53 protein-coding genes, 4 tRNA genes, 1 other RNA gene and 1 pseudogene (2 of these 59 only partly in view) are annotated in these 56,295 nt (G+C 53.0%); 27 read left to right on the top strand and 32 right to left on the bottom strand.

Features of this window, described 5'->3' with window-relative positions; all coding sequences use genetic code 11:
* The 5 genes from SIB66_RS12315 to SIB66_RS12295 all read right to left on the bottom strand — a co-directional run.
* On the bottom strand, nt 1-193 hold the 5' portion of the coding sequence (locus tag SIB66_RS12315; protein WP_063406093.1) for a Fe2+-dependent dioxygenase. The gene continues 473 nt to the left of window position 1, outside the view; 193 of the gene's 666 nt are visible here — the first part of the coding sequence; its start codon is at nt 191-193; its stop codon lies beyond the left edge, outside the window.
* A gap of 745 nt (nt 194-938) precedes the next feature.
* The gene (locus SIB66_RS12310) at nt 939-1,163 is read right to left on the bottom strand and encodes a hypothetical protein (protein WP_063406095.1); all 225 of its coding nucleotides are present in this window, start codon (nt 1,161-1,163) and stop codon (nt 939-941) included.
* 220 nt (nt 1,164-1,383) lie between these two features.
* Entirely contained in the window at nt 1,384-1,656 is a 273-nt protein-coding gene (locus SIB66_RS12305) for a hypothetical protein (RefSeq protein ID WP_063406097.1), read from the bottom strand.
* A gap of 32 nt (nt 1,657-1,688) precedes the next feature.
* The gene (locus tag SIB66_RS12300) at nt 1,689-2,141 is read right to left on the bottom strand and encodes a DNA methyltransferase (protein ID WP_236070187.1); all 453 of its coding nucleotides are present in this window, start codon (nt 2,139-2,141) and stop codon (nt 1,689-1,691) included.
* A 413-nt stretch (nt 2,142-2,554) separates the two neighbouring features.
* Nucleotides 2,555-2,851 (bottom strand): hypothetical protein, encoded by a 297-nt coding sequence (locus SIB66_RS12295; protein ID WP_063406099.1) that lies wholly within the window; start codon nt 2,849-2,851, stop codon nt 2,555-2,557.
* 580 nt (nt 2,852-3,431) lie between these two features.
* Here SIB66_RS12295 and SIB66_RS12290 point away from each other — a divergent pair.
* From SIB66_RS12290 to SIB66_RS12265, 6 genes are all read left to right on the top strand, one after another.
* Nucleotides 3,432-4,460, top strand: a complete 1,029-nt coding sequence (locus SIB66_RS12290; protein ID WP_063406100.1) for a Fe(3+) ABC transporter substrate-binding protein — start codon at nt 3,432-3,434, stop codon at nt 4,458-4,460.
* Nucleotides 4,461-4,585: 125 nt separating this feature from the next.
* Nucleotides 4,586-5,176 (top strand): DUF4131 domain-containing protein, encoded by a 591-nt coding sequence (locus SIB66_RS12285; protein ID WP_236070188.1) that lies wholly within the window; start codon nt 4,586-4,588, stop codon nt 5,174-5,176.
* 9 nt (nt 5,177-5,185) lie between these two features.
* Nucleotides 5,186-6,742 (top strand): ComEC/Rec2 family competence protein, encoded by a 1,557-nt coding sequence (locus tag SIB66_RS12280; protein ID WP_236073698.1) that lies wholly within the window; start codon nt 5,186-5,188, stop codon nt 6,740-6,742.
* Between the two features lie 27 nt (nt 6,743-6,769).
* Nucleotides 6,770-6,854, top strand: a tRNA-Ser gene (locus SIB66_RS12275).
* Nucleotides 6,855-7,155: 301 nt separating this feature from the next.
* Complete coding sequence (locus tag SIB66_RS12270) at nt 7,156-7,794, top strand: TVP38/TMEM64 family protein (RefSeq protein ID WP_063406101.1); 639 nt, start codon at nt 7,156-7,158, stop codon at nt 7,792-7,794.
* Nucleotides 7,795-8,354: 560 nt separating this feature from the next.
* Nucleotides 8,355-9,200, top strand: a complete 846-nt coding sequence (locus SIB66_RS12265; protein WP_236070189.1) for a DUF4912 domain-containing protein — start codon at nt 8,355-8,357, stop codon at nt 9,198-9,200.
* Between the two features lie 109 nt (nt 9,201-9,309).
* On the opposite strand, the gene SIB66_RS12260 is transcribed toward SIB66_RS12265, so the two are convergent.
* The gene (locus tag SIB66_RS12260) at nt 9,310-12,984 is read right to left on the bottom strand and encodes a hydantoinase B/oxoprolinase family protein (protein ID WP_063406103.1); all 3,675 of its coding nucleotides are present in this window, start codon (nt 12,982-12,984) and stop codon (nt 9,310-9,312) included.
* Nucleotides 12,985-13,062: 78 nt separating this feature from the next.
* Nucleotides 13,063-13,305, bottom strand: coding sequence for a hypothetical protein (locus tag SIB66_RS12255; RefSeq protein WP_011826631.1), 243 nt, complete (start codon nt 13,303-13,305; stop codon nt 13,063-13,065).
* Nucleotides 13,306-13,395: 90 nt separating this feature from the next.
* Here SIB66_RS12255 and SIB66_RS12250 point away from each other — a divergent pair, with 90 nt between their 5' ends.
* Both SIB66_RS12250 and SIB66_RS12245 read left to right on the top strand, forming a co-directional pair.
* Entirely contained in the window at nt 13,396-14,628 is a 1,233-nt protein-coding gene (locus SIB66_RS12250; protein WP_063406104.1) for a glycosyltransferase, read from the top strand.
* Between the two features lie 30 nt (nt 14,629-14,658).
* Nucleotides 14,659-15,417, top strand: coding sequence for a sugar transferase (locus SIB66_RS12245; RefSeq protein ID WP_063406105.1), 759 nt, complete (start codon nt 14,659-14,661; stop codon nt 15,415-15,417).
* 216 nt (nt 15,418-15,633) lie between these two features.
* Here the strand turns inward: SIB66_RS12245 and cbiB are convergent, their stop codons facing one another.
* The 5 genes from cbiB to SIB66_RS12220 form a co-directional block, all read right to left on the bottom strand.
* On the bottom strand, nt 15,634-16,587 hold the full coding sequence (cbiB, locus tag SIB66_RS12240) for an adenosylcobinamide-phosphate synthase CbiB (protein ID WP_236070204.1): 954 nt from the start codon (nt 16,585-16,587) through the stop codon (nt 15,634-15,636).
* Nucleotides 16,588-16,628: 41 nt separating this feature from the next.
* On the bottom strand, nt 16,629-17,624 hold the full coding sequence (gene ilvC, locus SIB66_RS12235) for a ketol-acid reductoisomerase (protein ID WP_063406184.1): 996 nt from the start codon (nt 17,622-17,624) through the stop codon (nt 16,629-16,631).
* Between the two features lie 99 nt (nt 17,625-17,723).
* Nucleotides 17,724-18,326 (bottom strand): ATP-dependent Clp protease proteolytic subunit, encoded by a 603-nt coding sequence (locus tag SIB66_RS12230; protein WP_011826624.1) that lies wholly within the window; start codon nt 18,324-18,326, stop codon nt 17,724-17,726.
* 89 nt (nt 18,327-18,415) lie between these two features.
* On the bottom strand, nt 18,416-19,087 hold the full coding sequence (locus SIB66_RS12225; RefSeq protein ID WP_011129694.1) for an ATP-dependent Clp protease proteolytic subunit: 672 nt from the start codon (nt 19,085-19,087) through the stop codon (nt 18,416-18,418).
* 30 nt (nt 19,088-19,117) lie between these two features.
* Nucleotides 19,118-20,239 carry a PIN/TRAM domain-containing protein gene (locus SIB66_RS12220; RefSeq protein WP_236070190.1) on the bottom strand — a complete coding sequence of 374 codons (1,122 nt, stop codon included), beginning with the start codon at nt 20,237-20,239 and terminating at the stop codon, nt 19,118-19,120.
* A gap of 97 nt (nt 20,240-20,336) precedes the next feature.
* Between SIB66_RS12220 and hemW the strand changes: the two are divergent.
* Nucleotides 20,337-21,341 (top strand): annotated as a pseudogene (gene hemW, locus SIB66_RS12215) (radical SAM family heme chaperone HemW); the annotation flags it as partial.
* 181 nt (nt 21,342-21,522) lie between these two features.
* On the opposite strand, the gene panB reads toward hemW, so the two are convergent.
* Entirely contained in the window at nt 21,523-22,341 is an 819-nt protein-coding gene (gene panB, locus SIB66_RS12210; RefSeq protein WP_074160824.1) for a 3-methyl-2-oxobutanoate hydroxymethyltransferase, read from the bottom strand.
* Nucleotides 22,342-22,384: 43 nt separating this feature from the next.
* Here panB and ffs point away from each other — a divergent pair.
* Nucleotides 22,385-22,481, top strand: an RNA gene (gene ffs / locus SIB66_RS12205) — signal recognition particle sRNA small type.
* A 14-nt stretch (nt 22,482-22,495) separates the two neighbouring features.
* Here ffs and ftsZ read toward each other — a convergent pair.
* From ftsZ to miaB, 5 genes are all read right to left on the bottom strand, one after another.
* Complete coding sequence (gene ftsZ / locus SIB66_RS12200; RefSeq protein ID WP_413357898.1) at nt 22,496-23,599, bottom strand: cell division protein FtsZ; 1,104 nt, start codon at nt 23,597-23,599, stop codon at nt 22,496-22,498.
* Between the two features lie 194 nt (nt 23,600-23,793).
* Nucleotides 23,794-24,603: a cell division protein FtsQ/DivIB gene (locus SIB66_RS12195; protein WP_063421508.1), complete on the bottom strand. Its 810-nt coding sequence runs from the start codon at nt 24,601-24,603 to the stop codon at nt 23,794-23,796.
* Nucleotides 24,600-25,010, bottom strand: coding sequence for a hypothetical protein (locus tag SIB66_RS12190; RefSeq protein ID WP_036911846.1), 411 nt, complete (start codon nt 25,008-25,010; stop codon nt 24,600-24,602). The genes SIB66_RS12195 and SIB66_RS12190 overlap by 4 nt, the downstream gene beginning before the upstream one ends.
* 48 nt (nt 25,011-25,058) lie before the next feature.
* A complete protein-coding gene (locus SIB66_RS12185) occupies nt 25,059-26,120 on the bottom strand; it encodes a D-alanine--D-alanine ligase family protein (RefSeq protein WP_063406109.1) in 1,062 nt (353 codons plus the stop codon).
* Between the two features lie 40 nt (nt 26,121-26,160).
* Nucleotides 26,161-27,603: a tRNA (N6-isopentenyl adenosine(37)-C2)-methylthiotransferase MiaB gene (gene miaB / locus SIB66_RS12180; protein ID WP_063406186.1), complete on the bottom strand. Its 1,443-nt coding sequence runs from the start codon at nt 27,601-27,603 to the stop codon at nt 26,161-26,163.
* Between the two features lie 53 nt (nt 27,604-27,656).
* Here miaB and SIB66_RS12175 point away from each other — a divergent pair, with 53 nt between their 5' ends.
* Entirely contained in the window at nt 27,657-27,821 is a 165-nt protein-coding gene (locus tag SIB66_RS12175) for a hypothetical protein (RefSeq protein ID WP_413681319.1), read from the top strand.
* Between the two features lie 86 nt (nt 27,822-27,907).
* Here SIB66_RS12175 and SIB66_RS12170 read toward each other — a convergent pair.
* Nucleotides 27,908-27,980, bottom strand: a tRNA-His gene (locus SIB66_RS12170).
* Nucleotides 27,981-28,100: 120 nt separating this feature from the next.
* Between SIB66_RS12170 and SIB66_RS12165 the strand changes: the two genes are divergently transcribed.
* The 3 genes from SIB66_RS12165 (at nt 28,101) to SIB66_RS12155 (ending at nt 31,543) form a co-directional block, all read left to right on the top strand.
* Nucleotides 28,101-28,454, top strand: a complete 354-nt coding sequence (locus SIB66_RS12165; protein WP_413681317.1) for a DUF4359 domain-containing protein — start codon at nt 28,101-28,103, stop codon at nt 28,452-28,454.
* A complete protein-coding gene (locus tag SIB66_RS12160; protein ID WP_063406112.1) occupies nt 28,451-29,704 on the top strand; it encodes an amidohydrolase family protein in 1,254 nt (417 codons plus the stop codon). The genes SIB66_RS12165 and SIB66_RS12160 overlap by 4 nt, the downstream gene beginning before the upstream one ends.
* Nucleotides 29,705-30,202: 498 nt before the next feature.
* Entirely contained in the window at nt 30,203-31,543 is a 1,341-nt protein-coding gene (locus SIB66_RS12155) for an FAD-binding oxidoreductase (RefSeq protein ID WP_063421512.1), read from the top strand.
* 11 nt (nt 31,544-31,554) lie between these two features.
* Here SIB66_RS12155 and SIB66_RS12150 read toward each other — a convergent pair whose 3' ends face one another.
* The 5 genes from SIB66_RS12150 to murA form a co-directional block, all read right to left on the bottom strand.
* Nucleotides 31,555-32,094, bottom strand: a complete 540-nt coding sequence (locus SIB66_RS12150; protein ID WP_063406114.1) for a pentapeptide repeat-containing protein — start codon at nt 32,092-32,094, stop codon at nt 31,555-31,557.
* Between the two features lie 21 nt (nt 32,095-32,115).
* The gene (locus tag SIB66_RS12145) at nt 32,116-33,357 is read right to left on the bottom strand and encodes a bifunctional folylpolyglutamate synthase/dihydrofolate synthase (protein ID WP_063406115.1); all 1,242 of its coding nucleotides are present in this window, start codon (nt 33,355-33,357) and stop codon (nt 32,116-32,118) included.
* Entirely contained in the window at nt 33,358-34,539 is a 1,182-nt protein-coding gene (locus tag SIB66_RS12140) for an aspartate aminotransferase family protein (RefSeq protein WP_063406187.1), read from the bottom strand.
* A gap of 8 nt (nt 34,540-34,547) precedes the next feature.
* Nucleotides 34,548-34,629: transfer RNA gene (locus SIB66_RS12135), tRNA-Leu, on the bottom strand.
* A 35-nt stretch (nt 34,630-34,664) separates the two neighbouring features.
* Nucleotides 34,665-35,957, bottom strand: coding sequence for a UDP-N-acetylglucosamine 1-carboxyvinyltransferase (gene murA / locus SIB66_RS12130; protein WP_063406116.1), 1,293 nt, complete (start codon nt 35,955-35,957; stop codon nt 34,665-34,667).
* 158 nt (nt 35,958-36,115) lie between these two features.
* Here murA and SIB66_RS12125 point away from each other — a divergent pair.
* The 6 genes from SIB66_RS12125 (at nt 36,116) to SIB66_RS12100 (ending at nt 41,118) form a co-directional block, all read left to right on the top strand.
* Nucleotides 36,116-36,199, top strand: a tRNA-Leu gene (locus SIB66_RS12125).
* Nucleotides 36,200-36,236: 37 nt separating this feature from the next.
* Nucleotides 36,237-36,485: a hypothetical protein gene (locus SIB66_RS12120; protein WP_063406188.1), complete on the top strand. Its 249-nt coding sequence runs from the start codon at nt 36,237-36,239 to the stop codon at nt 36,483-36,485.
* Between the two features lie 31 nt (nt 36,486-36,516).
* Complete coding sequence (locus SIB66_RS12115; RefSeq protein WP_063406117.1) at nt 36,517-37,344, top strand: TrmH family RNA methyltransferase; 828 nt, start codon at nt 36,517-36,519, stop codon at nt 37,342-37,344.
* Nucleotides 37,345-37,349: 5 nt separating this feature from the next.
* Nucleotides 37,350-38,819 (top strand): dihydrolipoyl dehydrogenase, encoded by a 1,470-nt coding sequence (lpdA, locus tag SIB66_RS12110; RefSeq protein ID WP_063406118.1) that lies wholly within the window; start codon nt 37,350-37,352, stop codon nt 38,817-38,819.
* A gap of 63 nt (nt 38,820-38,882) precedes the next feature.
* Complete coding sequence (gene trpC, locus SIB66_RS12105; RefSeq protein WP_063406189.1) at nt 38,883-39,788, top strand: indole-3-glycerol phosphate synthase TrpC; 906 nt, start codon at nt 38,883-38,885, stop codon at nt 39,786-39,788.
* 649 nt (nt 39,789-40,437) lie between these two features.
* Entirely contained in the window at nt 40,438-41,118 is a 681-nt protein-coding gene (locus SIB66_RS12100; RefSeq protein WP_063406190.1) for a hypothetical protein, read from the top strand.
* A 20-nt stretch (nt 41,119-41,138) separates the two neighbouring features.
* Here the strand turns inward: SIB66_RS12100 and sodX are convergent, their stop codons facing one another.
* The 3 genes from sodX to SIB66_RS12085 form a co-directional block, all read right to left on the bottom strand.
* Nucleotides 41,139-41,495 (bottom strand): nickel-type superoxide dismutase maturation protease, encoded by a 357-nt coding sequence (gene sodX, locus SIB66_RS12095; RefSeq protein ID WP_236070192.1) that lies wholly within the window; start codon nt 41,493-41,495, stop codon nt 41,139-41,141.
* Nucleotides 41,496-41,505: 10 nt separating this feature from the next.
* Nucleotides 41,506-41,979 carry a superoxide dismutase, Ni gene (sodN, locus tag SIB66_RS12090; protein WP_063397293.1) on the bottom strand — a complete coding sequence of 158 codons (474 nt, stop codon included), beginning with the start codon at nt 41,977-41,979 and terminating at the stop codon, nt 41,506-41,508.
* 89 nt (nt 41,980-42,068) lie between these two features.
* Nucleotides 42,069-42,701: an FKBP-type peptidyl-prolyl cis-trans isomerase gene (locus SIB66_RS12085; protein ID WP_063406120.1), complete on the bottom strand. Its 633-nt coding sequence runs from the start codon at nt 42,699-42,701 to the stop codon at nt 42,069-42,071.
* A 607-nt stretch (nt 42,702-43,308) separates the two neighbouring features.
* On the opposite strand from SIB66_RS12085, the gene SIB66_RS12080 reads away from it, so the two are divergent.
* Together SIB66_RS12080 and SIB66_RS12075 are read left to right on the top strand one after the other, a co-directional pair.
* Nucleotides 43,309-44,388, top strand: a complete 1,080-nt coding sequence (locus SIB66_RS12080) for an inverse autotransporter beta domain-containing protein (RefSeq protein WP_236070193.1) — start codon at nt 43,309-43,311, stop codon at nt 44,386-44,388.
* A 385-nt stretch (nt 44,389-44,773) separates the two neighbouring features.
* Nucleotides 44,774-45,142 (top strand): hypothetical protein, encoded by a 369-nt coding sequence (locus tag SIB66_RS12075; RefSeq protein ID WP_236073700.1) that lies wholly within the window; start codon nt 44,774-44,776, stop codon nt 45,140-45,142.
* A gap of 6 nt (nt 45,143-45,148) precedes the next feature.
* Here SIB66_RS12075 and SIB66_RS12070 read toward each other — a convergent pair whose 3' ends face one another.
* The 3 genes from SIB66_RS12070 to SIB66_RS12060 are packed head-to-tail and all read right to left on the bottom strand — an operon-like array spanning nt 45,149 to nt 46,489.
* Nucleotides 45,149-45,829, bottom strand: a complete 681-nt coding sequence (locus tag SIB66_RS12070) for a methyltransferase domain-containing protein (protein WP_063421514.1) — start codon at nt 45,827-45,829, stop codon at nt 45,149-45,151.
* A complete protein-coding gene (locus SIB66_RS12065) occupies nt 45,826-46,194 on the bottom strand; it encodes a hypothetical protein (RefSeq protein ID WP_063406122.1) in 369 nt (122 codons plus the stop codon). The genes SIB66_RS12070 and SIB66_RS12065 overlap by 4 nt, the downstream gene beginning before the upstream one ends.
* Nucleotides 46,195-46,231: 37 nt before the next feature.
* The gene (locus tag SIB66_RS12060) at nt 46,232-46,489 is read right to left on the bottom strand and encodes a CorA family divalent cation transporter (RefSeq protein WP_063421516.1); all 258 of its coding nucleotides are present in this window, start codon (nt 46,487-46,489) and stop codon (nt 46,232-46,234) included.
* Between the two features lie 393 nt (nt 46,490-46,882).
* On the opposite strand from SIB66_RS12060, the gene SIB66_RS12055 reads away from it, so the two are divergent.
* A complete protein-coding gene (locus tag SIB66_RS12055; RefSeq protein ID WP_063406193.1) occupies nt 46,883-48,358 on the top strand; it encodes an apolipoprotein N-acyltransferase in 1,476 nt (491 codons plus the stop codon).
* Nucleotides 48,359-48,362: 4 nt separating this feature from the next.
* On the opposite strand, the gene mnmA is transcribed toward SIB66_RS12055, so the two are convergent.
* Complete coding sequence (mnmA, locus tag SIB66_RS12050; RefSeq protein WP_236070205.1) at nt 48,363-49,592, bottom strand: tRNA 2-thiouridine(34) synthase MnmA; 1,230 nt, start codon at nt 49,590-49,592, stop codon at nt 48,363-48,365.
* Between the two features lie 50 nt (nt 49,593-49,642).
* Here mnmA and SIB66_RS12045 point away from each other — a divergent pair, with 50 nt between their 5' ends.
* A complete protein-coding gene (locus SIB66_RS12045) occupies nt 49,643-51,244 on the top strand; it encodes a bifunctional ADP-dependent NAD(P)H-hydrate dehydratase/NAD(P)H-hydrate epimerase (protein WP_063406124.1) in 1,602 nt (533 codons plus the stop codon).
* A gap of 112 nt (nt 51,245-51,356) precedes the next feature.
* Nucleotides 51,357-52,298: an RpoD/SigA family RNA polymerase sigma factor gene (locus SIB66_RS12040; RefSeq protein ID WP_063399595.1), complete on the top strand. Its 942-nt coding sequence runs from the start codon at nt 51,357-51,359 to the stop codon at nt 52,296-52,298.
* A gap of 61 nt (nt 52,299-52,359) precedes the next feature.
* Here the strand turns inward: SIB66_RS12040 and pdhA are convergent, their stop codons facing one another.
* Nucleotides 52,360-53,451, bottom strand: a complete 1,092-nt coding sequence (gene pdhA, locus SIB66_RS12035; protein ID WP_063406125.1) for a pyruvate dehydrogenase (acetyl-transferring) E1 component subunit alpha — start codon at nt 53,449-53,451, stop codon at nt 52,360-52,362.
* 104 nt (nt 53,452-53,555) lie between these two features.
* Here pdhA and SIB66_RS12030 point away from each other — a divergent pair, with 104 nt between their 5' ends.
* Both SIB66_RS12030 and ffh read left to right on the top strand, forming a co-directional pair.
* Nucleotides 53,556-55,541: an ARC6/PARC6 family protein gene (locus SIB66_RS12030; RefSeq protein ID WP_063406126.1), complete on the top strand. Its 1,986-nt coding sequence runs from the start codon at nt 53,556-53,558 to the stop codon at nt 55,539-55,541.
* A gap of 69 nt (nt 55,542-55,610) precedes the next feature.
* Nucleotides 55,611-56,295, top strand: partial view of a signal recognition particle protein gene (gene ffh, locus SIB66_RS12025; protein ID WP_063406127.1) — the start only. It continues 809 nt past the right edge of the window; 685 of the gene's 1,494 nt are visible here — the first part of the coding sequence; it begins with the start codon at nt 55,611-55,613; its stop codon lies beyond the right edge, outside the window.

The raw sequence follows: 56,295 nt of genomic DNA, 5'->3' as shown, positions 1-56,295 counted from the left end.
GCTTAATCACTATCTGGCTGTTTTCTTTGGCGGTTTTTGAGTTGCGATCCAGCTGGAGGTTGTTCTTGACTTCTGCTGCTTGATATCCCGCTGTTTTACGTCCGTCCTGCCATGAGGTTTCGTCAGCCAAGAGAGTTGCACGCAATTGGCTCACAGTGGTCTCATCAAGCAATGGATGGGTCAGGAGCTCCATAGAGATTGCTGAGGAAATTCCACAATAACCAATACCTAGACGTTATAAAACTCTGGAGGACTTGTATAAATAAAACTGTAAACTTTCTAATCTTCGATCTACTTCAAATTCCTCTGTGCGAGACAAGCTTTATCCCAATCCCTTAGTGAATGAAAGGTGGGAGTTTCGAACATTTAATACAGAAGTATGGTCTTTGTTGTTTTACTATGTCGATACCGCTATGCCACTATTCCATCTACCCAAATCGATACTAATACACCTTATGAACTACCAACCTCAAGTAAAGAATCAAGGTGAACCACTCAAGGTCAATCAAACAAGAAACCATCTCACACCCACTTACGAAAAATTCTATGGAGGAAGTGAACAGGAGGAAGGAGAGTAAGCAACTATCAATACTATCTGTTCTTCAGCTAACATCTAAGGCTCTACTTCGACACCAACAGGTATAGGAATCCAAGCAAGTAGTGAAATCAAAAGCAACGACTAATCTATCCGCTAAACATAAACAGGGTTCACTGCAATTATCTACGCCTACCTTTACACTGACTCCAAAGAATTCATTGAAGCAACTAGAGGAACAGGTGAAGGAAATGAAGGAGTGGTTGGATGGAGCTCAGATTCATTAATCCTATCAATCTTCATCAATCTTCCTGTTGTTATAAAGGTAGAACCATAAAAATATCGACCCTGTAAGTATCACAGTCCCAACAGTTGTATTACCCGAGAGAATAGTAAGCATAGATCACTCAGGTCTCTTTTCATCAAACGTTTCAACCTCTCCTTCAGTTGAATCATAGTATCGGACTTCATCATATTCTTCTGTTATCAATTCAATATCAAAACCTTTATAATCGTCATCGTTAACGTATTTATTAAACACACGGATACCTTCTTCCAAGTTTTCAATCTTCTCGTGGTTTGTAGGAGGGTGTCCAGGAGTATCGTAGATATTGAGTAAGTAACTCATCAGTTAGTTAGGATCATAATGACGAATGACTTTTTTGGTTCCATCCTCAACCAACTCTATAACCTCATCATTGAAGTCATCGTTATCAACATAGAAGTGAAACATCTCCTCTCCCTTCTCTAAAGACAAGTCAGTTTTTAGTTTCGTAGGAAGATCATCTATGTAATACAACAAATGGTAAGTCATATAATGGGGTTGTTTGTCAGTACTATATTTTGTCCTACTTTCCCACACTTGGATTGACCATCACCCTCCAACTCAAAACTTCTTTGTATTTCTCGTTCGCTCTTTGAACGAACCAACTGTAACTACAGCCAAAAAGAAAGAAGACAAGTTTAGTAATTCCCAACTCCTCCCAACTATAACCAACGAAGAATAAAGCAAGGAGTAGGATGAACCATTTCATAAAGTTATAAATCCTAAGTTCATTTTCTAAATCTCTCAACTTCTTCTTTTGTTGATGAGGAAAAAGATGTAGAGGTGGTTCTTTCATCAGTCATCTCCTGATGGTGATTGTTCATTAGTTCAATCTACCGTTTGAATAAGTCTTTGTCTTTCCTCCTCTATCTTTTCCTTCTCCTCATTAGTCCTCCTCCATTCCTTATCCATCAACTCAACCAATTCATATTCCTTTAACCATTCATAAGTAATCCAATCTTCCTCCTCCTGTGATTGGTTTAAACATTCATCCGTTTCAAGATAGGGATTGACGACAATATCGTAATCAGAAATAGTTACAGTTACCGTCATCAGTTTATCTCTTATCTTGATGTTGATGTAACTACAGTCATCAAGAATACTGAACAAGAAATGGATATTACCAATAAGACTTCTTACACCAACAGAGACTGATCCTTCATCGAATTCCATCCCTTTACTGCTTTCAATAATCCTGTCTCGTTTGTCAGTTATCCAATTCTCTCTATGATTCATTTTCTTACTCCAATCTTTTACTGTTGTTCCTTTAGAGTCGGTCATAGGTGTAAATACTCTGAAGGTAGGCTAATCATTCTTGGAGAGTTGCGCCAGAAAATAACTTCGAACGAAAAGAAGGCTAGTGACGGAAGAAAGGACCACCACTATTGCGAACACCTTCATTGTTTAGATAGTGTCTACAATGTCTTGTCTCGTCAAACAAATCCTTCAACTTCTTGTCCCACTGTTTTGTCTTTCTCTCCCGTTGGTAATCAAAATATTTCTCTATGTTATCTCTACAAACATTGATCTTGTGGTTCCTTACTGACTGTGGGATTTGAGTAATAATCAAAACAAGGATTAGTCCGATGTAAATCCCATCTATTTTGGACAGTGATGATTTCATTAGTTGTTTGGGTCTGTGTTTGTTTCAGTGGCTGTATTTCCTTTGTCGTTGTCTAACGACAACTCTGAGATTATCGTTCTCTTCCTATCGGACCAGCTCTTCCTATCGGACCAGCTTCACTTTTATTTATAGGACCTGTACCCAATCGAACTTTCTTTTTGTAATCATCTAGGGTCATCCCAGAGCCTTGTGGGGATTTCCTGAATCCTTCACTATCCACATCCATTCCTGCCGTGTAGGCATTCGCAGGGATACAAACACCACCACCAACACTCTTCAACTCATCTGTTGAGAGGTCCTGGTTAATGCCTCCATTCTCTCTTGGATTTAGCCATAGGTTTAAATACTCAGATGTTAGTCTAATCATTCGTAGGGGTCCCTGCCAGAAAATAAAATAAATATCTGAAGGTTCTTGTTATATGTAGTTGGTCCATTTTTGCCTCGTAGTGGCCCCTTCGGATGGTGGATTCACTTTAGAAAAGGGTGCATACGCCTATTTTTTACTTGATTGTTCTAACTACACCTTCGCTTCCCTTTCAAGCACTAGTTTGTTAGTAGTTATCTGTATATTTCCAACAGACACTCCAAGGCTGGAGGCCTTTTTGGCCAAGAATTTATAGGTCCTAATACTACTTTGCTCACTTCGATCTGTCACGATCGGTCGCATAGATTTTCCTTCTATCCTTCACCAACTCAGGCTAGCTCTCAATTCCTCCCTGAGGGGGTCTGATGCGACACTATTCAGGATCTGCTCTAGCCTCATAAATAACCATTTTCCTTAGTTCTATTGCAGATGATAAGAATTACTGAGGAGGTCCCATTATCAGCGCATTGGCCCTCCGGGGGCTTGAGTGCATCATTTGTTACAGCGGCTGGTATGGAATGCGCAAGGAGGCTTCGAGTACTCTCAATAGGGTGAGGCTTGCAACGTTAATGGTTTGTTGGTAATGGCTTTGAAGGCGCGTCTTACGTATTCAGGCTTGGCGGCCGTTCTTGCCCTTGGCACTGGATTCAGCCAAAACGGTGTTGCTAATGCTCGAGAAGTACGTGTTTATTCAGGTCGGCACTACAACACTGATCGTCAAATTTATAAGAAATTTTCTGAGCAAACAGGGATCAAGGTTCGACTGATCGAATCTTCTGGTATTTCATTGTTAGAGCGTCTTAAACGAGAGGGGGCAAACTCTCAGGCCGATGTGATCATCCTTGTTGATGCGGCACGGATTAGTAATGCAGCAAAAGAGGGTCTTTTGCAACCTTCGCGCTCAGCAAAATTGGATAGCGAAGTCCCTCGAGCCTATCGCGATCCGCAAGGTCGTTGGTATGGCCTGACCCGTCGCGTGCGGGTGATTGTTGCCAATGCATCGAAGGTGAACGTTGGCAGTATTCGCACTTATGCGGATCTGGCTAGCCCCTCACTTAAAGGGAAGGTGTGTCTACGCAAGCGCAACAACGTCTACAACCAATCTTTAGTCGCTGATCAGCTTGTGTTGCGTGGTGAGGCTGCAACCAAGAGTTGGTTGCAAGGAATGATCTCTAACGTTTCCCAGCCTTACTTTGGAGGAGATGTCTCCCTGGCTCGTGCTGTGTCACAAGGCATCTGTGGCGTTGGCATCGTTAATCACTACTATGTTGCGCGGATGCGTGCTGGTGTGAGCGGATCGAAAGATAAGGCTCTTGCTAATAAGCTCACGGTTATCACACCTGATCCCGCCCACGTCAATGTCAGTGCTGGTGGGTTGGCAAGGTATGCAAAGAATAAGAAGGAGGCGATTCAGCTGCTTGAATTTCTTGCTTCACCCGATGGCAGTCAAGGCATGGCTAGCCCCACCTATGAACATCCGTTGAATGGCTATGGCACGTCGTTAGAACTCAAAAAGTTCGGCACTTTCCGCCCCGATCGGGTCACGATTAGCCAGCTCGGAGCCAATAATGCCAAGGCGATTCAGTTGATGGCTCAATCCGGTTGGAAATAGGGTTTTAGGCTATGGGTTCAGGGCTAGAGCCCTTCTTAGGGAGATCCTTTGCAAGGCTCTTCCTATAACCCTGCAGACCGCGAAGCGCAGAGAGGGGAATTCTCGAGATAGTCGTTTGAGTTTGTTTGCGAGGGTTCTCTTCGTCTTTGCTTGTTGCAGGCTTGGCCCTGACAGCACTAGTGCTTGGTGCCCAGTCCTTACCTTCTCAGGCAACGGTTGTCGTTGCTGTGGTGTTGCTGATCACGGCTCGTTTCTGCTTGATTCGTCTCGGCATTACCCAAAGCAGGGCTACAGCATTGGCGTTGATGTTGCCATTGTTGTTGGCATGGGCTTGCTGGTGGGGGCAGCCGAGGCCTGGACCTTTGGACCCTGTGCGTTTGTTGGCGAGTGCCGGTTCTTTTGATCGTTCCTCGCGCCTACCGCTTCGAAGCAGCCTCGAAGGCCGGCTGCTTAGTGATAGCCGATTGCTTCCTGATAGCAGGTTTGTGGCTGATAGTTGCCGTGCATTGTTGGCGGTGAATCGGATCAATGGCCTGCCGAGGCATGGCCGTAGTGAAGTTCAGCTACGACCTTGCCCTCAGCTTTTGCAGCAGGGTTGGCGAATCCGTGTGCATGGTCAGTTGCGTGCTCCGGCTCTAGGACCTCATTCGCTACTGCCTGGGCCAGCGGAGCGGCTTCAGCAGCAGGGAAGTTGGAGCCAATTCTGGGGTGATTAGGTACAGGTGTTGCAACGCCCCTGGACGCCCATCGCCGATGCTCGCCGTGTGGTGGCGATGCGCTTACATCAACTGGCAGGTCCGCGTTCGGGAGGATTGCTGGCGGCTTTGGTGTTGGGTCGTGCCCAAGTTGATTTGCCGCTTGATTTGGTTAAGGCGTTCCGCGTTGCTGGCCTTTCCCATGCCTTGGCGGCGTCGGGCTTTCATCTTTCTGTGCTGTTGGGAGCGTCGCTGGGGATCGCTCGGTTGCTGCCAAGGCCCTTTCGTTTGACGTTTGCGGCAATGGCACTGATCAGCTTTTTGATGCTGGCCGGACCACAACCGTCGGTTGTGAGAGCTGTGTTGATGGGTAGCACGGTGTTGTTGATCAACGAGGGCGGAGGCCGCAGTCGTCCTCTAGGGGTGTTGCTAGCGACGTTGGTGCTGATGTTGTTGGTGAATCCCGCCTGGGCGCGATCGATTGGGTTTCAATTGAGTGCGGCAGCTACTGCCGGATTGGTCGTCACAGCAGGGCCCCTAGAGCAGGCTCTCTCCAAGCGTCTACCTAGATGGCTTCGAGGGTTGGCACCGGCGCTGGCTGTTCCTTTGGCCGCAATCGTCTGGACTCTGCCACTACAGATTGTTCATTTTGGATCCACTCCTGTCTATGCCCTATTGGCGAATCTGCTGGCTGCTCCTTTGTTGGTGCTGCTCACCCTCTCAGCGATGGCGTTGGCCTGGTTGTGTTTGCTCTTGCCTGCTGGCTTGCTGGCTCCATTGCTGAATTGGATCAGTTGGCCGATCCAGCAGTTGGCTGGGTTATTGATTGCTCTGGTGCGTTGGATCTGCACTTGGCCAATGGCGCAGTTGTTCACCGGTCATCCCCAGCCTTGGTTGGTGCTGTTGTTGGTGTTGGGATTGCTGCCCTGGTTGGTAACGGGATTGCGTCACTGGCGTCACTGGGGAGTGCTTGCGTTGTTGGTTTGTTCGTTATCGCAGGCTGTTGTACAGATGGGCGATGGACTCGTGGTGGTGCATCAGCGCAGTCGTCAATGGTTACTAGCTAGGCATCGTGGGCGGGCGGTTTTGGTTAGTACACATGGAGATGGTCGTAGCTGTTGGCAGGCTCGTCGGCTGAGTGAAGCGTTTGGCCATGCCCGTCTTGATTGGGCGATGGTCTTGGACCCGGTTGCCAGTGAGGCGGCGTCTTGTTGGCGAAAGCTGGCCCATACCGTGCTGGCTGAGCATCAGGGTGTGATGCCTTTGCAGGTTGGACAGCGGTTAGTCAGTCCTGGCCTGGAGGTGAGACCAATTGCTGCAGCAGAGCAGAGTTTGCAGTTGCGAGCTGGTCGTTTGTGTTGGCATCTGCTGCCAACGCGTCAGGCCTATTGGAGTTGGCGTGATCGTCGGGGTTTGGATGACGTGGAGCGTCAACCTTTAGTCAAATCAGAGGGTTTGACAGGGGTCTGGCTTGGTTTTGTCCCAACCTCTCTTGAGCGGCGATGGTTGCTACAACACACTGCAGGACGGCTTTGGGTCAGTGGTAGAGCCAGCGGCTCCTTCAGAATGGTGGCCTCATCGTTTTAAAGTTGCCTTGCGTCTTTACGGGCGACTGGAGAGGTGGCTGAGTGGTCGAAAGCGAACGACTCGAAATCGTTTGACGGGCAACCGTCCGTGGGTTCGAATCCCACCCTCTCCGTTTTATTAAATAATCAGGAGTTGTCTTGATGTGTCAGTCTCACGTGGAAACGTTGCAATGACTGTTGTTTTAAGCGTGAGGAATTGGTCCTAAGTGTTCAGGGTAGTTCAACTTTAGAAAGAATTTGTTGGGGATGGAGTCCTAATGTCTTGGGGATGTTAGGAAGTTTGATCAGACTTTAGATTGTTTTGGATAAGCTTCACTAGGCTGCTAACGTAATCGGCGTTAAATTAAAAGCTCTACTAATCCTGCCCTTAAACCTTTTGGTACTAAATATGAAAATTCATCGAGACATTCGAACATGAAGAAGTTCCAGAAGTTTCTTCTGATTTCCGTTTGCGTACTAGCAGCTGTTCTCTTTTATTACTTTATTGTAGTTGAATGGAAAGAACAGATTAATCAGATTGTTTTGGATATGGGTATATGGGCGCCTTTGGGAATATTTATTCTTAGAAGTATTAGTACTATTTTCCCTGTTATATCAAATCTCCCATATGCAATTCTTGCTGGAAGCGTGCTTGATTTCAAAACTGCTTACATAACAATTTTTTTGGCTGACTTTATCTCTTGCCAGGTGGCATTTTTGATAGCTAGAAATTTAGGGCGTGAGCCTGTGCGCCGCTTGGTTGGAATAAAAGCAATGAAGAGAATTGAAAGTTTCAATCAAAATCAACTAGAGGGAAATTTTTTCCTAATGACTGGAGTGCTAATGACCGGACTTTTTGATTTCCTCAGTTACGGCTTAGGATTAGGAGGGACACAGTGGCGGCTATTTACGTCTGCTTTGCTTCTTTGCCTTGTAATTTTTGATGCTGTAGCAGTTGCTATTGGTGCTGGATTGGCTGATTCGGTATATATCATAATTGCAATGGTTGGTATGTTTGGACTTGCTATTATTACTGGCTTGATTAAAAAAAAGGTTTCTATCTCTAATCAATAGCAGTAAGAATAATCTTGGATCCTTGACTGCTTTGGAATTGGCTTTAATGTAAGATGATTTTAGAAGCATTGAATGTATTGGGGAGATTCCCTCGACTTTCTTAAAAGACTTGTTCAGGTCTGGTCTCTAGGGGCTGGCTTGATGTTTGGAGCTCCTCTACTTGGGATGTTTGTACTTGCTAGTGTAGCTGGTCTTACTAAGAAGAAGGTCTCTAGCACTAATTAATAGGATTTAAAATAGTCTTGTTTTCACTATTTTTTTCTGAAATCAGTCTTTAGTGAAAGAGGCTCAGCAGAGATGGTTCTGTGTGCATGGATTTTTGAACCGATTTGAGCCAATTTTTACCATAGATTCCCCTTTGTTTTCTAGTTTCCCTACATGCGAGAGCACTCTTTCCACTTATTGGCCATTCAGCAGTTTTTGCTAGAGATCAGCACTTCTAAAAATTTTTGATTGCTGTTGGGCTCTTGGCTTTTGTTCCAGCTGAGATTTGTTCTGCGAATGTCAGGAGATTCTGGCAAACGTTTTTATCAAGCCAAAAATGGCCTAAATGGTTTGACTTGATTTCTGCTGACTTTCCTGTGACCGGCCAAGAAAAGTCCACTAATAAAGGGGTCTCTAGCCTGGTTCAGGGAATCCAGCAACGCTTTCAAGCCTTTGTCACTAAACCAACGGGGGTGTCCAAGGCCTCTCCAAAGGCTTCTAAGCAGCCCAGCAGGACCGAGGATAGGCTCCAGGATTTGAGCCATGTTTCACTGCAGCCCAAAGACTCAAAGTGGGCACGCTGCAGCTGGCGTATCAGCAAAGCCGATCAGCAACGGGCAAAAAAATCAAAGGCAAAAGCCCTATGTCTGCGGCTGGTTGATCTGTACAGCCACGCCGATGCCTTGATCAGTAGGCATGCCATCAAAGAAATTCTTGTCGATAGCAAGGCTCATGAGTGGTTCCTTCCTGTGCCGATGGGTGGCCGTGACTATCTCCTTGAGCTTGGCTATCAGCTTCCTAAGGGAGGTTGGCTGTCACTAGCGTTCTCAGAACCGGTTTATGTGCCTCAGAGCGATGCTTCAGAGCAGAGTTCTGATCGCTCATATAGCTCTTTCCGCCAGGAGCAAGACTTCGCCTCCAAACCTTTTTCTCCGACTTCGTCTGTTGCTGAAGTTGCTGATTTTGGTGATGACGGAATGCACGAGCAGATGTATCAGCGTGCAATTTCAAATCATCCCAACCCCAGCTTTGGCATGGGCTCGGAGACTCTTCAGGGGGATGGTCGTTCCGATCGCACTAGGCGGTTGAGGAATGATTCTGGCTCTGGATGGTTGGATAGTGGTCGTGGACAGTTTTTACGCCGCCGCCGTGAATCTCAGCAGAATGATCCCGATAATGCCTCTGATTCTGATTGGTTCTGATCGGTTGGTGATCTCTTCGCTAATTGTTTGCTTCTGATCTGTATTGGTTCAATCGTTGGTTCATACAGACCAGCGATAGGTTTATGAGTTGATGAATCGCTAATGAGGGTTAGTCACGCGGTGTGCCGTAACCCCCACCGCCTGGGGTGCATATCAGCAATGCCTCTCCGGCTTCGATATTGATCGTTGCGCATCCTTTCAGCGGATCTCTTTTTCCATTGAAGTGTTCAAGTTGGTTTGCTCCTAACGCCCCCGGCAGGCCGCCTGATAGCCCGAAAGGTGCAATCCGTCTGGATCCAGAGAGAATCGACGCTGTCATTGGCGCCAGGAAGCGAAATTGTCTCATCAGCCCATCACCACCACGCCATCGCCCAAGGCCGCCACTACCATGCCTTAAAGCAAAGAGCTCCAGCCGTACTGGATAGCGCTGCTCAAGGATCTCTGGATCCGTGAGGCGGGAATTGGTCATGTGCGTCTGTATGCCATCAGCACCATCAAACCCTTTGCCAGCACCGCTGCCGCCGCCAACCGTTTCGTAATACTGATGTTTGCTGTCGCCGAAGCTGAGATTATTCATCGTGCCCTGGCTTGCTGCCATAACACCTAGGGCCGCGAACAATAGATTGCAGAGTGCTTGGGAGGTCTCCACATTTCCTGCTACGACTGCTGCAGGTGGGTGCGGGTTGAGCAAGCAGCCATTGGGAACGATCAGTTCAAGCGGTTCAAAGCAACCGGCGTTGAGTGGGATCGTTTCCTTCACTAAACAGCGGAAGACATAAAGCACCGCTGCTTTTGTTACGGCGAGCGGAGCTTGGAAATTGTCAGAGCCCTGGACTGAGGTGCCAGTGAAATCAAGCTTTGCTGTGCGCTGATGCTTATCAATTGAGATCTTCAGGCAAAGCTTTGCGCCATTGTCGAGCTCTACTGAGAAGGCGCGATTGTTCAATGTTTGGATCACCTTGCGCACTGCTTCGGCCGCATTGGCCTGTACATAGGCCATGTATCTGTTGATTTGCCGATCACCTGTGCTGGCGACAAGAGCCGTCAGCTCTTGAACGCCTAACTGGTTGGCGGCGACTTGCGCTTGTAGATCGGCGAGCAATTCGGCTGGGTTTCGTGGCGGAATGTTGCCGCTGTGAAGCCTTTGCTCCCAGCTCTTGCGGTCGTGGTGACCATCGATCACAAAAGACACGTTACGGAGGAGGAGTCCTTCGTCTTTGATGCTGCGACTAAAGGGCGGCATCGAACCGGGCGTGAGTCCACCCACATCGGCATGATGCGCACGACAGGCGACGAAATAGCTTGGTTTGTCGCTTGTGGTGAAGACAGGTGTGATTGCTGTGATGTCTGGCAGATGGGTGCCGCCGTGGAAGGGATCGTTGCTGAGTACTGTCTCGCCTGGGCGCAGTGGTCCGTGTTCGCCAGCGTTAATCTGTGCCAGAAGATCGGCGACTGATTCACCCATCGAGCCAAGGTGAACCGGAATGTGAGGGGCATTGGCGACGAGTGCACCCTGATGATCGAATAAGGCGCAAGAGAAATCCAGCCGTTCGCGGATGTTCACTGAACGACTGGTTTGACGTAGTCGTTCCCCCATCTGTTCGGCGATGGCCATGAAGCGATGATGGAATAACTCCAGCAACACTGGATCGGGCGTTTGCTTGACTAGTGCTACAGGGTGTTTGGTAATCACTGAATCTGCAGCGATGGCATCGAGTACAAGAGCTCCTTGTTGATCCACGCTTGCTCGCCAACCGGGCTCTAGAACAATGCAACCTGTAGCTTCTAAGACCAACGCTGGCCCTTCTAGTACAGACCCTGCTATCAGACGATCGCGATGATGGAGGGGCACCTGCTGCCAGCCAAGATCTGGCCAATGCACCTCAGCATGTTGATGTTCGCCCCGTGGTGGAGGCGTATGCAGTTGGACATCACCTCGTCTTGATCTGCCTTGATCGCTTGGGGATGCATGGGCTAATACTGCGACTTCGAGCCTTTCCACCACTAAAGGCTGATTGTGAGGAGGGATATAGCTAAAGCGCTTTTGGTGGGCGGCCGCGAATGCTTTTTGTATATCCGTGATGCAAGTTGTTGGCTTCAAGGAGATCATCAAGCCTTGTTCGCTGGATGCATAGCGCAGTTCGATGCGGGCCCAACGCTGTGGTGGAGCTGCGTCAACAGCACTTGAAAGGTCTCCTGATTCCTTTAGGCGTTGTTCTGCTTGCGTTTGTTCCAGCTTGATGAGCTGCTGAAGTTTGTCCAATAAGTCTTCGTTAAGAGGTTCGCGCACAGACCTTTCGCGTAATTGACGTTGACGGGCATGGCCCATCCCATGGGCTGAGAGCACGCCCGCTAAGGGGTGAAGCAGCACTCGCTTCAGGCCTAGCTGAGCTGCTAGCCGGCAGGCATGTTGCCCACTGGCCCCTCCGAAGGCCACAAGCACGCCTCCACGAATGTCATGACCGCGTAGTAACGAGACCTGTCGGATTGCATCAGCCATGCGTTCGATCGCGATTGCCAAGGCACCTTCTGCGCTGTCTTCTGGTGTGCTGCCAATCGTCCCCGCTAGTTGTCTAAAAAGCTTTTGCACAACTGATAAGTCTGGGGGCTGGTTCGCCGATGGGCCGAATAGCGCTGGAAATTCGTTCACCTGTAGGCGACCCAGCAAGAGATTTGCGTCCGTGATCGTTAGTGGACCCCCACGGCGGTAACAGGCTGGTCCAGGGTCAGCACCAGCTGAGCGAGGCCCAACCTGTAGCCGTTCGCCCTCACTGCTGATGATTGATCCACCCCCTGCTGCCACGGTGTGGATTGGTAACCTCTGAGCCATTAAGCGCTGGCCCGCCACCTCTGTTTCAGGGCTGCGCTGCCAGTCTTCCTCCTGTTGCCCGGCAGGAACATGAAACACATCGGTGGAGGTTCCGCCCATGTCGAACCCCAGTAGAGGTTGTTGGGCGAGGCCTGATGCTCGTGCTGCGGCGACAGCACCAACCATCCCCCCTGCCGGTCCGGAGAGAATTGTGTCTTTAGCGAGTAACCATTTAGGTGTCAGCAATGCACCGCTTGAGCCCATCATGCGGAGACGTGTTGAGGGCCCGAGCTCCTTGCGGACTTGGTTTAGATACTTGAAAAGTACTGGTGAAACAGTTGCTTCCACCAGGGTGGTTTGTCCTCTGGGCACCAGGCGTGGCAGGGGGCAGACCTGATGGGAGCAAACCACGGAGTTAAATCCCAGCTGATTTAACCAGTCCTGCAAGTGCAGTTCGTGTTCGGGGTTGCGGTAGGCATGTAGGAGAGCAATGGCGCAGCTTTTCAAGCCTGCCTTGGCATGCCGCCGCACTTCATCTTCTAGGGCTGCATCGAAGCTGATCGGTTCGATTTCTTGCCCCTTGGCATCGAGGCGGCCTGGCACCTCGATCACGGCTCGTGCCAGGAAGGGCGTGCGGCGGATCTGTAGAGCAAATAATTCAGGCCGATGCTGATCGCCGATGCGGAGCAGATCTCTGAAACCACGATTGCAGAAGAGAAGAACTGCTTCTCCTGCATTTTCAAGCAAAGCATTGGTGGCCACGGTGGTGCCGAGGCGCACTTCTTCAATCAAGCCGATGGGAATTGGTTGTCCTGTTTTGAGCTCCAACACCTCCCGGATCGCTCGGACGGCTGGATCACCAGGCTGGTCTGGCTGTTCCGAGAGCACCTTGCGGACAATGCATTCTCCAGCGGGATTGATTCCGACAAGATCTGTGAAGGTTCCGCCGCGATCGATCCAGAACTGCCAAGGCATGCAATTGAGCCAGTGGCTTGGCGAAGCATCGTGCCTCCATTATCGAGCCTTGCGGGAGTTGCTGACTAGGTCTGGCGTTCAGGAGTGAAACAGAAGCACAAGGCCTTGGCTGACTTGGTGGAATTCTCTCTCTTCGCGACTTAGGTCCAAACCGACTTGAAGAGCTTCTTTTAGTGCATCTTCAAAGGGGGGGGTGAGTGGGGCATTTTGTTGTCTACATAAAGCTGCAATGCCCACGGGAGTGGCATGCCAGCGAAAGCGCCCAGTTTCACCAATCGCAGGTTGATTGAGGGCATCTTCAAGGAGGGAATTGATCGGCATGCTTTAAGTGGGCTTAACCCAGCTTCGGAACGCAGCACTCTTGCTGCAATCGGCTGAGAGACTTCGTGATGAACTGAGGATCAATCCGCTATGGCTGGCAAGGCCCCAGAAGACTTGCCCAAACGGATTGCTTTGGTGCATGAGTGGTTCACGCCCCGTGCCGTGGGGGGTGCTGAGCAGGTCGTGCAATCTATCGATGCTCTGTTGCTCAGATTGGGCTGTCAACCAGACTTGGCAGCTCTGGTTGATGGAGAAAGCCTTAGGCCAGGAAGCTGGCTGGAAGGTCGCGCCATTCAGACCAGTCCGATTCAACATCTCCCCTGGGGGGTGAGCCATGTGCAGCAATACCTGCCCTTATTGCCCCTTGCGATTGAGCAGTTAGATGTGGGTGATTACCCCTTGGTCATCAGCAGCAGCCATCTTGTGGCCAAGGGGGTACTCACCTCTCCTGAGCAGCTCCATGTGAGCTACGTGCACACTCCCGTTCGTTATGCATGGGATCAGATGCATGCCTATTTGCGTCGCTCGGCCTTGGCACAAAGCGGTTTAGGGCCATTGATCCGTTGGCAATTGCATGTTCTCAGGCAGTGGGATCAGCTCAGTGGTGCGCGAGTGAATCATCTGTTGGCCAATTCCCGCTTTACAGCGCGGCGGATTGCTTGCTTCTGGGGGCGTGAAGCGGAGGTAGTGCATCCACCGGTGAAGGTGGATCGCTTCCGCTGGGATCAGCCTCGCAATGATGTGTACCTCTGTGTTTGTCGCCTTGTCCCTTACAAGCGAGTGGATCTTGTGATTGAGGCCTTCAATCGATTGCGCTTGCCATTGTTGGTGGTTGGCGATGGACCGGAGCGGACATTCCTAGAAGAGTTGGCAGGTCCCACAGTGCAGTTGCTAGGTCGTCAAACCCAGGCGCAGGTTGAGGCCTTGATGGCAAGTTGCCGAGCCTTCGTTTATGCCGCTTTGGAGGACTTTGGAATTGCACCAGTGGAAGCCATGGCAGCGGGTGCCCCAGTGATTGGCTTGGGGAGGGGTGGCTTACTTGATACCGTGCGTTGTGCGGCGGCGGGAAGGCCTTACCCAACAGGGGTCTTATTCCCTGAACAGACAGTCGCATCAGTCGCGCAGGCGGTTGCCTGGTTTGAGGAACGTCAGCTTTGGCAGCAGTTGACCCCTGAAGTCGTACGCCTTTGCGCAGAACAATTCCGTCCGGAAGCTTTTGCGTCGCATTTTGAGACTGCACTGCGTCAGGCCTGGCAACAACATCAGCAGGCCTGTGCCGTTGCTGCGAGTGACCCTGTGGAGCTTTTAGAGTTTCGATCCTGATCTTGAGTAGGCGAGCCGCTTGGAGAGATCATGAGATTGGCCTCCAGGCGCTTTGTGTTTCATGGGGGTAGTAGAGCCCTGCGCCGAGGGGCTTCTCGTCGTCATCTTGAGGTGCTTTCAGCTCCAGCCTCAACGTTGCCTGCGAATGCCTTGATTGGTCAGCAGAGTCGCTTGGGGAGATCGATCAAACGATCTGGAGATGTGGTGTTTTCCCTTGCTGTGATCAGCCTCGGCTCTCCTGTATTTCTCCTTTTGGCGTTGCTGGTCAAACTCAGCTCACCTGGGCCTGTTTTTTATGTGCAGCGACGGGTAGGTCGTGATTATCGACACTTTGGCTGTATCAAGTTCCGCACGATGAGAGCAGATGCCGACGATATCCTTGCAAATTTGCTTGTTAAATCTGCTTCGATGAGGGCTGAGTTTGAGCGTGATTTTAAGCTTCGTAAGGATCCTCGGATCACACCAATTGGACGATTTTTGCGTCGTTCCAGTCTTGATGAACTGCCTCAGTTTTTGAATGTGCTGCGGGGTGAAATGAGTTTGGTTGGTCCCAGACCAATCGTTGATAAAGAACTTGAACGCTATGGGGAGTTTATGCATGAAGTTGCATCTGTACGCCCTGGGCTGACTGGTCTGTGGCAGGTGAGTGGTCGCAACAATCTCAGCTATGCCAAGCGGGTTCGCCTTGACCTTGCTTATGCCCGGGGGCGCTCATTCATGTTGGACTTAGCGATCATTCTGCGCACCTTTGGTGTGCTGTTGCTGCCTATGGATCGCGGTGCCTACTGAGGCGAAGGGGTCATTCTCGTGCCCAGCGCTGGTTGCAACGAGCTGAACATTTCATCTCGCTTTCCGGATAGCTGTAACCAGCCTTACGAGCGTTCTTCTCCACTTCGGCGGGATTGGAACCGCTGAAGGTTCTGGTGGTTTTCTCCTAAGCAGGGATCTGCACCGACAGCAGCAGCAGAGCTGCGGCGGTGATGGTGATCATTCGCATTGGCTTGGTTAGAGCAGAACCAGCGCAATCATGATCCAGACCAGTTCAAGCCAACCGGTGAGCGCCAGGATGCGCTGCAGAGCATCTTGGTCTGCTGGCGGTTGATCGATTGCCAGCAAGGGTTTGTCCACCCATCGGTTGCCGTATCGGTTGCGTCCGCCCATTCGCACCCCGGCACAGTGGGCATAGATCGCTTCGGATCGTCCGGCGTTGGGGGAGTGATCCAAGGCTCCGTCCTGTTCCGCTGCCATCACCAGAGCAGGCAATTGGCGCCAAGGCTTGCTGATTAGAGGAAGGGTGAGCATCACCAGGCGGCAGGGGAGCCAGGTGAGGAGATCATCGAGTCGTGCTCCGGCAGTGCCCAGCCATTGCAGCGTTCCCTGCCGATAGCCAAGCATCGAATCAAGGGTGCTGGAGGCCTTGAAGCTCCAGGCCAGGGCTAGAGGGCCTGGCCATGCATTGGAAACATGCCAGAGGCCAGCACCGATCAGCATCCAAAACAGCGGTGCAAAAACGCCATCCACGGCGTTTTCGGCTGCGCTTTCAGCGGCAGCCCGCAGAATCTCCTGCTCATTCAACTGGGTTACATCGCGTCCCACGATCCAGCTCAGCTGCAAACGGGCGATAGACAGGTCTCCTCCCGCGTCTTTGGGCAGCCCCTTCAACACCTTCAAGATGCTGTGGCGGAGGCTGCCGGCGGCGAGGGCACTGGCCAGGGCGATCACCAGCAAGGGGATCCCGAGCCAGGCTGGGACGATGCCTTCCTGCAGGGCGAGGCGTTCGATTGCCCAACCCAGTGCACCGCTGCCGCTGATCAGCACAGCGGTGATCAGAACGCCGCCAACCCGCAGCAGCACAGGGCGATTCCCGGCCATCGCTTCGGCAACATTACGCAGATGTTTGATCACAGATCCCATCAACTCAACGGGATGTGGACACCAGCGCGGATCACCGATCAGCAGGTCGAGACCTGCTGCAGTGATGACTAGTAGAATGGCCAGGGTCAGGCTGTTTTCAACCAGCTGAACATGGCGCGGAGACCTTTGCCGACCTGTTCAATTGGATGGGCGGCATCGCGATCGCGAATCTTCTTCATCTCAGGTTTGCCTGATTCGCATTCGGCGACAAAGTTTTTAGCGAAGGTGCCGTCTTGGATGTCAGCGAGGATGCGCTTCATCTCAGCTTTGGTATCAGCGTTGATCAGTCTTGGCCCACTCACGTAGTCGCCGTATTCGGCAGTGTTGGAGATTGAATCACGCATGGCAGTGAGACCGCCCTTCACCATCAGATCCACGATTAACTTCACCTCGTGAAGGCACTCGAAGTAGGCCAGCTCAGGCTGGTAGCCAGCTTCTACAAGGGTTTCAAAGCCTGCTTTGACGAGCTCTGAGAGCCCGCCACAGAGCACGGCTTGTTCGCCGAACAAGTCGGTTTCGGTTTCTTCCTTGAAGTTGGTTTCGAGGATGCCCGCTCGGGTGCCGCCGATGCCCTTGGCGTAGGCCATGGCCAGTGCACGTGCTTGGCCTGAGGCATCTTGTTCAATTGCGAATAGGGCTGGGACGCCCTGCCCATTCTGATATTCCCAGCGCACGGTATGGCCGGGCCCCTTAGGAGCGATCATCACCACGTCGACATCAGCTGGTGGCTGAATCAGCTCAAAGCGGATGTTGAAGCCGTGAGCGAAGCTCAATACTTTTCCCGAGCTCAGATGAGGGGCAATCTCCTTGGCATAAACGTCTTTTTGGAATTCATCTGGCAGTAGCACCATGATCCAGTCCGCTTTAGCGGCGGCATCAGCAACGCTGAGCACTTCCAGTCCATCGGTGCGGGCCTTATCGGTGGAGCGGCTGCCTTCATATAGGCCCACAACCACATTTACGCCGCTGTCTTTGAGGTTGAGGGCATGGGCATGGCCCTGGGAGCCATAGCCAATGATGGCGACGGTCTTGCCATTGAGTAGGCCGAGATCGGCATCGGAGTCGTAGAAGAGCTGGGCCATCCTGGCTGGATTGCGTTCAGGGCAAGGCCAGAGCTTAGGCAAGGGCCCCATGGCTTTGGCGCCCAATAGTCCTTCTCGGTTTTCAGTGCAATCAACGCATTAGGCTTCGTTCGGGTGGGCAATCACACGATCGATGAGGCCATAGTCTTTGGCCTCGGCTGCACTTAAGAAGTAGTCGCGGTCGGTGTCTTTTTCGATTTTTTCAAAGGTCTGACCTGTCAGCTCTGCCATGGAGTGGTTGAGCATGTCTTTGATGCGCAGGATTTCACGCGCTTCGATTTCGATGTCGCTGGCTTGTCGTTGGTTGGTTCCACCCAGCGGTTGGTGGATCATGATTCGGCTGTGGGGCAGGGCGAGTCTTTTGCCTTTGGTTCCTGCAGTGAGAAGGAAGGCGCCCATCGAAGCTGCCAAGCCAACGCAGATTGTTACGACATCACTTTTGACGTATTTCATTGTGTCGTAGATCGCCAGGCCAGCAGTGACTGATCCACCTGGGGAGTTGATGTACAGATAGATCGGTTTTGTGCTGTCTTCAGAATCGAGGTATAGCATCTGGGCTACCAAGCTGTTGGCAACACCATCACTGACTTCTTGGCCAAGGAACAAGATCCTTTCCACCCCAAGGCGGGTATAGATGTCAACCCAGCGCTCCATCTGGCTGCCGGGAAGACGGTAGGGAACGCTTGGGGTACCGATCGGCATGGTGAAAAAAGAAAGGAGGAAATCAGAACTGGATTAGGAATGATCTGAGAGAGCCTGGAAGGGTTGAGTCCAGGGTTGCAGCGGATCGTTCAGTTCAGTGACTCTGAACTGGGTAGCTCTTTACGGCTGCTGAGAATCCGATCGATGATGCCGTATTCGACAGCGTCCCCAGGGGTGAGATAACTCATCCGATCAGAATCCTTTGATAACTGCTCAATGCTGCGGCCTGTATTGCTGGCAAGAATTTTGAGCATGGCTTGCTTGTTATGCAGCACTTCCTTGGCACGGATCTGAATGTCGGTCGCTTGACCTTGGGCCCCACTGCGAGGTTGGTGCAGCACGATTGAGGCGTGGGGAAGGGCGGCCCTGTGGCCTTTGGTGCCTGCCGAGAGAATCACCGCTGCCGTGCCCATTGCTTGGCCGATGCAGATGGTGTGGACAGGGGGTTTGACGTAACGCAGGGTGTCACAGATCGCAAAAGCTTCGGTTTCAAAGCCGACGGCATCACCCGTATACCAGCTGGTACCAGTGGAGTTGATATAGAAGTAAATGGGCTTTTCTGGGTTGTCGAACTCCAGATAGAGAAGTTGGGCAATGATCAGTTCGGTCACATCCATGCCCAGCTGCCGCTTGGCATCGTCGTCGGAGAACAGGGGCAGTCCTAGGTAGACAATGCGTTCCTTGAGAAGTAGCGATGGCAAATCCGGAGGCGGTGTACGCATCACGGTTGATTCGCCGTAGTAGGGAGCGGACACCGTCATCTGCAGCACATCTTTGGCGGAGTTTGGAGACTAGCGGGGGTTAGCCGGTGGGCGCTCGCTGGTCTTACTTGATTTGCGGGTTGGCTGATTTTTCTCGAACCGACCAAAGACCATCCTGCCGGTAGGGGTTTGCAGCGCTCCAGTGATCACAACGGGTAGCCGCTGTCCAATGGCCTCTTTGCCGCCCTCAACCACCACCATCGTGCCGTCTTCTAGATAGCCCACCCCCTGGTTGTCTTCCTTGCCCTGTTTGACGATCTTGAGTTTGAGCTCGTCGCCGGGTTGTACTTCAGGTCGCAGGGCGATCACGATTTCGCTGAGGTTGATTGATTTGAGGTCTTTGACCTTGGCGACTTGGGCGAGGTTGTAATCGGCAGTGATCAAGATTCCGCCTGTATCGGCGGTGAGTTTGAGCAGTCGCTCGTCAGTACCCGATCCCTCGTATCGGGTGCTGTTTAAAACCAGCCGCCTTCCATAGCTTTCGCGTAATTCAGTGAGCAACTTCAAACCGCGTCGACCTTTGGCTCGTTTTTCGGCATTGCTTGAATCGGCCAGCTGTTGTAGTTCATCAATCACGGTTTGGGCCACAATTGCCTGACCTTCCAATAATCCGCAGGCCAGTAGTCCATCAATGCGGCCATCGATGATCACGCTGGTGTCGAGAATCTTTGCAGTGGCAGGTGTTAGAACCCCATCGGCGACCAGTAACGCCTCGGTGCTGTTGGGATTGAACAGGCGTAGCAGGGTGCGGCCGTGGACTTCCGCCAGGTTGTATCCAAGGACCCCAAAGAACACATTGCTCACTACTGCGGCCAGAGGCTTCACCAACACCACTTCAAAGGGGAGGGGCAAAAGCAGGATTGGTGCCAGCAGCAAATTGGCAACCAGTAGGCCAAGAATGAGGCCTACGGCTCGACTGACCAAGAGGTCGGTGGGCATGGTGCGAACCTGCTGCATCAGCCTTTGCCGCAGTCGCTGGAAGAAGAATCCAGCCAAAAGTCCAAAGCAGGCGCTCAATCCACTCAGGACCAACCTCAGTCGATCGATGTTGATCGTTTGCTCAAGAAGCCGTTCGGGCAACAGCTCAACTCCTAGCCAGCCAGTGGCTGCGCCAGAGATCAGAAACAGCACCAGGATGAGCAGGTCAACCATGGGGTCAGATCGTGTCTGCTTGCTCCGGATGCAGGCAGCATGCACCATCCTCTGGAGCTTGGCCCGGGCAGATGTCCGCACCTTTGCGGATTGATTGATGAGAGACGGTCTTGCTGTGTTGCCACCTCGCAGTGCCTATCTGCACATTCCTTTCTGCCATCGGCGTTGCTTTTATTGCGATTTTGCTGTCGTGCCGCTTGGCGATCATGCCAATGGGGCGAAGGGCTCTGGCAGTGCCTCGATTCAGTCTTATTTGCAGCTATTGCAACGGGAGATTGCGCTTGTCAAGCCTGGGCCAACGCTGGCCACGGTTTACATCGGCGGCGGAACACCATCTCTACTCAGCTCAGCTCAGATTGGTGCCCTGTTGGATCAGCTACGGCAACGGTTTGGCGTTCAGCTTGGTGCAGAAATCACACTGGAAATGGATCCAGCTAGTTTCGATCAGGCTTACCTAGAGGCCGTGCTAGCGGCTGGTGTTAACAGGGTGAGCTTGGGGGGGCAGAGTTTCGATGATGCACTGCTCGAGACGCTTGGGCGCCGTCATCGTCGCCACCATTTACTGGAGGCTTGCGGATGGTTGCATCAGGCTCATCAATGCGGAGAGCTGAAAAGTTGGAGTTTGGATCTCATCCAGAACCTGCCAGGACAAGAGTTGGTGGCATGGAAGCAACAGCTTGTTGAGGCCATTGATACTGGTTCACCTCATCTTTCGATCTACGAGTTATCTGTTGAACCAGGCACGGTATTTGCTTGGCGTCAGCGGCGGGGGGAGTTGGATTTGCCCGATGATGATTTGGCCGCTGAGCAGATGCAGACCACCAGTGTCTTGCTTCGTCAAGCAGGATTTGGCCGCTATGAAATCTCTAATTACGCCTTACCAGGGCACGCCTCGCGCCACAACCGCGTGTATTGGAGTGGGGCAGGGTGGTGGGGGTTTGGTCAGGGTGCGACCAGTGCGCCCTGGGGCGAGAGGCTGGCTCGTCCGCGCACAAGGGATGGTTACTACAACTGGATTGAGGTTCAGGAGGCAGAAGGGCTGGATTCCTCTCTAGTTGCGGCTCAGGCAAGACCCTTACCTCTGGATGAACAGTTGTTGGTGGGTTTGCGTTGCCGTGAGGGAGTTGATCTTGAGGCCCTCAGTAGGGCTTGGGGCTGGACTCATGAGCAGTGCAACGCTCTATTGCCGTCGTTGCAGGTGCGCTGGCAGGCGGCGTTGGATCGGGGCTGGTTAGAGCTGCATGGACGACGTTGGAAGCTCAGTGACCCCGAGGGGATGGCCATCAGCAATCAGGTTCTGGTGGAGATGTTGTTGTGGTGGCAGTCTCTGCCTGCTGATGCAGTTGCTTCACCCAACCTTGAAGGGCTTCTACGAACAGCTGGCGACCTTGGATCAATGGCGGACTGAAGGGGGGTTGGCTGGGAGTCAGTCCCAACAGGTCAGCGGTGACCCTTACCTGTCCATCGCAATCTTCGCCAGCGCCGATACCGATTACGGGGATGGTGAGTTGTTGACTCAGGCAACGAGCGATGGAACTCGGCACATGTTCGACCACTAGGGCGAAACAGCCCGCTTGCTCAAGTTGTTTTGCTTGTTGCAGCATTTGCGCTTGGCTGCGAGGGTCCTCCGCCTGACGGCGGTAGCCGAGCTGATGTACTGCTTGTGGAGTGAGGCCCAAATGCCCCATGACTGGGATCCCCATCCGCACCAGACGCTCAATGACTGCTAGGACCTCTGGCTCTGCTCCTTCTAGCTTCACTGCGGCTGCACAGGAGTGCTTGAGCAGGCTTCCAGCTGCAGCTACAGCTTTGTCTTCTCCGCATTGGTAGCTCAGGAATGGGAGGTCGCAGACGACGAGGGGCTGTTGTTGCAGAGGGCGAGTGAAACCCCGACCCACCGCTTGGGTGTGGTGGAGCATCTGCTCCACTGTCACAGGCAGGGTGGTTGCATGGCACAGTGCCACCATCGCTAGCGAGTCTCCTACTAGAACCACATCGGCTCCAGCGGCCTCAACCAAGGCCGCGCTTATGCCATCCCAGGCTGTGAGGATGCTGATCGCTCGCCCGTCCTGCTTGAGTTGAGTTAATTCGCTGGGGCGCATCTGCTTCTCCAGGCCCTTGAGGGTCCATTGCTAGCATCGTGTTGACTCGGACCCATGCGGCCGCGACGCCTAAATCTGGTCAGGACCGGAAGGGAGCAGCCACACGGGATGCTCGTGACAGGCGTGGACTCCGGGTCACCCTCATGGACGAAGGTTAGATCTCGTTATCGTTGCGAGGTTGACGCTTACGCAGGAATTCGGGAATTCGTGCGCCTGATTCGTTGGCTTCAGGCTGGCTATAGATCGATTGAGAGGCAATCTTGTTGATTGAGCGTTCGCTCCGGTAAGGCTGGTTGCCTTCAAATCCTGTGGCGATCACGGTGACGTGAACTTCACCTTCGAGTTTTTCGTCCACCACAGCCCCAACAATGATGTTGGCTTCTGGATCGACCACGTCGTAGATCACTTCCGATGCGGAGGTCATGTCCTCAAGGGTCATGTCGCGACCGCCGCTGATGTTGATGACGCAACCTTTGGCTCCGTCGATGCGGGCCGCTTCCAGTAGCGGACTACTGATGGCAGCCTGGGCTGCTTCTATCGCCCTGGAACGTCCTGAACCTTCACCAATCCCCAGCAGGGCCGTGCCGGCTTCGGTCATCACCGAACGCACGTCGGCGAAGTCCACATTGACAAGGCCAGGGCAGGTGATGATGTCACTGATGCCTTTAACACCCATACGCAGAATGTCATCTGCACTTCGGAAGGCTTCTTGAAGCGGAGCTTCGGAGATGACGTCTTTAATGCGGTCGTTGGGGATCACAATCAAGGTGTCCACATGATCGGCCAGGCGGCTAATGCCTTCAGCGGCCTGTCGCATGCGACGACGTCCCTCAAAGCTAAAGGGTTTGGTGACGATGCCCACAGTGAGCGCGCCGCTTTCTTTGGCAACTTCGGCAACCACTGGAGCGGCCCCAGTGCCGGTCCCGCCACCCATGCCAACGGCGATGAAGACGAGATCGACTCCTTGCAGAGCTTGTTGCAGTTCTGCTCGAGATTCCTCCGCCGCCTTCTGACCGATGCTGGGATTACCTCCAGCTCCTAACCCTCTGGTAAGGGTCTGACCCAGCTGCACGCGGTTACTGGCTGCAGACTGAAGCAGGGCCTGAGCGTCCGTATTCATGACCCGATAGTTCACACCATCGAGGTCACTGAGAATCATGCGGTTGACGGCATTACTGCCGCCTCCGCCGACGCCAATTACTTCAATGCGAGCTGATTGGCTGGGAAGGATCCCTGCGGTCTCCATGGAGGTGGACATGGACATGTTTTTGATCGCCATCTCCATTGTCGATGTCGAACCATTGAGGTGTTGATGCATTATGTCCGTGTTGGAGCTTTTCGCTGAAAGTTTCAACACAGTTGATTTTTTGCGCCATCTCTGCAGCGGACATTTGGCGATTTCAGCTCATCTGGCATTTCTTTTGCTTGGCATGCCTTGCAGGACGATTGACCTCACTTAGAAGGTTGGGGCATTTGCAGTTCCGGTTTGGAGGGATCGCTCATGTCGATGGTTGTGCCTGGTTTATGGCGAAAACTTGACGGCAGGGTTTTGCTCAATTGGGCCACAGTTTCTAGTTGCTCCTTCAGCAGGGTGCTATTGCTGCCTAGCTGGATCAGGCCAAGGGTCTTGGTTTGCAGGCTGAGCTCTCCATTAGGAGCCACGAGGATTCGCTCTAGGGGGCTGCCAAGCTGATTTCGTTGCTCCAGTACCTGGGAAATGGCTTGCCGTTTGCTGGCCGTCCAGCCTTCCACAGTCAAGTTTGTAGAGGGACGCTCGCCTTGTTTTGCCACGTTGAGTGGTATCCACATCGCAGTGCTGTCGACCATGCCCTGCTCTTGGCCATAGGCGCGTTTTCGTAGTGCATAAGCAACGGGTTTTCGTTCTTGAAGAGCCACATCGATTCCTGGAGGGAGTAGGCGCCTTTGCACGACGACCGAGTTGAGCGGCAGTTTGCTCAGCAGGGTCTGCTCTAGTTCTTTGGGGTTGAAACCAAGAAGTGGTTGGGGAAACTGGAGCTCACCGGCCTTGATCACGGTGTTTGTTTGGATGTTGCGGCTGCCTTGCACATGGATTTGCTTCGCGTTGTTGAGGCTCCATCCTTGGCTGAGTAGTACCCATCCCAGGCCTGCGGCAATAGAGATGAATGTCAACATTCGCCAGAGGTAGATCAGTTGCTCTCGGCGGCGTTGTTGGCGCAACCGGCGCCGCCTCTCTACCCCTGGGCCGTTTGCAGGCCGTCGATCAGGGGTGGATGATCTCACAGGTCACAGCGTGCCCTGGCCATCAGCTGATCCACCCAACGGCGAGCCTGTTCTGCATCGGCAAAGGGCACATCCATTTCTTGGCCATTGCCGATTAGCCGAAGTCGACAACGGCCCTGAGATTCTTGGGTGAGAGGGGCTTCCCCTGAGGTAAGGGCCATCAGCTCCAGCATCTCCAATTTGGTGACTTCAAAGTTGCCCTGCTCTTGAAAACGGCCTGCTTCAAAGCTGCTCCAGCTGAGCATGCCTTGTTTCAGTCGAGCAGCTCCTGAGCCGTCAAGTTTGGATAGCTCAGAGTCCTCAGCCCAGACGCGGAAGAGGTTTTGCCGCCGCCTCTCTAGCCACCCGAGAGCAGTGAGAAGCACAAATACCAGGAGCAGGGGGAACCAGAGCAGACCGTGAATCATTGGCAGGTCAAAGATGGAAGTCCGGAATGCCATCAAGTTGGAACTTGTTTATTCTCCCGCTGTGATCACAAGTTGGCTCACGAGCTCTTCGAGCGTTACACCAGAAGCCTCCCAGAGCATTGGATACATGCTCTGAGATGTGAAGCCTGGCAGGGTGTTGATCTCATTGAGCCAAATTTCATTGCGTGCAGCGTTGTAAAAAAAGTCGACCCTGGCCATGCCATGGGCGGCTACGCAGCGACAGGCTTGTAACGCCAGTGTGCGGATTTGTGCTTCAACTCCCTCTGGTAGAGGCGCTGGAATGAGCGTATGGCTGCAATTTTCGCTGTATTTGGTGTCGTAGTCGTACCAGTCCGCATCAAAGCAAATTTCCCCTACGACAGAGGTTTGCAGCTCACGCTTGCCTAGGACAGCGCATTCAAGCTCTCTTGCGCTCACTCCCTGCTCCACCACAATGCGCCGATCAAGGCTGGCAGCTTTGTCGAGACCGATAAGCAGCTCGTTGCTGTTTTGAGCTTTGCTGATACCGACTGAAGAACCCAGGTTGGCGGGTTTGACAAAACATGGGTATTTGAGTTTGGCCTCCAAGTTTTTGGCGACGCCTTGACGCGATTCAGTGTCGAGGAGATCTGCGGCATCAACGGCGACGTAAGGCACCTGGGGTAACCCTGCTGCAGCGAAGGCGGCTTTCATGGCCAACTTGTCCATGCTGAGGGCAGAGCCGAGTACGCCTGAACCCACAAAAGGTTTTCCCATCAGGGTGAACAGGCCTTGCACGGTGCCGTCTTCGCCATTGGGACCATGCAGAACTGGATACCAGACCTGTACCCTTTCGCTCCCCTCAGGCAGTTTGGTAAAGCCCTGCGGGGCAAGGGGCGTCGACAGTTGTTCCGGTTTGGCGGGATGACCTTGCTTCAGCACTGCTTCAGCCACGCATGCTGGCCACCAGCGGCCTCGTTGGTCGATGTAAATCGCAATGACCTCGAAGCGATTGGTGTTCACTTCGCTGCGTAGGGCACCGACCACTGTGATGGCTGATCGGATTGAAACGGCATGTTCCTCGGACGCGCCGCCGAACACCACGCCTACAGAGGTGCGGGAGGAAGGCATGGAGATCCTGCAAGGCCTTGGGTGTTAGCGACCAAAGGTATCAGTGCCGACTTCTGGTTTGCTCACAAGGGGTTCCGCTCAGGGAGAAAGCACGCACACTATTGATCTGAATGTCGACGAGATCGCCTGGGCTATAGCGGCAACCTTGGGGTCCTTCGGCCGCAAAGAATGTGAGCCGGTTGGTGCGGGTGCGTCCCATCAGCTGTTGTGGTTTTTTGGGATTGATCCCTTCGGCTAGCACCTCCTCTACCTTGCCGGAGTAGCGGCTATTGCGCTGCAGGGCTACGCGTTCAACCAGCGCATTGAGTTGCTTGAGTCGCTCCACTTTCACCGCTTCGGGGAGTTGGTTGCTCCAGGTGGCTGCAGGCGTATTTGGACGGGGGGAGTAAGCTGCGGTGTTTACCTGGTCGAAACCCACTTCCTCGACGAGGTTCAAGGTGTTTTGGAACTGGGCGTCGGTTTCGCCTGGGAAGGCCACGATCACATCAGTACTGATAGCGGCATCGGGCATAAGCTCGCGGATTCGGTTCACGATGCGTCGATAACGCTCCACTGTGTAACCCCTAGCCATGGCCTTAAGCAGGTCGTTATCACCGCTTTGGAAAGGGATGTGGAAGTGTTCGCACACTTTGGGTAGATCAAAGCAAGCTTCGATCAATCGTTCCGTGAAGTAGCGCGGATGGCTTGTCGCAAAGCGGATGCGCTCGATTCCTTCCACGTCATGAATGTGATGGAGAAGATCGGTGAGTGTGTTTTGGCGGCGGCCTTCAGGGGTAATCCCGGGCAGATCGCGTCCATAAGCATCAATGTTCTGGCCAAGCAATGTGATCTCTCGAAAACCACGGGCGGCCAGGCCCTCGATCTCCAGTCGGATCGCCTCTGGCGATCTTGATTGCTCCTTCCCCCGAACGGAGGGCACCACGCAATAGGTACAACGCTCGTTACAGCCGTAAATCACATTGACCCAGGCGCAGATTGTGCTGTCCCGTCGAGCTGTGGTGAGGTCCTCGAGAATGTGGTTGTCATCTGTGGCGACAACCTGCTGACCATTGTCCACCTGTGTGAGTAGGGCTTCAAGGCGGTTGGCGTGTTGGGGCCCCATAACAAGATCGAGTTCAGGGATTCGTCGCAGTAGCGCTTCTCCTTCCTGTTGCGCTACGCAACCGGCAACGATCAGCTTCAGATGGGGGTGTGTTCGTTTGCGGCGGGCCTGGCGTCCTAGGTAGCTGTAAACCTTCTGCTCGGCGTTATCGCGAATTGTGCAGGTGTTGTAGAGCACGAGATCAGCTTCTAGTTCTGCTGGCGCCTCGTGGTATCCCATCGCCTCAAGAATTCCGGCCATGCGCTCTGAATCGGCCTTGTTCATCTGGCAACCGAAGGTTTGAATCCAGAAACTGCCTTGATGCTGTGCGGTTGTTGCCGGATTACTAGCGAGAGCGGAGGTGGCTACCAAGGCAAGAGGCGAAGGGAACGATCGAAACAATCTCATCAACTCCTTCAGTGTGTCGAGCCCTGATGGATTGTGTTGATTTGGAGATGAGGTCTGTGAGCGCTATTTATTTACTTGAGTTGCTCAGCCGTTGGAGTGTCTTCAGCATTGCTGGTAGATGCTGTTTGCCACTGGTATTCAGCTTAATTTGGCTGGCCTTGATGATCAGCTGGCCTTCTTCTAGCAGTGAAGGCGGCGATCACACCGCTTAGCAGGCTTCGAAGAGCTTCTAGGCGTTGCAGTTGGGGCTTGCTCGTTTTGGAGGCTTTGACTCTTGTGAAGCCATGGAAAAGTTGAGGGCGAGCGAGGGGATTCGAACCCCCGAATAGCGGCGCCACAAGCCGCTGCCTTAACCACTTGGCGACGCCCGCCGCGTCGGTAAGAATTTACCAATTCGCCTTGAAGCCATCCTGCAGAACCCATTTGATCAACGTTGCTGGCTATCCGGACCATGGCTGGCTGGTGTTTTAGTCCTTGCAGGTTGTGGTGCGGTGTTGGTTTGGACCAACCCTTCCATGGAGGATTACAGCGATTATGCAGGTGATCAGTTGGTGGAACTTGCGACTGAGGAGTTATGTGAGCAGAAGGGGCTGCCGATGGTGTTGAGGCTTTGGATTAGAAATTGTCCAGAGCTGATCGCAGCGCAACAGCCGGTGCTGGCATCCGTTGCAGGAGAGTTCACCACAAGACTCAATTTTGGTTTGGGCAGTCTTTACACGACCAAGTTGGATGGTCGGAATTTGCTCCCGAAGATGCGTCTGCCCTCCTACACCGTGAGAACTATTGCGGGCGCTGGGCGTTTCCTGACCATTCAGACTCGGACGGATCCGGGCAATGTGGAGTGAGCCAGGAGCGCAAGGGATGCCTAGAGGCTTGGGTGCCGCGTGTTTTGTTGACACGGGAAGTGGATGTCTTATCAGCACGGGTTACCGCTGAGGGTCTATGTCCTCTGCGCATTTGTTGGCAGGACGGGCGCCTTTGCTCTTTTGAGCTGATTGATGCTGATGTTTTATCGCCGAAGCGGATGCTTTTGCCGAGGTTGGCAGAGCCCCATGCTCACCTTGACAAGGCATTCACCTGGCTTGAGTTCCCCAACCTGCAGGGCACCTATGGCGGTGCCATGGTTGCGAACTTTAAGGAGCGTCAAAGCCGCACGTTGATTGGGGTGAGGCAGCGTGCTGAGAGATCTCTCAAGCTTGCGTTGAGACATGGCTTGAGAGCCATGCGCAGTCATGTCGACAGCCTTGGTCCAGCTACCGATAGCAGCTGGGAGGCTTTGCTGGATCTACAGCGTCAGTGGCAAGAGTGGATGGAGTTGCAATGGGTCGCTCTGGTGCCGATTGAGCACTGGAGCACCCGCGAAGGCGATCAGCTAGCGGGTCGGGTCGCAGCGGTAGGAGGTCTGCTGGGTGGTGTGGTTGTGCCCCCTTTTGATCCGGGGAAGACGCGAGATTCATTGCGGCAGATGCTGCAACTTGCCGATCGCTTGGGTTGTGGCATTGACCTTCACATTGATGAGTCGCAAAGCCATCCTGCGGCTGGCTTAAAGCAACTGCTGCTGGTGCTTGATCACATGTCAATCACAGTGCCGATCACTTGTAGTCATGCCAGCAGCATGGGGTTGTTGCCTCCGGGAGCAGTGCGTCGTTTTGCTGATCGGATGGCGCATCATCGACTTAATGTAGTGTCTCTGCCGTTGACCAATGGCTGGTTGTTGTCGAAGCAACCTCGTCGCACTCCTGTGGAGCGACCTCTGGCACCCATCCATCAACTCCAGCTGGCAGGGGTAACGGTGGCTGTGGGAGGCGACAACGTTCAAGATCCCTGGTTCCCGGTTGGCAACTTTGACCCTTTGGCATTGATGGCTTTTTCGTTGCCTTTGGCTCATCTGGCACCTTGGCAGCGCTTAGGGCTTGCTCCTTTCACAACAGCGGCGGCCAGGGTGATGAACCTATCTTGGGAGGGAACATTGCAGCCAGGCAGTCCAGCCAACCTGCTGCTTTTGGAGGCTGGCAGCTGGGCTGAGGCCCTAGCTGTTCCACCCCGCCGTCAGGTGATTGTTGATGGAAACTGGCTGCAAGACCTAGACCAATAAGCGTCTTTCCTCAATCAAGAAAGAGCAGGTATTTTATTGTTTGAATGTTGAAGTCTTTTGGGTTATTATTCAATATTAGTGTGTTTTTTTGATCCTTGGCTTGAGCGATGGAAGAATTAATTAAGAGATATTTATTTGTAATGCTGAAGGGAGCATGGCTTCGTGGTAATGACGGAGTTCAAGGTGTTAAACCTTTTTGAAAGAGAAGATCTTGCTCTAAAAATTGTGAGCCTGTTAAGGCTGATGGACTTTAACGGAGAAGCTGGTATTGATTGTGGAATTTGCACATTTAACTATAATTCTACGGGTAGAGATATTGTTTAGATCTAGTCACTAATAGTGGCTTTGGAGATCTAGGTAGGGTCTAGTTGCTTATGCTTTTAAAGTTGAATTAGCTGCTAGGTCTAGAGATTTAGCCGCTTTGGAGGGTTGCTTGGCTGCTTAACGTTTGCTCTGTTGATGGATTGCCGCTATTAATTTGTCTTAGCAGTTTGGCCGATGACCAGCACCAGACTCCTTGCCGATTGTTGTGCCGAGCTGACGGCCGTTGCTGATTTGGAGCTCATTGATGCGCAGGTTGAGTTGAAGCGTTTTTCAAGGGATGCCTATGATTTCTCTCCTGTATTGCGTGAGCAGCTGGACGGCTGTTGCGCCGATGTTGTTGTCCGCCCCCATACGGTGGCGGCGGTGGCGGTTGTGGCTGGTGCTTGCACGAGGCATGGCATCCCTTTAACCCTGCGAGGTTCAGGAACAGGGAACTACGGCCAGTGCGTTCCTCTCCAGGGGGGGGTGGTCATGCTGATGGGTGCACTTTCTAAGGTTCGGCATCTCGATCCCGACACGGGAGTAGTGACGGTGGAGTCGGGCTGTTTGCTGCGCGATCTAGATCAACATCTTTCTCGCCATGGTCGGCAGCTGCGTCTGCTGCCATCTAGCTGGCGAAGTGCTTCGGTGGGTGGATTCGTGGCTGGCGGCTCGGGTGGGATTGGTTCTGTGCGCTGGGGTTTCTTGCGGGATCCAGGCCATCTGTTGGCTTTGGAGGTCGTGACCGCTGAGGATTCGCCCCAACAGTTGCAGTTGGATGCGGCTGGATCGGAGGCCCTCAATCATGCTTACGGCAGCAATGGCATCATCACGGCCTTGAGCTTGGCAACCGCTCCGGCTGTGCCCTGGCAGGAAGTGATGATCGATTGTGAGGATTGGTCAAAGGCCGTGGCCCTTGCGCTCCGCTGTGCTCGTGCAGCAGTTGATCTGCATCTCTGTAGCTTGCATGAGAGACCAATCGTCGATCAGCTGCCTCAATGGTGTGGTGCTTCTAATGGTCAGCATCGCCTGCTGCTACTCGTCGCTCCCGATGGTGTTAGCACCCTGAAGCGTCTGGCAGCAGCGGCAGGAGCGCATTGCAAGGTATGGGGCCCAGAGGCTGATCGGGGTGGCACAGGGTTGCGTGAGCTCACCTGGAACCACACCACGATGCACATGCGTGCTGTCGATCCCGACTGGACCTACTTGCAGATGCTTTTGCCACAGCCTGAGTTAGCTGCGATGCAGGTTCTCAAGCAGCAATGGGGCGATGATCTTCTTTGGCATCTGGAGTCGGTGCGCCAGCAGGGTGTGCAACGCCTGGCTGCGTTACCCATTGTCCGCTGGCGCGGCCGGCAGTCGTTGGAGCAGCTAATGAACGATTGTCGGCAGCTTGGGGCTGTTTTGTTCAACCCGCATGTGATCACTGTTGAGGATGGCGGGCTTGGGGTTGTTGATGCCGATCAGGTGGCGGCTAAGCGACGTTATGACCCCAAGGGTGTGCTCAATCCAGGCAAGCTGAGGGGCTGGTTTTAACAGCAAATCGTTCAGCAATTCAAGCTCTCGAAGGTTGCGATGCCGGTGATCTGGTTGATGCCGTCGGCATCAAGGCAAAGGCGGCGCTGGTCATCAAGATCGAGTAGCGCATCGCTGAAGTCGGCACCATCAATCTGCGCTCCTGCGAAGCTGCTGCCTGAGGCAATCACCCCTTTGAGGACACTATTGCGCAGATCCGTATCGACGAAGTCGACACGATCCATCAGTGCATCAGAGAGGTCAGCGCCGTTGAAGTTTGATTGGGTAAAGGTTCCTTGGGTGAGGATCGCGCCACGCAGATTGCTGTTGCTGAAGTCGGCAGCTCGCGCAACGGCTCCAGCGAAGGATGAGTTGGAGAGGTCTTGTGCGTGGAAGTCTTTCCCGTTTTGGTTGGTGAGGGTGTAGTCCAGTCGTTCTTGGAATAGAGCCCGATCCTGTAGACCAACCCCTGAACTGGTGTCGAGAGCCTGCGCAGGGATAGCGATCAGCAGGCAAAGCATCCAGCCCAGAAACTTCATCAGGCTTTGACGTTGCGACAACGAGCTCGGCATCGGCTTTACGGCAGCTTCCTTTCACTCTGCCTTGATGGTTTGCTTTGCGAGAAGATCACCTAGTAAATAGAGGGAACCAGCTACAACTGGAGGTGGATTTGGCCATCGATTCTGTTTGAGCAGGATGGAGAAGACCTGTTCAACATTGTCAGCAGATTGGAGTTGGCTTGATAGGTCCGGGCAGTGTGCTGCGAGTTGGTGCTGCGTCCAGCTGCAGTGTTCCGGCACCGGCACGATCCAAGCCAGATCGCTTGGCTTGAGTAAATGGCGAAGCATGGCTGGTGCTTGCTTGTGGGCCTGTAGACCAAGCACCCAGCAAACCCCAAACTCTTGATTGCTCCACTGCTGCCGCTCGTGGGCCAACCGTTCGGCTGCTGGTGGGTTATGGGCACCATCAATGAGCACTGGTTGGCTTTGCCAGTGAACGGTCTGCAGCCGTGCAGGCCAGTAGGCGTGGGCCAGCCCTTTGCGAATGACGTCTTGATTGAGTCGCCAGCCAAGTGGGGCCAGGGATTCCAGAGCACCCTTGGCTACCGCCGCGTTCTGTCGTTGCAAGACTCCTGGTAGTCCCAAGTCCCAGTGTTCTGGGAGGGGTGAAACCCATTGCAAGCGGGCCTGTTGATGTTTTGCCTTGTCTTCAAGAATGCTCGCCACTTCAGCTTGTTGGCGAGCACTGATAACAGCAGCCCCAGGACTGATGACGGCGCTTTTTTCTGCTGTTATCTCTTCCAGGCTGTAACCAAGGTGTTCGCAGTGGTCAAGGCCGATGTTGGCCATGGCAATGATTGGTCTGTATGGATGAGCTGTGGTGGCATCGAGGCGTCCTCCGAGGCCCACCTCAAGCACAAGCAGCTCTACCTCGCGGGATCTGAAGTGATCAAAAGCCGTGGCCATCAACAGCTCGAAGGGGGTGAGTCGGTGAGTTTGGGCAAGGGGTTTAAGGGCGGTGAGTCGTTGGCGTAGCTCAACGATTGAGATCAGCTCACCATCGCTGCTGATCCGTTCACACCAGCTCACGAGGTGAGGTGATGTGGTCAGACCCACGCGTATGCCAGCAGCCTTAAGGCTGCTGGCAATGAAGCTGGCGATGGATCCTTTGCCATTGGTCCCTACGACCTGAATGGCTGGAATCGAGGCACAGGGGTTTCCCATGGCCTGCAGTGCTTGTTGCATGCGCTCAAGGCCAAGATCCATCCCCCGCTGATCAAAACGAGGGATCAGATCGCTTAAATCTTCCCTGCTTGGACTTGTGGGTTTGTCCACTTAGCGGAAGTGCGCCAGGGTGGCCTCCAGGCGTTGGAGTAGTTGGCGGATTTCGTTTGGTTTAATCACCAGCGGCGGCACCATCCGCACAACCTTTGGGCCTGCTGCTATCACCAGTAGCTTTTCTTCAAGGGCGGCTTGGGCGACATTTGGGGCTGTGAATGTGCTTTCGTCTTGGAGCACCAATCCCTGTAGTAGCCCCCAGCCTCTTACCCCTTTGAGTTGCCTCGGGAAACGTTGCACTAGGTCGGTGAGGCCTTCGCGAAGCTGAGCGCCTCGTTGCTGGACCTTTGAGATCAAACCCCGTCGTTCGATCTCCTTGGCAACTGTGAGAGCTGCCTTGCAGGCAAAGGGATTGCCGCCAAAAGTACTGGCGTGGTCACCTGGTTCGAAAAGATCAGCGTGCTGTTTGACAAGCAACGCTCCGATGGCATGGCCTCCCCCGAGCCCTTTGGCCAAGGTGAAGGCATCTGGTTCGACCCCAAGCTGCTGATACCCCCACCAGTTACCACAACGGCCCATCCCGACCTGAACTTCATCAAAGATCAGCAGGATCTGATGCTGGCTACAGAGTTCTCTAAGGCGCCGGAAGAAGCTTGCTTCGCCTGGATTGACTCCACCCTCCCCTTGCAGTGGTTCGATCAGCACGGCGGCAACAGAGGGCCCCTGAGCTTCCAGGCGATTTAGCTGCTGCTCGAAGGCTTGGAGGTCATTGAACGGGAAAAATTCAAAGCCCTCAACCATGGGTTCGAAACCTTTGTGGTAGTTGGGTTGACCTGTGGCACTTATGGCGGCAAGTGTGCGGCCGTGGAAACTGGAATTGGCGGTGAGAATGATTGGCCGATCAATGCCGCGACGGCGATGAGCATGTTTGCGAGCCAGCTTGATGGCGGCTTCGTTGGCTTCTGCACCGGAATTGCAGAAGAACACGCTGTCTGCACAGCTGTTTTCTACTAACCAATGGGCAAGAGCCTCTTGTTCAGGAATCAGATACAGATTGGAAACATGCTGAAGTTGTTTCAGCTGCTGGCCAAGAGAGCGGCGCAGGGCCCGGTCACTGTGACCGAGGGAGCAGGTCGCGATACCGGCAACAGCGTCAAGGTATTGACGACCATTGTCATCCCATACCCAGCATCCTTTCCCGCGTAAAAGAGTGACGGGAAAGCGTTTGTAGGTGCCCATCACAGCAGTGGGAGCGGTGGGACTTGAACCCACATGCCCGAAGGCGCTGGATTTTGAATCCAGTGCGTCTACCAATTCCGCCACGCTCCCGTGGAGGTGATGTTATGCCAGGGTCATCCTGAGGGCTAATGCCGAAGGATATGGGCTCCAGATGCATTCAATTTGGTTTCAATCCCGTCATAACCGCGATCGAGGTGGTTGAGGCCATCAACTTGACTGATGCCGCGTGCGGCAAGACCTGCTAACACGAGTGCCGCTGCGGCTCTTAAGTCGTTACCACTGACTGGTGCAGCACTGAGCTGGGGGATGCCTTCGACCACAGCCGTGTTTCCTTGAAGACGAATCGAAGCGCCCATTCGTTGCAGCTCAGCAACATGCTGCATGCGGTTTTCGTAGATCTTTTCTGTCACCACGCTTGTGCCTTTGGCTGTGGTTAACAGGGCCATAAAGGGGGCCTGCAAGTCCGTTGGGAAGCCTGGGAAAGGTTGGGTGATGATGTCAACGCCATGAAGATCTCCAGGGATAAGCGTGATTCCTTGCTTGTCAATCTCAAGGGTGCAGCCGCAATCTCTCAGTTTCTGGAGCACGGCATTGAGATGCTCAGGGATGACTGGTGAGACTCGAACGATCGAGCGAGTGATTGCCGCTGCTATCAGGAAGGTCCCTGCTTCAATGCGATCAGGGATGACCGAATAGTTGCAGCCTTGTAAACGTTCAACGCCTTCGATGGTGATGATTGGACCACCAGCACCACTTACCCGAGCACCCATGGCATTGAGCATTTTGGCCAGGTCTTGAACCTCAGGCTCCTGTGCCGCGTTTTCGATTGTGCTGGTGCCTTCCGCCAACACAGCTGCCATGAGAATCGTCTCGGTCGCACCGACACTTGGGCAATCGAGCACGATTGCAGCACCCTTCAATCGCCGTGACGTTCCTGGGACTGAAGCAGTGACAACGCCATGCTCAACTTTCACCATGGCACCAAGAGCTTTAAGTCCTCTGATGTGCTCAACAACAGGTCGTGCTCCGATGCGACAACCACCCGGCAGGGGAACTTTGGCGTGTCCGAGTCGTCCTAGCAGTGGGCCGATGCAGAAAAAGCTAGCTCTAAGGCCATTGACGAGATCGTAGGGAGGCTCGGCGTGATGAAGGTCATCAGCCTGCAACCAAACCGTCTCCTGACTCCGTTTTACACGTACACCCAAGGAAGCGAGGATGTCTGCCATCCCCTGGATGTCTGTGAGCTGGGGAACATTGTGCAGCTCAAGAGGACCTTCGCTGAGAAGGGCTGAGGTCATCAGCACCAGGGCCGAATTCTTGGCTCCGCTGACCTTCAGTTCTTTGGAAAGAGTATGGCCGCCTTGAATCTCTAGATGTGGCTTGAGAATCTCTTGAGATACGGATACCGCTGCGGGCATGTCCCGTTAATTATTCTTGAACGATGGCATATTGACAATTTCACTTGAGACAGTCTAGACGTCCAGCCCTCAAACTGGTTCGCAACTGCCAGGTTGAGATAAAGCTGGCAGTCAGTCGATGTCTTATCGTCATCCTGTCGCTTGCGCGACGCACGCCAGCGGATGTGGCGGAATTGGTAGACGCGCTAGTTTCAGGTACTAGTACTAGCAATAGTGTGGGAGTTCAAGTCTCCCCATCCGCATTATTCTTTATTGAGTACTCAACCTCAAGCTGGATTCATGATTGTGCTCAAGATTACCAATGCCTCTGAGTTGGTTGCTTCAAAAGTGGGTCGCTTTCTTGAACGTCTAACTCCTGACGCAATGGACAGTTCAACTGTGGAAGATCAAGTTATCAAAAAGATGATCGAAAGCCTTGCTGCTGAAGGCTTGAAGGGTGAAATCGCAGCAGTCAATGGGCTTGATTTGGATGGCGAAAAGATTGTCCTGAATGAAGGTTTGAAGGTGCGTGAGCAAGCAACATTTTGAGGTCCTGTAGATCGGAGCTCATGCCTCGCTATTGATTTCAAGTCGCCGCAATCCTCTTGTGCGGAGATTGAAATTCCTCGCCAGCAGGGAAGGCCGTCAAGAGCAGGCTTTGTTGTTGCTTGAGGGAACACACCTGCTCCAGGAAGTGTTGCGAACCACACATCGTCCTCAAGAGATTGTGGCGACCAACTTTTGGTTGGAGCGCCATGGGGATCTTCTGCAGGCCTTGCCTGCAGAAACCTTGATTCATCAGGTCACCCCGAGTGTTTTGGAGGCTTCGTTGACGACAGTCAGCCCCGATGGTGTGGCGAGCCTTTTGCCTCTTGATTCTCTTCCGCAGGCTGTTGATCAAGCCGAGTTTGTCTTGGCCTTGGATCGGCTGCAGGATCCTGGCAACCTTGGCACCTTGCTGCGCACAGCCTTGGCGGCAGAGGTGGAGGAGGTTTGGCTTGCATCTGGTGCGGATCCGCTCAGCCCAAAAGTGCTGAGGTCTTCGGCGGGGGCCATCCTTCAGTTGCCCTATCAGCGCTTCGGATCATCAGGGCAGGAGGCTGTGGAGCAGTTAGCTGAGCAACTTGAATGTGCTGCTCGTCGCGGTTTACAGGTCGTGGCCACCATGGTGCCGGGCTCTTCTGCAACCCATTCTTGTTTGCCTTATTGGCAGCTGGACTGGAGAAAACCGACTGTGTTGGTGCTGGGCAATGAGGGATCCGGCTTGCATCCGCATCTGCAGGCGTGTTGCACGGCTTGCGTCACCTTGCCGCATAGCGCTGCGGTTGAGTCGCTCAACGTGGCGGCGGTGGCGGTGCCACTACTGCTTGAGCGGCGACGAGCCACAATGACCTCTTCCACGCAGTAGTTCGGGTGAGCGAAGACAGTTTCGACTTCGATGTGATCGTGATCGGTGCGGGTTACGGCGGTTTTGATGCCGCCAAGCATGCCGCTGATGATGGCCTCAAGGTGGCGATTGTGGAATCAGGTGATATGGGCGGCACTTGCGTGAATCGAGGCTGTGTGCCCTCTAAGGCATTGCTTGCTGCCAGTGGAAGGGTGCGTGAGCTGGCTGATGCTGAACATCTATCTTGTTTCGGCATTCATGCTGCACCTGTGCGTTTTGAACGCCAGAAGATTGCTGACCATGCCAACCAGTTGGTGGCCACGATTCGTAGCAACCTCACTAAAACGTTGCAGCGGGCTGGTGTCACGATCCTGCGGGGCCATGGACGATTGGAGGGAAGCCAGCGAATTGGCTTGAGAGAAAAAAGTGGAGTGGATCGGGTACTCACCGCCAGGGATGTGATCCTTGCCACAGGCTCTGATCCATTCGTGCCCCCTGGGATTGAAATCGATGGACGCACGGTTTTTACCAGTGATGAAGCCGTGAACTTGGAATGGCTACCGCGTTGGATTGCCATCATCGGCAGTGGTTATATCGGCCTTGAATTTGCCGATGTTTATACGGCTCTCGGCTGTGAAGTCACGATGATTGAGGCGTTGGATCGGGTCATGCCAACCTTTGATCCCGACATCACCAAGATGGCAGCTCGGCATTTGATTGAAGGACGTGACATCGATGCACGTGCTGGTGTGCTGGCTAGTAAGGTCACCCCTGGCTGCCCGGTAAGGATCGAACTGGCGGAGATGAAAAGCCGTGAGCTGGTGGATAGCTTGGAGGTGGATGCGGTGCTCGTCGCTACTGGTCGGGTGCCAAGTAGCAAGGGGCTCAATCTTGAGTCGGTTGGTGTGGAGACCAATCGCGGCTTTGTGCCGATCGACGACAGCATGAGGGTATTGGTCAACGGAAAGCCGTTGCCTCATCTTTGGGCTGTCGGGGATGTCACTGGCAAGCTGATGTTGGCCCATACAGCCGCAGCACAAGGCACGTTGGCTGTCGACAACATCCAGGGACACTCCCGCACGATTGATTACCGCAGCATTCCAGCGGCGACCTTCACTCATCCGGAGATCAGCTCAGTGGGGTTGAGTGAAGCTGATGCTAAAGATCTTGCCGCCAAGGATGGGTTTGAGTTGGGGAGTGTGCGTAGCTATTTCAAGGCCAATTCCAAAGCACTAGCAGAGCTGGAGAGTGATGGATTGATGAAGTTGTTGTTTCGCAAGGACAGCGGTGAAGTTCTTGGTGCTCATATCTATGGATTGCATGCCGCTGATTTGATCCAGGAGGTAGCCAATGCGGTGGCACGACGTCAAAGCGTTGTTCAATTGGCAACTGAAGTGCATACCCATCCCACGCTGAGTGAAGTGGTGGAAGTGGCCTATAAACAGGCGGCCAAACAGCTGGCTAAGGCGGTTGTTGCATCGGCCAGTGCTTCCTAGGCCGCTGTTCTTCAAGCAGGTCTTAGCCCTGCGGTTCACTATTTTTAATTGCACTACCACCCGATGGAGATTCGCAGACGTCCGCCCAATCCAAGTGTCAAGGTGGCGCATTTGCAGTACGCCATTCCCCACGCCGATGCTGAGCCGCGCCACATTCTTGAGAAGATTGTTTGGGAAAAGGACCGTGAAGTTGAGACGGCAAGACAGCGCGTACCTCTAGAGACGCTTAAATCTCAGATTGCAGACTTGCCCATCCCTCGAGATTTCATTGCAGCCTTGCGTCAAGCTTCGCTGGCTCCGGCAGTGATTGCTGAAGTGAAGAAGGCCAGCCCAAGTCAAGGTGTGATCCGTGCGGACTTTGACCCTGTTTTGATCGCCAATGCCTATGCGGAAGGTGGTGCGAGTTGCTTGTCTGTGCTGACCGATAAGAGCTTCTTTCAGGGTGGATTTGAGGTGCTTGTTGAGGTGCGGCAGACGGTTGGACTGCCACTGCTATGTAAGGACTTCATCCTGACGCCATATCAGCTTTATCAGGCGCGTGCTGCAGGTGCAGATGCTGCTTTGTTGATTGTGGCGATCCTCTCTGATCAGGATCTGACGTATTTGAGCAAGGTGGCCAACAGTCTTGGACTCACTGTTTTAGTGGAAGTGCATGATGCTGAGGAACTTGAACGGGTTCTCAACCTTGGTGGTTTCCCACTAATTGGCATCAATAATCGTGATCTCACCACCTTTGAGACAGACCTTGAAACCACTGAAACACTGAGCAAGCAATTCGCTACTCGATTGCAGCAGCAGGGTGTCTTGTTGGTGAGTGAATCGGGCTTGTTTAACCGCGCTGATTTGGACAGGGTTCAGGCAGTAGGCGCTGAAGCTGTGTTGGTAGGAGAAGCCCTGATGCGTCAGTCGGATGTTTGTGCTGGCTTAAAGCAGCTGATGATTGGTAACGAAGGAACGAGCAACAGCTAATCACTTTTTTCTTTTATTTGAGGAATCGTTGCGATGCATTACCACAGCAAGAGGTTGATCTGAGCTTGCTGTGAGTTAAGGATGAGCCGTTGCTTTTTGAGCTCAAGACGAGCTTGGTTGAGGTCTTGGTGAGTGTCTTTAAGTTCCTTGTTTTGATTGGCGGTTTCTCGAGATCTTTCGCTGCTTCCTTGATGCGTTAACTCTGTTTGTTTCTCATAGGTGTCCTCCTTCTGTTTCTGATTGTCTACATATTTCAGGCATTTTCCAGGGGGTGGTCCTGTTGTTTCGATTCAACAGCCTTGATGTGATGACGACACAAATTGGCAATGCTCGATGTTCTTGATTTGCCTGAGCTGATTGCCTCTTTACCTGCAGATCATGTTGAGAAATCAGTGCGCTTGCTTGCAGACGACGACTTTGATAATCAGATGAGATCTCTAATTAACGAGCGTTCGCAGCGCTTATTTGCGGATCAAGAGGCAAGCGACTGTTGTGTTTAGTTCCTTGCTTCTCTGCGCGATGAACAGCTCAAGGCCCATGCATGAGCAGAGTTTGCCCACAATGCTTATTGCGCTTGATCTGTTCAGCAGTGGCATCAGCGCAATTCCACCCTCAATCCGTCAGACTTCCTCTTGACTGTTTCGATTTCATGCTGATCAGCATCCTCACGGGCTTCGCTGCGGGAGCCCTTCATGTGGTGGGTGGTGCTGATCATCTTGTTGCCATCGCACCGAGCGCATTACGTAAACCGGCTACGGCATTACGCAGTGGCCTTGCTTGGGGGATTGGCCATTCAACAGGTGTTCTGGTTCTTTCAACCATTGCCATTGTTTTGAAAGACCTCGTTCATATCGAGCGCGTGTCCTCCTGGGCCGAATTCTGCGTGGGAGTGGCTTTGCTTGTGGTTGGAGCGATGGCGATTCGTACTGCTCTTGGCCTGGATATCCACACCCATCAGCACACGCATCAACAAAACTATGGTCACGCCCATGACCATCAACATGTTCACTTGCATCTGCGTGGTCGACACCAGCACGGGCGACATGCTCATGCAGCAAGCAGTCTTGGCCTCCTTCATGGCTTGGCTGGGGCCAGCCATCTAATTGCAGTGATTCCCGCGCTGGCCTTGCCTCCTCTCGGGGCTTTGATCTATATGGCGGCTTATCTGTTCGGTTCCATCGCAGCGATGGTTGCCGTTGTTGGTGCGATTTCCTTAGCCACATTGCGTGTGGGGCGTCGTGCCTTGCCCTTGCTGGTTGGATCAACAGGTGGGCTATCGATCATCACGGGCTTCTTTTGGTTGCAGCAAACATCCCCTCAGCTTCTTTGATTTCCTAATTTACTGGGCGTTTATGCGCTGAAGGGAACACGCCATACGCATTCAGCGATGCCAAGCAGGCTGTCGCGATTCACCAAACCGAAATGCCGGCTGTCTGTGCTTGCTCGCTCGTTGTCACCACGTAGTTCCAGCCCGGAATTGTTGATTGCAATCAGGCGTTTGATCAGCAGGGTTGCTGGTTGCAATGGATGACGGACAACCACTACACAGCCTGCCTTGAGCCGCCTGTCATGGCTGGTGATCGGTTGAAAGATCACCAGGTCGCCAGGGGCAAGGCTGGGGCTCATTGAGTCTCCATCGACACGAGCGTGGCGACGAAGACCTGAAAGCAGCAGGAACAGCGAACGCCAGTTCGCTGTTGGCATCATGTTTGTTGGCTTAACTGGCTCTCACCCAGGCGTCATTGCGACCCTTGGATTTCCAGAACATCGTGTGAATGGCTTCCACAGCTTTGATCAGTTCATCTGCCTTGGATTGATCGATGTTGACCTTGCAGGCGCTGCAGAGCTTGGCCGCTTTCCAGAAGATGTCATGCAGATTCGGGAAGGTTGCCAGATGCTCTGGCTTGAAATAATCCGTCCAGAGGATCAGTAGTTCGTTCTTGGTTTGCTGAGCTTGTTCTTCCTTGATGGCGACGAAACGAGAGAAGGTGTTGTTGTAAGCCGCCCAAGCAGCCGGATCGTTGCCTGAGGGAGGCTGCAGTTCGAGCAGCTTTTTGGTCATCGATACGACGGCTTCAGCTGAGACTCTTGCCGAGGCGGGATCGTAAACGCCGCAAGGGCCATCACAGTGAGCCTGGACCGAAGAGGCCGGCAGGTTGCTGTGAAGTGTAGAAAGTGCCGAGCGCAACATCTGGCAGGTAGAGAAAGCCAAACTGAGCCTACCCAGGCTGATTGCTAATTGGGTTTGCTTTTGATTTGATTTTCTATTCAGCCTTTAGATCATTTGATGCCAAGGAGTTCGACTTCGAAAATCAACGTGGCGTTGCCAGGGATGACACGGCCTGCGCCGCGGCTTCCGTAGCCAAGCTCTGGGGGGATGACCAGCTTGCGCTTGCCGCCCACCTTCATGCCAGCAACGCCTTCATCCCAGCCTTTGATCACTCGTCCAGCACCTAGGGGGAACTCGAACGGCCCACGTTTGTAGCTGCTGTCGAATTCCTGGCCGTTTTCCAGTGTGCCGCGGTAGTTCACGGAAACGGTTTGGCCTGCTGTGGCCTCCGGGCCATCGCCGATCTTGAGGTCAGTGATGCTCAGACCACTGGCTGTTAGTTGGGATGGTTCTGCTTCGATTGGGCCGCCAAGGGCTGAGGCATTGGCTTGCGTGGCATCGATTTCAGCAGCATCTGCCTTGGAGCCGTTGATCGCCATCTTGAATAGTGTTGGGTTGGGATCGTCGGGGTCGAGTTCAAGCACTGCCATGCTCAAAGCAGCTGGCTCGCCAGTTCGCACCTCTGCCTGAACGGCATTCACATTGCTGTCGGCGACCACAACTGAGGGTGACAAGATCTGGCTGACAAAGGCCACAACCACGCACACCACAAAGACGGCTGCACTGATGAAGATGTCGCGCACTGAATCTCAATGATCAATCAACATGATTCTGGCAGGAGATGCAGCTTTCGACTGTGCTTGGGTGATTTCTGCTGTTTCAGTTGCCTTTGCTGCTGCTCCAGCTAGTTGACCCTGCAGAGCAGTTCATCGAAGTCTTTCTGGCTAGCTAAGTCGAAACCCTAGAAAAATCTTGCCGCGTTTACGTTCAAGCTTGAGAGGCATTGATTGGATTAGCTCAGGAATTTTACCACGCAGGCACTTGAATATGGCTTCCAGTAGGGCAGAAGCTTGTGGTTGATTTAGGCATCTAAGGTTTACCTCTTCTTGAAGACATAGATATAAAATTGATCTCTTGATGTGACTGAGGACCCAGCAAAAATTGACGATAGAATGAAGCCTTAATAGTGGTTGATCTGTGCCATATTCTCCCTAAGTTCAGGTCTAGCAGACAGTTGTGGAATTTGATTAAGCCTTGCATCCCAATCCCATGGCAATCGTTGTTGGCCTGGTGAGATCAATTGTTGAGGTTGTTATTGTTAGTGCCGCTAACCAAACAACTGCCTCAATCGCTGCTCTGCAAGCCAGTCTTGGCAGCATTATTAGTTGATATTATAAGCGTTTAAATCCAGTGCAGCGTTCGATTCGCCTCTCCTTATCGCTTACTGGTGCTGCTGCTCTTGCCTTAGCTGGTTCTCCATTTCAGCCAGTCGCCGCTCAAGAGGAAGAACAAGGCAGTGCAGCAGATCTGGGGGTGATGGAGATCAACCTCAAAGATGCTGTGCGATTCCGCTGGGGTTTTCAGGGCGCTCTGCAAGGAGCAGGTACACCGAACCAAGCTGGTATTGGCGCGTTTTTTCCCATTGCTGTTGGTGAGAACAGTGTTTGGTTTATCGATGCCATAGCCAATGCCAACTTCTCTGACCGTGAGGGTGAAAGCAGCATCGTTAATACCTATGTCGCTGGTACCACCATCTCCACCTCAACCCGCTTGGGTTATCGCTGGCTCAATGGTGATCGCAGCTGGATGTATGGAGTGAATGCTGGCTATGACAGCCGGCAGATGAATTCTGGTGATGTTGATACCAGTGTCAATGTCACAGGCAAGCGTGATGTTTTCTTCTCTCAAATAGCCGCTGGTTTAGAAGCTGTCTCTGATAGCTGGAACTTCAATGCCTATGGCCTTTTCCCTATTGGTGATACAGAACAACGCCTGAACAGCCGCTATCTGGGCGGTGCTCTAAAAACCTACGGCTTAGATGTTGGCTATTCCATCAACCCCGAGTGGGATGCCTCCATTGGTTACTACTACCAGCATGGTGATGACTTCACCGCTAACGATGCAAGCGGTGTTCTCGCTCAGCTCTCCTATGAAATCAGCAGTGGTTTAACCCTTGGCGTTAATCTCTCCTATGACGAAGCCTTTGATACTCGAGTTTCAGGCAACATCAGCTATCGCTTTGGTAACAATAACTACGCGACTCTCAGTCCCAAGAAAGAATGGAAGGCGCCTGTTATCCGAGCACTAACAGAAGCCGTTAAACATAGAGACGTTAGGGTTCATGATGGTTCTTCTGGCTCTTCTTCTGGTTGTTCTCCTAGCGGCTATTCCGCTGCATATATTTATTGTTACACCGGGGGACTTCCGAAAACGCCAAATTCAGCTTGTTGGGGTAAAGGCACGGCCTGCGCCAGAACAAACACTTACTAATTGCTACACGACCAATTATAAATTGTACAACAAGATCAAAACGAGATTTGGACGCAGTCGGTGTATGTACAAGGCAGTGTAGCCATGAAGAGTCATACGATACGACTAATAAAAAATTTGCGCCTTTCTGGCAAACCTGTGAGGCCGAGAGTTGTCAGACGCGAGGCGAATGAAAAGAATTTTGGAAAAAATGAGGAGGGTTGTTAGAGTGTTTAAAGCCAGCAAATAAAGACCTTACATTTTTCATCAAGACCACTAAAACTGCACTAATAAGTCACACGATACCTGGCGTATTCTGACTCTTTAATGTTCAAGAATACCTGGGTCAGTTCAGCGCAGGAACTGATGACAGTTACGCGCCATTTCAAATCAACTCATCAACTTCTTGTCTCTAACTAATACTATTTCAAGCACTGTTTTATCGGCGAACGTGGTATCAGACTATGTACTCACACAAGAGACGCTGTACTGCCAGCTTGGACTTTACAAAACCAAAGCCGGAAGCCAAAGATCCACCTTCAGATCACTATTAGGACTCAACCAGGGTGCCGATCGATTGTTCAGGTATTCAGCAGTCATGCTGGGCATTTCAACGGTATCCTTGACTGGATTACCCCATCAAGCAGCACAAGGAACACTTGCGTCCGCCGAAGCACAGACATACGGCTTCATCGGATGCGTGATGCTTTTGATTTCAGCTGCATTTTATCAAACAGCATCCAAGCTGTCGTCATTCAAATTGCTGAATCAATGATAAGCATCAGGCGACAGAATAATCATTAATGGTATACACTAAGTTGCTTGTTATCCCTAGTAGAGTTTGATGATAAACCGAAAAGTTTAGATGCTCAGAATGACACATGTTCTCAATACAATGAGCTGAAAGCAGGTTGAGATTTGACTCTCTGGAAAAGAATTTTCTTCCTGTTACCTTCAGAAAAAACCTAAAAACCCTTGGTGGAAGCCAGTGCAGGAAAGGCGTTAACGTATGAAACTCAATTGGATACCATTTATTTGGTGTGCTGATCATGACAACTTTAGCAACCCGTACCGCCTCTAAAATCAATAGTTTCTGCCTCTGCCTTGAGCCAACATGCTCAATCACTGCTGAACAAAATGCAAAATCAAATGCTTTGTCCATAAAAGGCAAATCGCAAGCGTCGGCTTTTACAAAAACTAGACCAGGGTATTGGTCCTCCAAAAACGAAGCATCCTCCAATCCAACAGCTGTAATTTGCCATGGATAGGGATAAAGTTTTTCGAAAAAGTTAGAGTCAGCGCTCTCGTCATCTGTAACGCCAATATCAAGGATTTTAATATTTGACTGTGGCCTGCAAACATGCATGGCATCAGCAAATATCTTCTTGCGTACCCTCAATGCCACTCGCTCAGCAAATCCACCCAGTCGAGGTGCAATAAACTGGGAGGTACTGCCTTTCATTGTGCGTTCTTCGCCAGAAACATGATACCTATAACGACACTTCCCAATCCTAATACCCCATAGATCGTCAATGGCTCTGAAAATACAATGACTCCAATCAAAACAGTAAAGAGCACCGACAAAGAGATCACAACCGGATAGGCCACTGAAAGATTAAACTGGGTGAGCACAACTACCCACAGCAACGTAGCGGCTGCGTAAACGACACAAGCACTCAAAAAACGAGGACTGCCAATCAAAAAAGCAATCGAGTCAAATACACTTACAGGCGATAAGGTTTTGAACTGCTCAGCAGTTTGCTTAAAAAGAAATTGACCAAATGTCATTAATCCTGCATAAAGCAAGAACAACAAAAATCCACTCATGACTTTATAAGACGATTGACATAAAAAATTTTCGAGATCAGCGCACTCCCGTCCAATCCTGTAGCCAACCTAGTTTCCAGAGCCAGTAAATCTGCAGCAGGGAAATCAACAGCATGAAGGCCAAGCAGAGTGGATAGCCGTAATAGGCGTCCAGCTCTGGCATGTTCCATGGAAATTTATCGGGGTTGAAATTCATGCCGTAAACCCCGGCGATGAACGTGAGCGGCACAAAAATGCTGGAGATAATGGTCAGCACCTTCATGACCTGGTTCATGCGGTTACTGATTCTGGCCATATAAGTCCCGGTGACGCCATCGCACTGATGAAGGAGCAGCTCAGCGGTTTCAAAAGCACCTCCACGTGGGTATTCACCTCGCGGAAGCCGCGGATCGCACCCCGATCTAGCAAACGCTTGCTCTGCCGGATCAGCACAATCAGCTATCCCCTCAACTAACCCTCAGAACTTGAACTGAAGATCACTATCTCTGATCCCATTTGCTTCCCTAAATTTCATAGCAACTTGATTCTGCTTCCTTGGCGTCATTGCTGAGGCGATCAGCAACCAAGCTCGTGTTGCCAAGGCTCGGTAGCAACAGCTGCTGGAAAGGTTTGGCTCAATCCATTGCAACCTGTGGACGTTCTCCGATCGCGTCAAGATGGCTTTGGTGTTTGGTGTTTGGTGTTGACCATGGGCAATGACCGATCCCTAGCGCTGGTGCAGGGGGCGGTTGGTGGTGTCTTGGCAGGGATTGCTCTTGCCCAGGGGGGGCTGCTTTGGATGGCACCGGCCCTGGCCTTGCTTTGGTCGGCGTGTCGCTTTCCAGTTGCAGCCTCTCTTTGGGGTTTGGTGGCTGTGCTGCTCAGCCATCGCTGGTTGTTGGCGTTGCATCCACTCACTTGGGTTGGCGTGCCTGCACCGCTGAGTTTTCCTATCGCTGCATCAATTTGGTTGTTTTGCGGTGCAGCCGCAGCATTGCTTGTGGGGCTTTGGGCTTGCCTGGCAATCTGGATTGCTCATTTGACAACGCGAGAAGCAGGCATCCGCGCTCAGGTGTTTCATGCCCTGCTGATGGCATCGATCTGGGGGCTTATGGAAGTGCTGTTGGCCCGTTCACCCTTGTTCTGGATTGGCGTTGGCGGCAGCCTTTTGCCCGGTGATCGAGCCTTGGCTGGTTTGGCCCGCTGGCTTGGGGCTGGAGGTTTAGCCACGCTTCAGCTGCTGATCGGTTGGTGGTTATGGCGTACGGCGCTGGCCTGGCGTCGTGGAGTTGGTTGGCGTCGTTCTTTGCTGGTGGGGCTTCTGTGTTTGCTCTTGGCCCATGGTTGTGGCTGGAGTTTGTTGCGTTCAACAGATGCATCCGCACCCATTTCGGTTGCGGCTTGGCAGCCCGCTATCCCTACGCGCAGCAAGTTTTCTGAGGAGCAGCAACGTCGCCTTCCCGAGGCTCTTCAACAAGCTCTCGATCGAGCTGAGGAGCTTGATGCTGCCTGGTTGGTGGCTCCAGAAGGCCTTCTCCCCCCTGATGAGGTGTTGCTCAGGCCGGCTCCGCTCCCCCTGCTCAGCGGTGGTTTTCGCTGGCTGCGCGGTCAGCAACGCAGTGCTTTGTTGGTGGTAGATCGCGGCGCAAGGCTGGCTTCTGCATTCATTGACAAACACCGTTTGGTGCCGCTGGGGGAATGGCTACCGGCTTTGCCTGGTGGTGTTTTTCGTGGCTTATCAGCTGTTGGTGGTCTTCAACCTGGTGCTGCTTCGCGCTTGTTGCAGTGGCCAGGTCCTACCGCTGCCGTGGCCATCTGTTATGAGCTCAGTGATGGTTCTGCTTTAGCCCAGGCTGTCGCTGATGGAGCGCAATGGTTGCTGGCGGTAGCCAATCTTGATCCCTATCCCTTTTCCTTGCAGCGGCAGTTCATTGCTTTGGCACAGCTGCGCAGCATCGAAACGGCCCGTGATCTACTCAGCGTTGCGAACACAGGCCCCTCTGCTTTGGTTTTGGCGAAAGGCAAGCAGCAGCAACTGCTGGCTCCTTTTACAGAGGGGGTTGGCCTGGCGGATTTGCATCTTCATCAAGGCATCAGCGGTTACACCCGCTGGCGTGAGGCACCTTTAATTGGCTTGATGCTCTTTGCAGTGGTTGGGCTGGGCTGGTCGCGTGTTCGCTCCTAGCTGATCAGCTTGATGCTGCGTTGATTTGCTGGATCAGGCCACCGCCGAGGACTGCGTCAGCGGCATAAAATACTGCAGCCTGACCAGGTGTGATTGAGAATTGTTCTTCGTTAAAGGTCAGTCTGCAGCGGTGAGGACGGTCGGCGGCAATGTCCTCTGCTGTGGCTTCGATAGGGGTGAGCTGGGCGGCAACGGGTCCGCTTCTGTAACGCACTTGCACCTCCACATTGATGGCGCTGCTTGGCGGTGCCATCGAAATCCAGTTCACTGCACCCACAACGCAGCTGTCGCGCCCCGCCTCTGCTCGAGGGGCAACGATGACGCGATTTGCTGCCGCGTCTAGTTGCACCACGTGCAGAGGCTCTCGCCAGGCCACGCCAAGGCCTTTGCGTTGGCCAATGGTGAAATGTTCGATTCCATCGTGTTCACCCACGACTTTGCCGTCTTGCAGCACAATCTCGCCTTGTCTGGCAGGTAGGTAATTGTCAAGGAAGGCTTTCATTGAACCGTAGTGATCAGCAAGGCAAAGATCCTGACTTTCTGCTTTCTTGGCTGTGCGTAGGCCGTAACGCTCTGCTTCTTGTCTGGTCTCTGCTTTGGTGAGCTCCCCTAGGGGAAAGATCACCTTTGCCAACACATCTTGAGAAAGGTCATAGAGGAAGTAACTCTGATCTTTGTTCTGATCGAGACCACGTAAAAGCTGGTGCCGTCCAATGGAATCCCCAGGTAAGGCTTGTTGAGGTTCTGGATCCTCGCGATGGCGAATACGGGCATAGTGACCTGTGGCAACGCGATGTAACTGGCGTTCTTTTTCAGCCCAGCTGAGCATTGCCGCAAATTTCACCGAGCGATTGCAGCGTGAGCAAGGTAACGGTGTCACCCCTTGTTGATAGCCCTGTACGAGTTGGTCGACGATTTCTGCTTGGAATGTGGCGCGTGAATCCACCACATGATGAGGGATTTTGAGTTGCTCACAGATGCCGGCGGCATCGATAAGTCCATCGCTGCAGCATGCGCCCTTGCCACTCATCAGCCAGAGAGTGAGACCTTCCACCTGCCAGCCCGCTTGCACGAGTAGGGCCGCGCTGAGGGAACTATCAACACCGCCGGAGAGCCCTACCGCGACACGCTGCTCACCTGGCCAACACTGCAAACGTGTCAGAGCTTTTGCAACTGCTGGTGTGGCTGGTGTTCGAGACACATGCTTAAGGGGGGCTGGGATTGGCGGCTGCATAGGCGTTACCGCAATGATGTCTTCATAGTGAGGTCCCATGCGCTCCAGTTTTGTCCTGGCCACCATCGAACGCTGATCATCTTTTGGTTACTGCTGCGCAGATGGCAGCTCTCGAGGAGGAGATGTTTGCCAACGGCTTGCCGGTGGCTGCTTTGATGGAAAAAGTAGGCCAGGCGATGGCGGCTTGGTTTCGCCAACACCCTGAGTTGTTGGCAGATGGTGTGGTGGTGTTGGTGGGCCCTGGCCATAACGGTGGTGATGGATTGGTGGTGGCCAGGGAGTTGCATCTTGCAGGGGTGAAGGTCCAGCTCTGGGCACCTTTGCCGATCCGTCAACCATTAACGGCCCAGCATTGGACTTACGTTAAATGGCTTGGCATTCAGCAACTAGATCATGCTCCTGATGTTGCTGGTGAGCCTGTTTGGATCGAGGCTCTGTTTGGGCTGGGACAATCCCGCCCACTTCCTGAAGCGGTGGCAACGTTGTTGCAGGCGCGTCAGCGCTGCCAGCCAGGCAAGTTGGTGAGTTTGGATGTGCCTGCAGGGCTGTGTTCAGATTCCGGCATCCCTTTCCCAGGCGGCGCTGCCGTGGCGATGACGACGCTCACTGTGGGGTTGCTCAAACAAGGCCTTATTCAGGATGCGGCGATCGATCATGTTGGCCTCCTGGTGCGGGTTGATATGGGCGTGCCGGAGATCTTGTTGAAGCAGTTGCCACAGTCGCAACCTCGGCGGCTCTGTTCTGCGGATGTGGCCACCCTTCCCTGGCAGCATCCAGCAGCAGGCGCGATGAAATATGAACGAGGGCGGGTGTTGGTGATTGCTGGTAGTGATGATTACCCTGGGGCGGCTTTCCTGGCCATTCAGGGTGCTATTGCTAGCGGTGCAGGCAGCATTCAAGCCGCTGTGCCTGTTGCAGTAGCCGATCAGCTTTGGCAAGTGGCGCCTGAAGTTGTTTTGGCGGCCGCGCTTGAGAGTTCTGCGGCAGGTGGCATGGCCGTTGCTCCTTGGTTGGCGAGTCATGATCTCAGCCGTTTCGATGCCGTGTTGATTGGGCCAGGCTTAGGTCGAGGTGGAGAACCTTGGTCAGTGTTGGCAGAACCGTTGCAGCGCTTTGCAGGCTTGTTGGTTTTGGATGCTGATGGTCTGAATCGATTGGCGCTGGCTACTGATGGATGGCAATGGTTACAGCAGCGCCAAGGGCATACCTGGCTTACTCCCCATGCCGGTGAGTTCAGGAGATTGTTTCCGCAGCTCAAAGCTCGGCAACCTCTCAATGCGGTTCTGGAAGCATCTCGACTTAGTGGAGCAGCTGTGCTGCTCAAGGGAGCACACAGTGTGGTGGCGGATCCGTCTGGTGCCGCCTGGCAGCTAGCAGAGACAGCAAGTTGGGCTGCTCGTACTGGGCTCGGGGATCTGTTGGCTGGTTATGCAGCTGGCTTGGGATCTATGGATGCTGCTAAGGCTCAGGCTTGCCATTGCCAGGGTGAGTCTTTGGCCGTAGTGGCGTTGCTTCATGCCGCTGCTGCACGTCGATGCCGTCAAGGCAGCTCAGCAAGGTCTATCGCTCAATCCCTTGCAGAACTCACGATTAGCTTGCAATCAAATGAATGTGATCAAGGGCACGTCAAAGGGTATGAATGCAAACGATAAATACCTAATTATTTCGATTCCACTGCATGAATCCGAAAGCTTTTTTAAAGCTGCAGGGTTTTGCTGAAATTTGTAGGAAGATTTTGCTCCAAATAAATCAGGAGCCGTTGAAATGGTTTCAGCAGCGCCTAAATCAGCAGAAACACAGAGGCGTAGAAGTTCTGATCCTGTCAGCTGGTATCTCACAACGATTGGGCGTATACCTCTTCTTACCCCTGCTGAGGAGATTGAACTTGGCAATCAAGTTCAGACGATGATGAGTCTCACTCAAGACGGCTCACTTGCGCCTGATGATAAGGAGTTTACGACACATCAGCGTCGGATGATTCGCATTGGTCGTCGTGCCAAAGAACGCATGATGAAGGCGAATCTTCGTCTTGTTGTGAGTGTTGCCAAGAAATATCAAGGCAAAGGACTGGAACTCCTCGATCTCATTCAGGAGGGTTCACTTGGTTTAGAGCGTGCTGTTGAAAAGTTTGATCCAACCCGTGGCTATAAGTTTTCGACCTATGCGTTTTGGTGGATTCGTCAGAGCATGACACGTGCGATTGCGTGCCAGTCGCGCACGATTCGCCTTCCTGTACATCTCAGTGAAAGGCTGACCACAATTCGAAAGGTTTCTCTGGATTTGGCTCACAAGCTTGGAGCAATGCCCAGTCGATCCGAGATCGCTGAAGCAATGGATATCCCTGTTGATGAACTCGATTCTTTACTGCGTCAGGCGCTAACAACCAGCAGTTTGGATGCGCCAGTGAATGGCGAAGAAGGACGAAGTTTTCTTGGTGATCTGATCGCTGATTCCTCTCTTGGGGAACCTCTCGACAAGGTGGAGCAGCGTATTCATCATGAGCAGCTCGGGCGTTGGCTCAGCCATCTCAGTGAGCAGGAGCAGCATGTCCTTAAGCTCCGTTTTGGTCTTGAAACCCATGATCGCCACACCTTGGCTGAGATTGGTCGCTTGATGGAAGTCTCGCGTGAGCGTGTTCGTCAAGTGGAATTAAAGGCCTTGCGCAAGCTGCGTAACCTCACGCGTAGGGTGCCCAACGGGATCTGAAACTGCCTTCCTTAACTTGTTGGCTTTGCTTGCTTCCAGTACTTAGTGCTCAAGAGGGCTATCAATCTTCAGCCCAGATGTAGCGAGTGAGTTCGTTGGGATTTGGTTCGGCTGCGGCAAGGGCAAACTCCACGCAGTCATTTACTTCTGCATCGATCTCTTTTTCAATAGTGCGTAGCTCTTCAGCACTCACCAAAGATTCAGAGGTGAGATCCTTCTCAAGAGCCTTTAGGGGATCTCGTTTTGCCCAGAATTGCTTTTCCTCTTCGGCGCGTAGTTCATCTGGATCAGCAAGAGAATGGCCACGGAATCGATAGGTGAGGCACTCCAGCAGGGTGGGACCTTCGCCAGCCCTGGCTCTTTTTATTGCTCTCTGAGTGGCAGCTCTTACAGAGAGAACATCCATGCCGTCAACCTCTTCGCCAGCCATCCCGAAGGCAGCAGCTTTTTGCCAGATTTCCGGTTCACTGGTGGCTCGCTCATGGGCCATGCCAATGGCCCATTTGTTGTTCTCGACAACGAACAGGATTGGCAGCTGCCAAAGCTGCGCCATGTTGAGGCATTCAAAGAACTGGCCGTTGTTGCAGGTACCGTCACCAAAAAAAGCTGCTGTTACAGCATTGCTGCTGGCATCACCCAGGGCATCCCGCTTATAGCGACTGGTGAAGGCTGCCCCCAGGGCGATGGGAATCCCTTCGCCGATGAAGGCAAATCCTCCTAGGAGGTGATGCTCTTGAGAAAAGAGGTGCATGGAGCCCCCACGACCTTTGCTACAGCCGGTTTCCTTGCCGAAGAGCTCACTCATTACTTCGCGGGCGGGTACACCGGCGCTAAGGGCATGAACGTGATCGCGATAGGTACTGCAAAACCAGTCGTGCTGGCGTTTCATTGCACCGATTACACCTGTGCTAACGGCTTCTTGGCCGTTGTAGAGGTGAACGAAGCCAAACATTTTCCCCCGGTAGTACATCTCGGCACATTTGTCCTCGAAGCGTCGCCCAAGGGTCATGTCTCGGAAGAGTTCTAGGCCGATCTGACGATCAACCTTGGCGCGTTTGGAGCTGATTAGCGTGGAGATTCTCTCGCCATGGCGGCCGGCTGCCAGGGGTTTTGCCGTGGTTTGGCCTGAGCTCACGGAGGTTTTCTGGCTCATGACAGACGACCGTTATTCGAGTCACGACTGTAATGGTCCGTTGATTAGGAATGGGCAAAATCCCTTCCAATGTCTAGAGTTTTAGGCCAATCGCTGCGCAGCTGGTGGACCTGCCAATTGATCATTTCCGCTTGCTGGGTGTCAGTCCTTCGGCAGACAGTGAGGCGATTTTGCGGGCCTTGGAGTTGAGGTTGGATCGCTGCCCTGACCAAGGTTTCACCCATGAGGTCTTAATTCAGCGGGCAGAATTGTTGCGGCTTTCAGCAGATTTGCTGACTGATCCGCCACGGCGTCAGGCCTATGAGACTGCCTTGTTGGAGCTCAGTCGTGATCATCCAGGCGAGACCGCTGGTCTTGATGTGTCACCTAGTAGAGAGGTGGCAGGGCTGATCTTGCTGTTTGAAGCGAATTCTTCTCATGAGGTTTTTTATCTCGCCTCTCAGGGATTGCAACCGCCCCAGTCCCCGACGCTAGGTAGCGAACGAGAAGCTGACCTCGCTTTGTTGTTGGCACTGGCCTGTCGGGCTGCAGCCGCTGAGGAACAGGAACAACGGCGTTATGAAGCAGCAGCGTCTCTTCTGCATGACGGGATTCAGTTGCTGCAGCGGATGGGCAAGCTCTCCGAAGAGTGCCACAAGCTTGAGAACGATTTAGATGCCCTTCTGCCCTATCGCATTCTCGACTTATTGAGTCGGGATCTTGGTGATCAGGTTTCTCACCAGGAAGGACTGCGCCTACTTGACAACTTTGTGAGCCAGAGAGGAGGCCTTGAGGGAACGGCCCCATCGCCTGCACCTGGTGGTCTTGATCAGTCCGAATTTGACAACTTCTTCAAGCAGATCAGAAAGTTTTTAACTGTTCAGGAACAGGTTGATCTTTTCCTGCGCTGGCAGCAAGCCGGATCAGCAGATGCGGGTTTCCTTGGAGGGTTGGCTCTTGCTGCTGTTGGATTTTCGCGTCGGAAGCCTGAACGGGTGCAGGAAGCTCGGCAGCACTTAGAGAGTCTTGAACTGGATGGATGCGACCCGTTGCCGATGCTGGGTTGCTTGGACCTCTTGCTTGGAGATGTGGGCCGCGCTCAGGAGCGCTTTCTGCGCAGTACAGATCCTCGAGTGAAGGACTGTCTTAACAGCCACCCTGGCGATGAATTGGCTGCTTTTTGTGAGTACTGCCGCTCTTGGCTGCGAGGGGACGTGCTTCCCGGTTATAGGGATGTGGATGCTGAGGCTGTTGATCTAGAGGCTTGGTTTGCTGATCGGGATGTTCAGGCCTATGTGGAGCGCCTGGAACGCAGCGAAAATCGTGCTTCGTCTTTAGGTAAGGCCTTCTCAGGATCGTCTGTGAAGCAACCCTTCCCTTGGGCGCCTCTTGATCCCGATGGGATTTTGCCCCTCTCTATTGGTGGGCCTGATGTTGGTCAACCTGCAGCTGACCAGAGCTCTGATGAGTTTGCCAGCGATGGCATTGCATGGATTGATCGTTTAGCAGATCTGCCACGTCCGACGCGGCCGGCGCTGATCGGCTCTGTTGTCTTTGCGGCCCTGATTGCAGCCTTTGCAGGCTTCAGTTTGTTTGGCCAACGTCCTCGTCCGTCAGTTAGTACGGCTACTGATCAGCCTCAAGTCACAGCACCTCCTACAGCCACACTGCAAGAGGAGGTCCTCATGCCTCAAGTCCCTGTCAGCGCTGTGGTTGAGCCGCTTACTTTGGAGCAGCCGAATCAGGCACAGCTCAAAGGCCTGCTTCAGGCCTGGCTGAGCAACAAGGCAGTCGTGCTTGCCGGTGGCAAGAGTGATGCACTGCCTGAGGTCGCAAGAGATCCATTGGTGCAGCGCGTGGCGCAAGAGCGTTCCAGGGATGTTGCTTTAGCTCAGACCCAGAAGGTTGTGGCCAGCATCAGCTCTGTAGAGGTGGTGAGTCGAACGCCGCAGCGTATTGAGCTGAATGCCGTTGTGACCTATCGCGATCAACGCGTTGATGCTGCCGGCAAGGTTGTTGACCAAACGCCCCAAAAAGATCTCTCGGTGACTTACATCCTTGGTCGTGATCCCGATCGTTGGCGCTTGCATGAATACATCAGCGGCAAATAATCACTGTTCTGCCTAAGGGCTAGCCATTGCTTTTTACGATGAGCTCAAAGCCCTTGGCACGTAGGCACCATGTTTGAAGAACTTTCAGCCCGCTTTGAAGATGCAGTTAAGGGGCTGAGAGGCCAGGCAAAGATCAGCGATACCAATGTTGAGGATGCTCTTAAGCAGGTGCGACGTGCCCTTTTAGGGGCTGATGTGAGTCTTGAGGTCGTGCGCGAGTTTGTCGACGAAGTGCGGCAGAAGGCAGTTGGTGCGGAAGTGGTGCGAGGTGTGACTCCTGATCAGAAGTTTGTTCAGGTGGTGCATCAGCAGCTGGTGGAGGTGATGGGTGGTGATAACGCTCCCATGGCTGAGGCTGAAGATTCACCAACAGTGGTGCTGATGGCTGGATTGCAGGGGGCTGGCAAAACCACTGCAACAGCGAAGCTTGGACTTCACCTCAAAGATCAGGGTCAGCGGCCACTGATGGTGGCTGCTGATGTCTATCGGCCGGCTGCCATTGATCAGCTCCGCACCCTTGGTGAGCAGATCGGAGTGGATGTGTTCAGCCTCGGAGACGATGTCAAACCTGAGGAGATCGCGGCAGCAGGACTTGCCAAGGCTCGTGAGGAAGGTTTTGACACCTTGCTAGTGGATACGGCAGGTCGGCTGCAGATCGATACAGAGATGATGGAGGAAATGGTGCGAATTCGTTCTGCCGTAGAGCCCGATGAAGTGCTCTTGGTGGTGGATTCGATGATTGGTCAGGAGGCGG

Source organism: Prochlorococcus sp. MIT 1318, assembly GCF_047304505.1.
In the GTDB taxonomy this organism is placed as follows: Bacteria; Cyanobacteriota; Cyanobacteriia; order PCC-6307; family Cyanobiaceae; genus Prochlorococcus; species Prochlorococcus marinus_D.
This window is presented reverse-complemented; position numbering and strand designations above follow the sequence as displayed.

What these genes read in the sequence shown, in the direction of transcription:
- SIB66_RS12310 (WP_063406095.1), bottom strand. Translation starts at nt 1,163, where the DNA reads ATGAGTTACTTACTCAATATCTACGATACTCCTGGACACCCTCCTACA.
- SIB66_RS12305 (WP_063406097.1), bottom strand. Translation starts at nt 1,656, where the DNA reads ATGAAAGAACCACCTCTACATCTTTTTCCTCATCAACAAAAGAAGAAG.
- SIB66_RS12300 (WP_236070187.1), bottom strand. Translation starts at nt 2,141, where the DNA reads ATGACCGACTCTAAAGGAACAACAGTAAAAGATTGGAGTAAGAAAATG.
- SIB66_RS12295 (WP_063406099.1), bottom strand. Translation starts at nt 2,851, where the DNA reads ATGATTAGACTAACATCTGAGTATTTAAACCTATGGCTAAATCCAAGA.
- SIB66_RS12290 (WP_063406100.1), top strand. Translation starts at nt 3,432, where the DNA reads ATGGCTTTGAAGGCGCGTCTTACGTATTCAGGCTTGGCGGCCGTTCTT.
- SIB66_RS12270 (WP_063406101.1), top strand. Translation starts at nt 7,156, where the DNA reads ATGAAGAAGTTCCAGAAGTTTCTTCTGATTTCCGTTTGCGTACTAGCA.
- SIB66_RS12260 (WP_063406103.1), bottom strand. Translation starts at nt 12,984, where the DNA reads ATGCCTTGGCAGTTCTGGATCGATCGCGGCGGAACCTTCACAGATCTT.
- SIB66_RS12255 (WP_011826631.1), bottom strand. Translation starts at nt 13,305, where the DNA reads ATGCCGATCAATTCCCTCCTTGAAGATGCCCTCAATCAACCTGCGATT.
- SIB66_RS12250 (WP_063406104.1), top strand. Translation starts at nt 13,396, where the DNA reads ATGGCTGGCAAGGCCCCAGAAGACTTGCCCAAACGGATTGCTTTGGTG.
- SIB66_RS12245 (WP_063406105.1), top strand. Translation starts at nt 14,659, where the DNA reads ATGAGATTGGCCTCCAGGCGCTTTGTGTTTCATGGGGGTAGTAGAGCC.
- ilvC (WP_063406184.1), bottom strand. Translation starts at nt 17,624, where the DNA reads ATGGCCCAGCTCTTCTACGACTCCGATGCCGATCTCGGCCTACTCAAT.
- SIB66_RS12230 (WP_011826624.1), bottom strand. Translation starts at nt 18,326, where the DNA reads ATGCCGATCGGTACCCCAAGCGTTCCCTACCGTCTTCCCGGCAGCCAG.
- SIB66_RS12225 (WP_011129694.1), bottom strand. Translation starts at nt 19,087, where the DNA reads ATGACGGTGTCCGCTCCCTACTACGGCGAATCAACCGTGATGCGTACA.
- SIB66_RS12220 (WP_236070190.1), bottom strand. Translation starts at nt 20,239, where the DNA reads ATGGTTGACCTGCTCATCCTGGTGCTGTTTCTGATCTCTGGCGCAGCC.
- panB (WP_074160824.1), bottom strand. Translation starts at nt 22,341, where the DNA reads ATGCGCCCCAGCGAATTAACTCAACTCAAGCAGGACGGGCGAGCGATC.
- ftsZ (WP_413357898.1), bottom strand. Translation starts at nt 23,599, where the DNA reads ATGTCCACCTCCATGGAGACCGCAGGGATCCTTCCCAGCCAATCAGCT.
- SIB66_RS12190 (WP_036911846.1), bottom strand. Translation starts at nt 25,010, where the DNA reads ATGATTCACGGTCTGCTCTGGTTCCCCCTGCTCCTGGTATTTGTGCTT.
- SIB66_RS12185 (WP_063406109.1), bottom strand. Translation starts at nt 26,120, where the DNA reads ATGCCTTCCTCCCGCACCTCTGTAGGCGTGGTGTTCGGCGGCGCGTCC.
- SIB66_RS12175 (WP_413681319.1), top strand. Translation starts at nt 27,657, where the DNA reads ATGAGGTCTGTGAGCGCTATTTATTTACTTGAGTTGCTCAGCCGTTGG.
- SIB66_RS12155 (WP_063421512.1), top strand. Translation starts at nt 30,203, where the DNA reads ATGACCAGCACCAGACTCCTTGCCGATTGTTGTGCCGAGCTGACGGCC.
- SIB66_RS12150 (WP_063406114.1), bottom strand. Translation starts at nt 32,094, where the DNA reads ATGCCGAGCTCGTTGTCGCAACGTCAAAGCCTGATGAAGTTTCTGGGC.
- SIB66_RS12140 (WP_063406187.1), bottom strand. Translation starts at nt 34,539, where the DNA reads ATGGGCACCTACAAACGCTTTCCCGTCACTCTTTTACGCGGGAAAGGA.
- murA (WP_063406116.1), bottom strand. Translation starts at nt 35,957, where the DNA reads ATGCCCGCAGCGGTATCCGTATCTCAAGAGATTCTCAAGCCACATCTA.
- SIB66_RS12120 (WP_063406188.1), top strand. Translation starts at nt 36,237, where the DNA reads ATGATTGTGCTCAAGATTACCAATGCCTCTGAGTTGGTTGCTTCAAAA.
- trpC (WP_063406189.1), top strand. Translation starts at nt 38,883, where the DNA reads ATGGAGATTCGCAGACGTCCGCCCAATCCAAGTGTCAAGGTGGCGCAT.
- SIB66_RS12100 (WP_063406190.1), top strand. Translation starts at nt 40,438, where the DNA reads ATGCTGATCAGCATCCTCACGGGCTTCGCTGCGGGAGCCCTTCATGTG.
- sodX (WP_236070192.1), bottom strand. Translation starts at nt 41,495, where the DNA reads ATGATGCCAACAGCGAACTGGCGTTCGCTGTTCCTGCTGCTTTCAGGT.
- sodN (WP_063397293.1), bottom strand. Translation starts at nt 41,979, where the DNA reads ATGTTGCGCTCGGCACTTTCTACACTTCACAGCAACCTGCCGGCCTCT.
- SIB66_RS12070 (WP_063421514.1), bottom strand. Translation starts at nt 45,829, where the DNA reads ATGAAAGGCAGTACCTCCCAGTTTATTGCACCTCGACTGGGTGGATTT.
- SIB66_RS12065 (WP_063406122.1), bottom strand. Translation starts at nt 46,194, where the DNA reads ATGAGTGGATTTTTGTTGTTCTTGCTTTATGCAGGATTAATGACATTT.
- SIB66_RS12060 (WP_063421516.1), bottom strand. Translation starts at nt 46,489, where the DNA reads ATGGCCAGAATCAGTAACCGCATGAACCAGGTCATGAAGGTGCTGACC.
- SIB66_RS12055 (WP_063406193.1), top strand. Translation starts at nt 46,883, where the DNA reads ATGGGCAATGACCGATCCCTAGCGCTGGTGCAGGGGGCGGTTGGTGGT.
- mnmA (WP_236070205.1), bottom strand. Translation starts at nt 49,592, where the DNA reads ATGCAGCCGCCAATCCCAGCCCCCCTTAAGCATGTGTCTCGAACACCA.
- SIB66_RS12040 (WP_063399595.1), top strand. Translation starts at nt 51,357, where the DNA reads ATGGTTTCAGCAGCGCCTAAATCAGCAGAAACACAGAGGCGTAGAAGT.
- pdhA (WP_063406125.1), bottom strand. Translation starts at nt 53,451, where the DNA reads ATGAGCCAGAAAACCTCCGTGAGCTCAGGCCAAACCACGGCAAAACCC.